The organism is Vibrio sp. QJM3NY_27, from assembly GCF_057785955.1.
The window spans coordinates 1,384,117-1,441,787 of the sequence record NZ_CM173511.1 but is presented as its reverse complement, the minus strand read 5'-3'; the positions used below and the strand labels follow the sequence as shown (position 1 = coordinate 1,441,787).

The 57,671-nt window shown below is 44.0% G+C and carries 46 protein-coding genes (2 of these 46 only partly in view); 18 read left to right on the top strand and 28 right to left on the bottom strand.

Features of this window, described 5'->3' with window-relative positions; all coding sequences use genetic code 11:
* Both hrpA and AC3CIA_RS06485 read right to left on the bottom strand, forming a co-directional pair.
* Positions 1–1,841: the 5' portion of an ATP-dependent RNA helicase HrpA gene (gene hrpA, locus AC3CIA_RS06490; protein WP_488518724.1), read on the bottom strand. The gene continues 2,257 nt to the left of window position 1, outside the view; the window shows 1,841 of its 4,098 coding nt (coding positions 1–1,841); its start codon is at positions 1,839–1,841; its stop codon lies beyond the left edge, outside the window.
* A gap of 198 nt (positions 1,842–2,039) precedes the next feature.
* Positions 2,040–3,353, bottom strand: a complete 1,314-nt coding sequence (locus AC3CIA_RS06485) for a MipA/OmpV family protein (RefSeq protein WP_488518723.1) — start codon at positions 3,351–3,353, stop codon at positions 2,040–2,042.
* A gap of 135 nt (positions 3,354–3,488) precedes the next feature.
* Between AC3CIA_RS06485 and AC3CIA_RS06480 the strand changes: the two genes are divergently transcribed.
* From AC3CIA_RS06480 to AC3CIA_RS06470, 3 genes are all read left to right on the top strand, one after another.
* Positions 3,489–3,992, top strand: coding sequence for a VC1380 family protein (locus AC3CIA_RS06480; RefSeq protein ID WP_488518722.1), 504 nt, complete (start codon positions 3,489–3,491; stop codon positions 3,990–3,992).
* Positions 3,985–6,060 carry a metallophosphoesterase family protein gene (locus AC3CIA_RS06475; RefSeq protein ID WP_488518721.1) on the top strand — a complete coding sequence of 692 codons (2,076 nt, stop codon included), beginning with the start codon at positions 3,985–3,987 and terminating at the stop codon, positions 6,058–6,060. Before AC3CIA_RS06480 ends, AC3CIA_RS06475 begins: the two co-directional genes overlap by 8 nt.
* Positions 6,061–6,207: 147 nt before the next feature.
* Entirely contained in the window at positions 6,208–6,657 is a 450-nt protein-coding gene (locus AC3CIA_RS06470) for a TerB family tellurite resistance protein (protein WP_372243794.1), read from the top strand.
* A 33-nt stretch (positions 6,658–6,690) separates the two neighbouring features.
* Here AC3CIA_RS06470 and AC3CIA_RS06465 read toward each other — a convergent pair whose 3' ends face one another.
* The 6 genes from AC3CIA_RS06465 to AC3CIA_RS06440 all read right to left on the bottom strand — a co-directional run bounded on the left by AC3CIA_RS06465 (position 6,691) and on the right by AC3CIA_RS06440 (position 12,022).
* On the bottom strand, positions 6,691–7,128 hold the full coding sequence (locus AC3CIA_RS06465; protein ID WP_017077881.1) for a hypothetical protein: 438 nt from the start codon (positions 7,126–7,128) through the stop codon (positions 6,691–6,693).
* Positions 7,129–7,130: 2 nt separating this feature from the next.
* Complete coding sequence (locus AC3CIA_RS06460; protein WP_488518876.1) at positions 7,131–7,877, bottom strand: winged helix-turn-helix domain-containing protein; 747 nt, start codon at positions 7,875–7,877, stop codon at positions 7,131–7,133.
* 440 nt (positions 7,878–8,317) lie between these two features.
* Positions 8,318–9,013 (bottom strand): hypothetical protein, encoded by a 696-nt coding sequence (locus AC3CIA_RS06455; RefSeq protein WP_488518720.1) that lies wholly within the window; start codon positions 9,011–9,013, stop codon positions 8,318–8,320.
* A gap of 16 nt (positions 9,014–9,029) precedes the next feature.
* Positions 9,030–9,386, bottom strand: coding sequence for an antibiotic biosynthesis monooxygenase family protein (locus AC3CIA_RS06450; protein WP_171312024.1), 357 nt, complete (start codon positions 9,384–9,386; stop codon positions 9,030–9,032).
* Positions 9,387–9,865: 479 nt separating this feature from the next.
* A complete protein-coding gene (locus AC3CIA_RS06445; protein WP_004734743.1) occupies positions 9,866–10,396 on the bottom strand; it encodes a 3'-5' exonuclease in 531 nt (176 codons plus the stop codon).
* An 87-nt stretch (positions 10,397–10,483) separates the two neighbouring features.
* Positions 10,484–12,022 (bottom strand): sensor domain-containing diguanylate cyclase, encoded by a 1,539-nt coding sequence (locus tag AC3CIA_RS06440; RefSeq protein ID WP_114633305.1) that lies wholly within the window; start codon positions 12,020–12,022, stop codon positions 10,484–10,486.
* A 350-nt stretch (positions 12,023–12,372) separates the two neighbouring features.
* Between AC3CIA_RS06440 and AC3CIA_RS06435 the strand changes: the two genes are divergently transcribed.
* The 3 genes from AC3CIA_RS06435 to AC3CIA_RS06425 all read left to right on the top strand — a co-directional run bounded on the left by AC3CIA_RS06435 (position 12,373) and on the right by AC3CIA_RS06425 (position 17,948).
* Entirely contained in the window at positions 12,373–13,005 is a 633-nt protein-coding gene (locus tag AC3CIA_RS06435) for a DUF2760 domain-containing protein (protein ID WP_488518719.1), read from the top strand.
* Positions 13,005–14,969, top strand: a complete 1,965-nt coding sequence (locus tag AC3CIA_RS06430; protein WP_488518718.1) for an Hsp70 family protein — start codon at positions 13,005–13,007, stop codon at positions 14,967–14,969. Before AC3CIA_RS06435 ends, AC3CIA_RS06430 begins: the two co-directional genes overlap by 1 nt.
* Positions 14,970–15,107: 138 nt before the next feature.
* Complete coding sequence (locus AC3CIA_RS06425; protein WP_488518717.1) at positions 15,108–17,948, top strand: Hsp70 family protein; 2,841 nt, start codon at positions 15,108–15,110, stop codon at positions 17,946–17,948.
* Positions 17,949–18,104: 156 nt separating this feature from the next.
* Here AC3CIA_RS06425 and AC3CIA_RS06420 read toward each other — a convergent pair whose 3' ends face one another.
* From AC3CIA_RS06420 to AC3CIA_RS06385, 8 genes are all read right to left on the bottom strand, one after another.
* Positions 18,105–18,320: a hypothetical protein gene (locus AC3CIA_RS06420; protein ID WP_171307720.1), complete on the bottom strand. Its 216-nt coding sequence runs from the start codon at positions 18,318–18,320 to the stop codon at positions 18,105–18,107.
* Positions 18,321–18,576: 256 nt separating this feature from the next.
* A complete protein-coding gene (locus AC3CIA_RS06415; RefSeq protein WP_004734736.1) occupies positions 18,577–19,050 on the bottom strand; it encodes a DUF2947 domain-containing protein in 474 nt (157 codons plus the stop codon).
* 140 nt (positions 19,051–19,190) lie between these two features.
* Entirely contained in the window at positions 19,191–19,778 is a 588-nt protein-coding gene (rimJ, locus tag AC3CIA_RS06410) for a ribosomal protein S5-alanine N-acetyltransferase (RefSeq protein WP_488518716.1), read from the bottom strand.
* A gap of 18 nt (positions 19,779–19,796) precedes the next feature.
* Positions 19,797–21,341 carry a transcriptional regulator TyrR gene (gene tyrR / locus AC3CIA_RS06405; RefSeq protein WP_017077872.1) on the bottom strand — a complete coding sequence of 515 codons (1,545 nt, stop codon included), beginning with the start codon at positions 21,339–21,341 and terminating at the stop codon, positions 19,797–19,799.
* A 204-nt stretch (positions 21,342–21,545) separates the two neighbouring features.
* Positions 21,546–22,598, bottom strand: coding sequence for a YcjF family protein (locus tag AC3CIA_RS06400; RefSeq protein WP_488518715.1), 1,053 nt, complete (start codon positions 22,596–22,598; stop codon positions 21,546–21,548).
* Between the two features lie 14 nt (positions 22,599–22,612).
* A complete protein-coding gene (locus AC3CIA_RS06395) occupies positions 22,613–23,986 on the bottom strand; it encodes a YcjX family GTP-binding protein (RefSeq protein WP_488518714.1) in 1,374 nt (457 codons plus the stop codon).
* Positions 23,987–24,207: 221 nt separating this feature from the next.
* Positions 24,208–24,393 carry a hypothetical protein gene (locus AC3CIA_RS06390; protein WP_004734731.1) on the bottom strand — a complete coding sequence of 62 codons (186 nt, stop codon included), beginning with the start codon at positions 24,391–24,393 and terminating at the stop codon, positions 24,208–24,210.
* A 164-nt stretch (positions 24,394–24,557) separates the two neighbouring features.
* Positions 24,558–26,075, bottom strand: coding sequence for a fumarate hydratase (locus AC3CIA_RS06385; protein ID WP_004734730.1), 1,518 nt, complete (start codon positions 26,073–26,075; stop codon positions 24,558–24,560).
* A gap of 254 nt (positions 26,076–26,329) precedes the next feature.
* On the opposite strand from AC3CIA_RS06385, the gene pabB reads away from it, so the two are divergent.
* Positions 26,330–27,709 carry an aminodeoxychorismate synthase component I gene (gene pabB, locus AC3CIA_RS06380; RefSeq protein ID WP_488518713.1) on the top strand — a complete coding sequence of 460 codons (1,380 nt, stop codon included), beginning with the start codon at positions 26,330–26,332 and terminating at the stop codon, positions 27,707–27,709.
* A gap of 230 nt (positions 27,710–27,939) precedes the next feature.
* Here the strand turns inward: pabB and AC3CIA_RS06375 are convergent, their stop codons facing one another.
* Together AC3CIA_RS06375 and AC3CIA_RS06370 are read right to left on the bottom strand one after the other, a co-directional pair.
* On the bottom strand, positions 27,940–29,658 hold the full coding sequence (locus AC3CIA_RS06375; protein WP_488518712.1) for an ATP-binding protein: 1,719 nt from the start codon (positions 29,656–29,658) through the stop codon (positions 27,940–27,942).
* 1 nt (position 29,659) lies between these two features.
* Positions 29,660–30,202, bottom strand: a complete 543-nt coding sequence (locus tag AC3CIA_RS06370) for a heme NO-binding domain-containing protein (protein ID WP_017080579.1) — start codon at positions 30,200–30,202, stop codon at positions 29,660–29,662.
* A 306-nt stretch (positions 30,203–30,508) separates the two neighbouring features.
* Between AC3CIA_RS06370 and AC3CIA_RS06365 the strand changes: the two genes are divergently transcribed.
* From AC3CIA_RS06365 to AC3CIA_RS06355, 3 genes are all read left to right on the top strand, one after another.
* On the top strand, positions 30,509–31,108 hold the full coding sequence (locus AC3CIA_RS06365; RefSeq protein WP_488518711.1) for a CoA pyrophosphatase: 600 nt from the start codon (positions 30,509–30,511) through the stop codon (positions 31,106–31,108).
* A 309-nt stretch (positions 31,109–31,417) separates the two neighbouring features.
* Complete coding sequence (locus AC3CIA_RS06360) at positions 31,418–32,671, top strand: aromatic amino acid transport family protein (protein WP_004734718.1); 1,254 nt, start codon at positions 31,418–31,420, stop codon at positions 32,669–32,671.
* 120 nt (positions 32,672–32,791) lie between these two features.
* Positions 32,792–34,153, top strand: a complete 1,362-nt coding sequence (locus tag AC3CIA_RS06355; RefSeq protein WP_054546558.1) for an L-serine ammonia-lyase — start codon at positions 32,792–32,794, stop codon at positions 34,151–34,153.
* A 134-nt stretch (positions 34,154–34,287) separates the two neighbouring features.
* Here AC3CIA_RS06355 and AC3CIA_RS06350 read toward each other — a convergent pair whose 3' ends face one another.
* The 4 genes from AC3CIA_RS06350 to AC3CIA_RS06335 all read right to left on the bottom strand — a co-directional run bounded on the left by AC3CIA_RS06350 (position 34,288) and on the right by AC3CIA_RS06335 (position 37,761).
* Positions 34,288–35,430 carry an amino acid permease gene (locus AC3CIA_RS06350; RefSeq protein ID WP_114633298.1) on the bottom strand — a complete coding sequence of 381 codons (1,143 nt, stop codon included), beginning with the start codon at positions 35,428–35,430 and terminating at the stop codon, positions 34,288–34,290.
* 81 nt (positions 35,431–35,511) lie between these two features.
* On the bottom strand, positions 35,512–35,709 hold the full coding sequence (locus tag AC3CIA_RS06345; RefSeq protein WP_131825228.1) for a hypothetical protein: 198 nt from the start codon (positions 35,707–35,709) through the stop codon (positions 35,512–35,514).
* 265 nt (positions 35,710–35,974) lie between these two features.
* Positions 35,975–36,805, bottom strand: coding sequence for a formate dehydrogenase accessory sulfurtransferase FdhD (gene fdhD / locus AC3CIA_RS06340; protein WP_054546560.1), 831 nt, complete (start codon positions 36,803–36,805; stop codon positions 35,975–35,977).
* 71 nt (positions 36,806–36,876) lie between these two features.
* Positions 36,877–37,761, bottom strand: a complete 885-nt coding sequence (locus AC3CIA_RS06335; RefSeq protein WP_004734714.1) for a LysR family global transcriptional regulator AcsS — start codon at positions 37,759–37,761, stop codon at positions 36,877–36,879.
* 600 nt (positions 37,762–38,361) lie between these two features.
* Between AC3CIA_RS06335 and AC3CIA_RS06330 the strand changes: the two genes are divergently transcribed.
* The 3 genes from AC3CIA_RS06330 to AC3CIA_RS06320 all read left to right on the top strand — a co-directional run bounded on the left by AC3CIA_RS06330 (position 38,362) and on the right by AC3CIA_RS06320 (position 44,125).
* Complete coding sequence (locus tag AC3CIA_RS06330; protein ID WP_488518710.1) at positions 38,362–40,686, top strand: FdhF/YdeP family oxidoreductase; 2,325 nt, start codon at positions 38,362–38,364, stop codon at positions 40,684–40,686.
* A gap of 328 nt (positions 40,687–41,014) precedes the next feature.
* The gene (locus AC3CIA_RS06325) at positions 41,015–42,649 is read left to right on the top strand and encodes a methyl-accepting chemotaxis protein (protein WP_237299396.1); all 1,635 of its coding nucleotides are present in this window, start codon (positions 41,015–41,017) and stop codon (positions 42,647–42,649) included.
* A gap of 144 nt (positions 42,650–42,793) precedes the next feature.
* Positions 42,794–44,125 (top strand): IS4 family transposase, encoded by a 1,332-nt coding sequence (locus tag AC3CIA_RS06320; protein ID WP_488518170.1) that lies wholly within the window; start codon positions 42,794–42,796, stop codon positions 44,123–44,125.
* Positions 44,126–44,230: 105 nt separating this feature from the next.
* Here AC3CIA_RS06320 and AC3CIA_RS06315 read toward each other — a convergent pair whose 3' ends face one another.
* Complete coding sequence (locus tag AC3CIA_RS06315) at positions 44,231–45,721, bottom strand: SulP family inorganic anion transporter (RefSeq protein WP_171314645.1); 1,491 nt, start codon at positions 45,719–45,721, stop codon at positions 44,231–44,233.
* Positions 45,722–46,467: 746 nt separating this feature from the next.
* Between AC3CIA_RS06315 and asnS the strand changes: the two genes are divergently transcribed.
* A complete protein-coding gene (gene asnS, locus AC3CIA_RS06310; protein WP_004734710.1) occupies positions 46,468–47,868 on the top strand; it encodes an asparagine--tRNA ligase in 1,401 nt (466 codons plus the stop codon).
* 146 nt (positions 47,869–48,014) lie between these two features.
* Here asnS and AC3CIA_RS06305 read toward each other — a convergent pair whose 3' ends face one another.
* The 4 genes from AC3CIA_RS06305 to AC3CIA_RS06290 form a co-directional block, all read right to left on the bottom strand.
* Positions 48,015–49,175, bottom strand: coding sequence for a trypsin-like serine peptidase (locus AC3CIA_RS06305; RefSeq protein WP_146458110.1), 1,161 nt, complete (start codon positions 49,173–49,175; stop codon positions 48,015–48,017).
* A 1-nt stretch (position 49,176) separates the two neighbouring features.
* Positions 49,177–49,854 carry a hypothetical protein gene (locus AC3CIA_RS06300; protein WP_488518875.1) on the bottom strand — a complete coding sequence of 226 codons (678 nt, stop codon included), beginning with the start codon at positions 49,852–49,854 and terminating at the stop codon, positions 49,177–49,179.
* A gap of 407 nt (positions 49,855–50,261) precedes the next feature.
* Entirely contained in the window at positions 50,262–50,468 is a 207-nt protein-coding gene (locus AC3CIA_RS06295) for a hypothetical protein (protein ID WP_004734707.1), read from the bottom strand.
* 127 nt (positions 50,469–50,595) lie between these two features.
* The gene (locus tag AC3CIA_RS06290; RefSeq protein ID WP_171307725.1) at positions 50,596–51,999 is read right to left on the bottom strand and encodes an aminotransferase-like domain-containing protein; all 1,404 of its coding nucleotides are present in this window, start codon (positions 51,997–51,999) and stop codon (positions 50,596–50,598) included.
* A gap of 220 nt (positions 52,000–52,219) precedes the next feature.
* Between AC3CIA_RS06290 and AC3CIA_RS06285 the strand changes: the two genes are divergently transcribed.
* The 3 genes from AC3CIA_RS06285 (at position 52,220) to AC3CIA_RS06275 (ending at position 55,753) form a co-directional block, all read left to right on the top strand.
* Positions 52,220–52,519 carry a hypothetical protein gene (locus tag AC3CIA_RS06285; RefSeq protein WP_017074608.1) on the top strand — a complete coding sequence of 100 codons (300 nt, stop codon included), beginning with the start codon at positions 52,220–52,222 and terminating at the stop codon, positions 52,517–52,519.
* 339 nt (positions 52,520–52,858) lie between these two features.
* Positions 52,859–54,361, top strand: a complete 1,503-nt coding sequence (locus tag AC3CIA_RS06280) for an HD-GYP domain-containing protein (RefSeq protein WP_488518709.1) — start codon at positions 52,859–52,861, stop codon at positions 54,359–54,361.
* A gap of 201 nt (positions 54,362–54,562) precedes the next feature.
* Entirely contained in the window at positions 54,563–55,753 is a 1,191-nt protein-coding gene (locus tag AC3CIA_RS06275) for an amino acid aminotransferase (protein WP_102553147.1), read from the top strand.
* Between the two features lie 182 nt (positions 55,754–55,935).
* Here the strand turns inward: AC3CIA_RS06275 and AC3CIA_RS06270 are convergent, their stop codons facing one another.
* Entirely contained in the window at positions 55,936–56,577 is a 642-nt protein-coding gene (locus tag AC3CIA_RS06270; protein WP_171307726.1) for an outer membrane beta-barrel protein, read from the bottom strand.
* A gap of 150 nt (positions 56,578–56,727) precedes the next feature.
* Between AC3CIA_RS06270 and AC3CIA_RS06265 the strand changes: the two genes are divergently transcribed.
* Positions 56,728–57,671: the start of a DUF294 nucleotidyltransferase-like domain-containing protein gene (locus AC3CIA_RS06265; protein WP_004734701.1), read on the top strand. Its footprint extends 946 nt past the window's final position; only the first 944 of its 1,890 coding nucleotides appear in the window; it begins with the start codon at positions 56,728–56,730; its stop codon lies off the right edge, out of view.

Here is a 57,671-nt window from a genome sequence, read left to right as displayed (position 1 = left end):
CGTTTGTGCTTATCGTCAGACGATTGTTGTTTGTCTGATGGGCGCTCACGCGGATCCTGAATAGACAACGCAGAAGCAATCACCATCACTTCGTGCAGACAGCGGTTGCTTGGCGCTTCAATCACCATACGCGCTAAACGTGGATCAATCGGCAGCTTAGCGAGCTTGCGACCAATCGCGGTTAGCTTCTTCTTGTCGTCGCCATGATTCTTGTTTTTGTTCGCAGACGGTTCGACTGTCGCGATCGCACCCAACTCTTCAAGCAGCCTTACACCATCTTGAATGTTACGTTTATCTGGCGCTTCAACAAACGGGAATGCTTGAATGTCGCCTAAGCCTAGCGCAGTCATCTGAAGGATAACCGATGCTAGGTTAGTACGAAGAATCTCTGGGTCAGTAAACTCTGGGCGTGATTCGAAATCTTCCTCAGAGTACAGACGAATACAGATACCTTCAGCAACACGACCACAACGGCCTTTACGCTGGTTAGCACTCGCTTGAGACACTGGCTCGATCGGTAGGCGTTGTACCTTAGTACGGTAACTGTAACGACTAATACGCGCCGTACCCGGGTCGATGACATACTTGATGCCCGGAACGGTTAACGAGGTTTCTGCCACGTTGGTCGCCAGAACGATGCGTCGACCAGTGTGAGACTGGAAGATACGGTTCTGCTCACCCGCCGATAGACGCGCGTACAGCGGAACAATCTCAGTATCACGCAGGTTACGTTTACTTAAAGAATCGGCAGTGTCACGAATTTCACGTTCACCGTTCATGAAGATCAAGATATCGCCTTGCCCTTCATCACACAGCTCATCTACCGCTTCAAATATACCTTCGATTTGGTCACGATCTGAATCACTTTCATCACCACCTAGTGGGCGGTAACGTGTATCAACTGGGTAAGTACGACCTGATACTTCAATAATCGGCGCATTGTTAAAGTGCTTCGAGAAACGCTCAGGATCGATGGTCGCTGATGTAATGATAACTTTAAGATCAGGACGCTTTGGCAGAAGCTCTCTCAAGTAACCCATGATGAAGTCAATGTTCAGGCTACGTTCGTGGGCTTCATCGATAATGATGGTGTCGTATTGGCTTAAGAAGCGGTCATGCTGAATTTCCGCCAGTAGAATACCGTCGGTCATCAATTTGATTTGCGTGTTATCAGATATTTGGTCGTTAAAACGAACCTTATAACCAACAAAATCACCCAACTGTGTTTCCATCTCTTCCGCAATGCGGTTGGCAACTGAACGTGCCGCAAGACGACGAGGCTGAGTGTGGCCAATTAAGCCCATGCGGCCACGGCCAAGCTCAGAACAAATCTTTGGTAACTGAGTGGTTTTACCCGAACCCGTTTCACCCGCTACGATAACCACTTGGTTTTCAGCAATGGCTTTCGCAATATCATCGCGCTTTTGGCTAACAGGAAGAATCTCTGGGTATTCGATAGTTGGTTTGTGCGAGGCACGCTGATTTGCCGTCATCATAGACTTGGCAATGTCTAACGCAATCTCATCGAAGACAACGTTCTTGGATTGTTCGTTTTTAATTCTACTCGCACCAGCAATTCGCTTACTCAGACGGAAGCGATCGCGCATCATACATTCGTTGAGCGCTTTACGAAGAGAAGCTGGGCTATTCTGAGATGTTTTAGTATGGGCTGCTGAATGATCAGCAGGTGTAGCTTTTAGTTGATTAGCTTTTGGCTGTTTAGCTTTTAGTTGCTTAGCAGGTCGGTTCGATGCAGGTTTGTTCGATTTCGCTTCGTTCTTTGGAGAACTCGGCTGTGCTGCATTCTTGTTGTTGTCTGCTTTTTCCGGAGACGAAGTCAAAGCGTGTCCTATTCTTGTACTTATTAAACTCGCGCGATTATATCACAAGTCTCAAACAAAAAAGCCTGACAACAAAGGGAAAACCTTTCGCTATCAGGCTGATTATTCACGCTAACACTAGCAGAAGCTATGAAAGCAAGGTCAAGTGTAAGTCGTTCTTTGTAAACTACGGCTAAAAGCCACCGTTACAAACTGCACTTAGAACTCGTACTGGAAGTAAACCGTGTTGTAGTTACTGCCGCCTTTGATACGCCCAAACTGAGAGGCATTTTCAAAGATTGCAGAACGGTGATGCAATGAGTAACCGAACCATAAATTGTTCAAGTCATTCTTACCAATCAAGTCGCCGACGTTTACATCGAATGAGAAGTCTAAGTAATTCAACAGATGGCTTGCTGTGTAACCTTTACGGTCCATCTCAGAGCCTTCGATATAGGTAATCGAATCGATGTAAGACATACCCTCTGCCACACCAACACGCCACTGAGTTGGCCAATCAAAGGTGTAGTACGCTTTGATTGCGATGATGTATTCAGTGCTGCTTGATTGAACCTCTGAACTCCAATGATGCGCGATACCTGGCGTTAGGTAGATGTCCAATGGAAAGCCGAAGATCTCATCGGTTAACGGGTGGCCATAGAAGAACGAGGTCAACTGGTTGTTGTATTCGTCTTTCTCTCTATTGAACTTCATGATGTCGCCAATATTGGATGGCGTAGCCCAGCCGTGTGCGACACGTAAATACGGCGCATTGCTCAGCTTAGGTTTCGGCGCTTTCTCTTTGTCGTTAAAGAAACCAAAGCCAAGGTACAACTCACCTTGATAGCGGTCTTCGACTATCGACGAATCGTAGGCATTATCGTCTAATCGAGTCACACTGGTTGACCCCAATAAGTATAAATTCGAAACCACATGGTAACGCGCTTCAACACCGACATTCAGATCTACACCTGCACCAATGGTTTCATTAGACGCTGAGTAATATTCACTGTTGAAGTCAGCACTTTTATAACGTAGCGTCGCGCTCGGGTAAAACTCCCAATCTCCGGTTTCATACTTGGCTTTCGCACGTAAGTTACCGTGGAGGTTGAATTCACTGTCGCTCATTAATTCCGTCTCGACAGACCAAGGACCATCAAGTTGGTAGGTCAGTTGAGCACCGAAGTCCGCAGTATCGCCTTCAATTGCGTTCTGCTCAGAAGCTGGGATATCAATAAAACGCATGCGAGAAATAGCATTAAAAGACCATTTTTCGTCATCTGTTTGATAAAGATAAGCACCCATCTCGGTACCATCAATGAACACATAGTCGTTCTTGAAAAACAGCATCGGTACGAATGAGTTAACCGATTGGTCACCACCAGACGTGTCATAAGGGATGCTTGCAGTACGGAACATTGCAGCGATGCCCCACTCTTGTTCTTCAGCAGCCCACGCATTAGCACTTAGGAAAGCGCTACTTAGTAAAGCCACTCCAGTTGAAGTGAGAGTCGGTAAATATTTGAGCTTCATTCTTATGTAATTACTCTTTGTAATAAATATTGTGTTACTGAATAGACATTTATTAACCATGATGGCTAACTATTTTTAGGTTAGATCGGCATTGACCGTTACAATGTAGAATATTCTCGGTTAAATGAAAGTATTGTGAAAGTCTCCGAATTACAAAACATTATAGATCAGTTACCCAAAGATTCCGATCCAGATATTGTTGTGGGTGAGGCATGGCTGCCTGAGCGTTTGGTGGATACCAACCTAGACGGCGACATGCTATTTCTTGAATTCGATAATGCCCCTGAAGACAATCAAGGGGATGAAGAAGGCCGTGGCTTTGTTGAGCACGAGATTGCTATGATTCGAGAAAAGCTCGAACTGTTGTTAGACGAGCCTTCCGATACCAAGACCAAAGCCGATGCCCTATTGGCAATATTTCTAATGGGTCATGAACTTTCTAGCTCGGAAGTTATCGAAGTTCTTGAAACAACTGAAGCTGAGATGGCAGAGCAGGAAACAGCAAAAGCTGAAACGACAGAGCTTGAAGCAGTCGAATTCGAAATAGCCCATCTCGAAAGCACTGAACTCGCAACCAAAGAGCTTGAAAACACCGAGATCGAAACAAAAGAACTCGAAATAACCAAACTCGATGACTAACTCCACCGATTTAGGAACCGCATTGAAACGCTCGACGACATCTCCACTTCCCTTTTTGCTTGCAGGTCCGATTTTAAGAAAAACCACCGCAACTGAAGTGGTACTTTGGTTAGCCACCAGCTCGCCTCTTGTTGGCCGGGCTGATATTTATATTCGTGAAACTGAGCATAGTCGAGAAACAGGCTTTTCGAACGAAAAAGAGCATTCAGAACCAAAACAAGACCAACCGTTTTACACCTCATCGCTTGAAGAGCATGATTCGATTCAAATCGGTACGCATGCGTGGGTAACGCTAATTCGCTTACAAGGTGAATTCCCGACTAATACGCCTCTTGAATATGACATTCACACAGAGTCAGGTTCACTAAAAGAGCTCGCCCCTCACCTTGTTTACAACGGTAAATCTCGCGTTGAGTTTAAAATATCTACATCGGCTGATTACATTCTTCATGGCTCTTGCCGTAACCCTCATCACCCAAGCAAAGACAGCCTAGTCGCGGCTGATAACAAGGTAGCCGAGCAAACCGTCGCTGAAAGACCCGACATGCTGATGATGAGCGGCGATCAGATCTACGCTGATCATGTGGCAGGCCCAACACTTGATGCTATTCAGCAAGTGATTCAACTGCTTGGCCTTGTTGGTGAGAGCTTACCGACTGACTCGCAAATTAAGCAAATCAACAGCAGTGACGCGCTGTATAACAGTGAGTATCACCTCTATCAGCGCCATCACCTACTGCCACACCACAACACTTCGGATTCGCTGCTCGATAAGCTATTCCCTAAACGCGGGATTCCTATCTTTAGCTCGACCGATTGTGAGAACCACTTGGTCACGCTGTCTGAGTTTATCGCGATGTACTTGTTGGTTTGGTCTCCGACACTGTGGCAATGCGTCAATCGAGAGCGTTTGATTGAGAATAACTTCACGCAAGGTGGACGCCAATTAACACCGACAGAGCAGCAACAGTGGCGTGATGAAAACGTCATCATGGATGATTTCATTGCTGGCTTGCCGCAAGTGCAACGTCTGTTCGCGCATATTCCAACGTACATGATCTTCGACGATCACGATGTGACTGATGATTGGAACCTTACCGTAGGCTGGGAACATGCCGTCGACCAAAACCAGTTCGCAACTCAAGTCATTGGTAACGGCCTCGCGGCCTACTGGATGTGTCAGGGTTGGGGTAACAAACCGGAGAGTTTCGACGAAACGTTTATCGAGCAAGCAAAACAGCTTTTTGTCGATCAACCGCGCATTACTAAACAAGCGCATAATGAAGCCGATGATAGCAATACTACTCACTCTGTTAGCAATATCGAGCCAGACAAGCATCAAGCCTTCATTGAGATGTTAAGTCGCTTTGAAGAGTGGCATTACACAATAGATACCTCACCCAAAGTCATTGTGTTGGATACTCGAACACGTCGTTGGCGTTCCGAGTCGCGCATGAATAAACCTTCAGGTTTAATGGACTGGGAAGCCTTGATTGAGTTTCAGCACCAGTTATTACATCAAGATAAAGTAGTGATCGTTTCTGCTGCACCGATGTTTGGCGTGAAGTTTATTGAAACACTGCAAAAGATGGCGACCACAATCGGCAAGCCATTAGTGATTGACGCTGAAAACTGGATGGCACATCCGGGCAGTGCCAATACGCTGATCAGTATCTTCACCCATACCAAAACACCGACCAACTTCGTGGTACTGTCTGGTGACGTTCACTACTCCTTCGCTTATGACATCAAGCTTAGGTATCGTCGCAACAGCCCGAACATCTATCAAATTACCTGCAGTGGCATTAAAAATCAGTTCCCTGCTTCACTGCTTAAATTCTGCGATGTGTGGGACCGCCTATTATACAGCCCTCGCTCAGTTTTGAACTATTTCACCAAGCGTAAGCGCTTGAAGATAGAAAAGCGAAGCCCTGATAATCAGACCTTCTATCGCCTTTCAAACCGCAGTGCGATTGGGGAATTAAGGCTAGATGGGGATGGTAAACCACAGTCGATCACGACACTCAGTGGTGATGGTAAAATTACCCGTTTCCCAGAGCCAGATTGATAAAGTGCTCCTTATCGCTCGCCTATCCGTAATGTCAGTTTTCAGTAAAGACGCTTGCGATCACACTCTGTAGACCCAATAGTTGTAATTATAGTTGATAGCTATCAGCGTTACGGAACCCGATACAAATTTTAACTGGAGCTCGTTATGTTCAATTCTCTCACATCAATGTTTAAACAATTGATTGAAGGCCAGGACCTAAGCAAAAACCAAGGCGCATCACCTAATGTCGCCATTGCGAGTTTATTGTGTGAAGTCGCGGGAGCCGACCATCAGATCAATGAATCAGAAAGAGTCGCTAAGCTACAGCTCCTGCAACGTTTGCTGGGTTTAGATGAAGAGCAAGCAAAAGTACTGCTAGCGCAAGCAGAACCAAAAGTAGAGCAATCAGTCTCGCTGTATGACTTTACATCGCAACTCAGAGACCTGTCTCAGCCAGTGCGAATCGACTTAATCAAAGCGATGTGGGAAGTGGCGCATGCCGACGGAGAAATTGACCCTATCGAAGACTCTGTGATCCGTAAAACAGCAGAGCTGCTCTACGTTGACCACAGTGACTTTATCAAGACTAAGCTGAACGTACTCGGTAAAAGCTAACCAAAGGCTCTCTACTAGCATTAAGCCTCTGTATTAGCGTAAGCGATCGCCATGCATGATGCCTTTGAGCTCTAACGGCGTGCCCTTCTTAGTGACATAAAGGCCACGCTGATTTGATACCAACACACTGCGCTTGCCTTGCGTTTGTTGAATGTATAAGTGCTTGATATTGAATGTCTGCTTATCTTGAGCCTGATCCTGGTCTAATTGATAAAGGTAGTAATGATTCCCCCAGCGCAAGAACACACCAAACATCTGCTTAGTTTGAGCGACATTCCCATCCATGTCATAGCCAATGTACTGCATTTTGACTCGACCATTTTCCAATCGGAGCGAGATTCTCTCCCAACCGACCATCGGGTATTCCGCAGAAAATCGATAGGTACTTTTGGTTGCGAGCCCAGAGATTAAGCCTACATTTAGAATCACAAAAAGCGTCAATAAGATAGGCATCCAAAACTTACGATTCATACTTATTGCCCTCGCTCATTGTTATTGTCGCCTTCGCAAGAGACAGTTTTAAACTGATGGCTTATCTCTTTCCAATGTCCATTTATCAAGGCGACGGCTTGGATATTTTGACACCCAACGCCAATGCGATGCAGATAGAGCGAATCAACACCGAGCTCTGACACGGCATCCAGCTCTTTTATGACGGCTTCATCAAAATTCAAACTGTCGTGATAAACATCCATACCTCGGTAGGCACTCTTATCTATAAAAAAAGCAAACTGATAAAACAGCATGAGAAGAAGCGCGCTGACTACAATTCCGGCAATACGAGATTGGTGACGAGCGATAAAGTGCTTCGCCTTGAACTGACGTGATTGTGGATCCTGTTGCTTTGATTGCCCAGCTTGTTGGTTCATGCCTGAAGGCTTAAACGGTGTCGCTGATGTCAATTCATCGACGATGGTACCTTTCTCTGAAACGATGATGTTTTTCTCTGAAACGATGGCGGCTTTCTCTGAAAACGCAGCTTCAACATGCGCTTCAGCGGTAGATGTTGGCATCGATAAATAACTACCTACCTGTTTCAAACCATTGAAGCTGTACCCTTCCTTTTGAACCGTTAAGATTTTGCAATCACACTCAAACGAATTTAATGCAGTGCGAATGTTCTTAACCGCGACATTAAGTGAACTGCCCGTCACAACCCTGCCCGGCCAGCAATGCTCAAGTAAAAAGTCTCGACCAACGGCTTTTGGGCTGTTCTTCACTAGATGCTCAAGGATCAGAGCTTCTGAGGGGGATAAGGTGACCCGCTTACCAGATTCCGAATCAATGAGTGTGTTATTAATCAACTCGATGCCCGAAGCGTCTAAGGTGATTTTTTCTTGGCTATTGGCGTTCATTTCGGCGAGGTGTTCATAAATAAAAAGGTCATCAAAAAAGTGTTTGTTTGGTCGAACTAATAGCAAACCATACATAGAAAAGAGTAGTGACAAGTTTAGCCAATAATTAAGCCAAATATAAGCTCAGCGAGTAACAATATAAGCTCAGTGAGTAACAATATAAAATAACAACAAGGTGAGTCAGTCACGTAAACTAACTCACCTTTGAACATAGCCAAGGTTTAACTCTAAACTGGTCATGCCCTATATTAAAACCTCGTCGTCACGCAATCTGAAAACGAGGTCACAATTCTGTTCTAGTGAAATTAGAGTTCCAGTTTGAATCCAAGTTCACTGACCATAACTTCAGCGAAGCCTAACTTTACTGCATTCAACTGATTGGCAATTTCGCGCGCTTGCTCTTCGTTTTTAGCCAATATTGCCATTGAATAGACAGGCCTGATCATCGCTTTTTGGTTTGGCTTCTCTTCTGCTATTTCTTGATGTTTTAAATAAGCAGACGTAATCACACCTTGAGCACTCCAATCGACAACCATTTGTAAATCTTTGCTAATAACCTCATCGACAATGAATTGATTCTCAGGCTCTTTCCAAGCGAGTTCTACTGCGTAGTTTGTGAAAGCGACGTCCGTGTTTAACCACTTATTACCGATGTCTCGGATTTCAGTCACCTCTACAAGCTCTTTAAATTGGAATGGTAAGTTACCAATCAAGTCTCTAACGTGCTGCTCACTGTCCGCTTCAATCACAAACTTAATCATCGGAAACTTTTTATCCCCAATAAAGCTTTGTGATACGAACATATCATGGACCAAGCCCGCATCAATCAGGTTGGCAAATGCTTTTTTCTGATGAGGCATTGCTTCAAATACGGCTTGGGCGTCATCGGTTTTCCAAGCGACTGACACGCCGTATGCCGCTGCATGGGCATGGGTTGAAAAAAGAATAGCTGAAAATAGAAAGCTAAAAATAGCTAAAAAGGTTCCTAGAGTTGTTTTCATTGTGGTGGCTTCCTAATTAGTCGCGAATAATTTCATACAAGTTAGGGTCAGCAGAAACCCCTTCAATTGTTAAAGGTGGTAATTCTTTTCTCATCGCCTGTATCGCATCATGGAAATGCTTTTTGCTTTCCCACTCTGCAACATTAATAAAACGGTATGTCGCATCCGAGCTTAAAGAGCGGTGCAATTTGGTAGAGATATATCCTGGTTGCTTCACCAATACGTCTCGCGCATCTTCCCAATACGTTAACGTAGCGGCTTCATGGACTGGCTCGACTGAAAAAGTGTTTATCAATACAACGGGTTGTGCCGAGACCAACGCACTTACGCTTAGCGCCCCCAGTGCCAATCCATACTTAATAATGTTCTTCATCCTATTCTCCTTGTTTTGGGTGAGCTAACGCTACCACCTAGCTCTATCCAATCAAGGTCGAAACCTGCGATTTAATATTAATTAAAAAGCTAAATTTCAAACGAATATTATTCACTCGTAAAATAAGCGATGTAGCCATTCACTATTGATAAACCACTTGTTGAAATTAGATTTCTTGGAATAGTCATTGCCCTCAACGTGAGTAGTCATTACCCTCAACGTGAGTAGTCATTACCCTCAACGTGAGTAGTCATTACCCTCAACGTGAGTAGTCATTGCCCTTAACGTGAATATTCATTGATCTCAACGTGAATAGTCATTGCCCTCAATTTGCATCGTCATTACCCTCAAATAACAGGCACAAAAAAACCACCTAATAAGTAGGTGGCTCTTCATTTTAATAACTCACAAGATTCAGGCTAACTTTAAGTGTTTAACCTTTCAGTATTTAACCAAGCGCCTCTCTGAAATACAAACGATCACAACATCGTCAGCGCAAGCTTTGCCAAGTTATAAGCGTCAACATAACCAGAGTGCTGACGACCTTCCCACTCAATGTTTTTCGCTTCTTGAGCAGCACGGTGACCAATACGTTTCTCTTTCAATCGATTCTGAACTCGATAAAGTGTGGCGATGTTCAAGAACTCGCTAAATGGCGGTTCGATGCCTTTCTCAATACACTCTTTGTGTAAGATAAGGTCGTCACGTCCCCACGCTGCATAGATTTTCTTTGGGCCACCGAAGTTCTTAATCATCGACTTGATAACAGACTCTAATGGGCGACCCTGTTTTTCGATTTTACGAGGTGTAATACCCGTTAACTCGGCGCAGAATAGAGAGACTTCGTCTTTTTCGGGCTTAACGTAATATTGCGCGCGCTTCACGATGGTTCCAGATACAAGATCGATCTCAGCAAGACCAATTTCAATGATCTCCCCTGTTGTTCCTACACCGTCTTCGCTCCAACAGCACATTTCCAAATCGAAACACACCACTCGATTGTGATTCATACGTCGCCTAATTCTCTCGTCAAAAATTTCGTGAAATTGTACATGAGCCTAATAAAGAACTCGACCCCAGTTGCATCAAGTGCTCATTTAGCCTGCAATTGTGACTCGATTTCGGCCATTTGACTTACTTAGGTATAACATGCTGTCAGTTTTTTGAAGGAGCGCTTCAATGTCTTCATTAGTGCGGATGGTAGCCCCGATGCTTAGAGTACAACTCAATAGCTGGCCAGAATGCTCGCAATGAGACTCACTCACCGTCTCCAAAATACATTCTAAATAGCGAGACAATGAGTCATGTTCAGTGATGCTCGAAATGATACCGAACTCATCCCCTCCCATCCGAAATAGGTTATCTCCAGACTTCAAGCTCACTGAGATAACCTTAATCACATGGATAAGTAACGCATCACCGGCTGGGTGCCCAAACTTATCATTGATCTCTTTAAACTTATCAACATCAAACACTATTAAGCTAAACGGCTTATCGCTTTGTATCGATTGACCAAGCATCTTATTAAAAGCTCGGCGATTATAAATTTCCGTTAAACTGTCATGATTGGCAAGAAAGCGAAGTTCTTCTGTTCTTTCATCAATCATTCGATACAAGCGCTCTTTCTCTCGAATTTGCAGGTTCACAATATAAGCAAGCAGTAACGAGATAGTAGTACCAACTATGCCGATTCCCGCCAACACTAAGTAACCATTAAATGAAATACATGCATCTATCTTGAAGTCGATGATCCATTCACGATTAGTTAATGTAATCGTCTTTGTAATGTGCTGCCCAGTTACCGCTTCATAACCATTGGTTTCGAACATTATCGGGGCATCTTCAGCTTCAAAACCGCTATCGGTAACACGCACATAAACGTCCATATCGCCGACAGTAGATGCCAGAAGTTTCTCAAAATAGTATGTGGTACGAACAACACCAATCACAACCCCTAACAAATTGTCAGTTTGACCATCAAACACAGGGTGGTAAACCAACATTCCGCTCTTAGGTGTATTGCTGTCTAAACCATCTTGCAATAGACGAACTTTGTCTGAAATATTCGCTTCACGTGTTTTTTTAATGTTATCAATGATCAGATTAAACCGCTCACGAGAAGAGTAAAAACCCAAAACACCGTTGTTCACTGGATCATTCGGATATATATCTGTCGCGATAAATACGGGCTCGCCATCCAAGATATAACCATAAGTTTTTGGCCCATGTTTAGGGATAGTAAACATTCTATAGGATGGGTATTGAGCTTTCATTTTGGCGGTGTGCTCGGCAAGATCTTCTACCGCTACTTTTTGCATCCACTGCAATCCGATCAGGCTTTTCGAACCGTTAATCGTTTGCTGAGCAAAACGATCAAATCGATCCCGACTATCGACATCATTAGAATAGAAAAAATTTGCACCGGAACCGATATAAGCAACATCGTTATCAATAAACGCTTTTAAACTGAGCGTTTGATGCTGTGCAAAGCTATCTAGATTCTCATTCAAAGACCTATTTTGATTCAACGCAACCAAAACAAAACACAACACCGTCATCAAAAATGTGGCAAAAAAGACAACTAACGGCAAAGTTCGTTTCTTCAACCCTGTTATAGGGTCGGTAGTGTGGGGCATACAGCTTCCCATATGATGTTATTTTGAGTCGAAAGTATACACTGCCGGAATGCTAGGCTCTATTTATCTTTGACTCTCACAATGGGATAAAACTAACACTATTTACAACCCATGGACATTTGCGGCTAATAAACCAACAAATCTCGATTAACTTTCAAGCTAACTCACCAAAAAGCCAGTTTATTGAAAACATTAAATAAAGCCCTTAAGCCTTGAATATGCTAGTATCCACCCATATTTATAGCTTGAAAGTGACCATTTCGGCCTTATGCGACTGAGTTTCTTTCCAACCTGTATATTCCTTTAAACCGACGAATATACCGTTAAATCAATTTTAAAGAGAAATCACTATGATCGTTGATTTGAACCTAATCCCACAAACGTTTGATATGCTTCACGCAGGCCTAACGGCATCAAGCGTTTTACTACTGCTAATTGCCGTTTCTCGTAAAACCAAAGTGGTTGAGAAAGTCGTAGAAAAACCAGTAGAAAAGATCGTTGAAGTTGAAAAGCCAGTTGAGAAAATTGTCGAAGTAGAGAAAGTTGTTGAAGTTGAACGTGTGATCGAAAAAGTAGTAGAAGTTGAATCTAAGCTGGCAACAGCACCAACAGATTCTGCAATGCAGCTACTGTCTATCATGCAGCAAGAAGCTCGTTTAATTGACTTCCTAAAAGAAGACCTAGCGTCATTCTCTGATGAAGAAGTTGGCGCAGCTGCTCGTGTTATTCACACTGGCGGTCAAAAAGTATTAGCTGATTACGTAACGCTTTCTCACATCCGCACTGAAGATGAAGAAACACGTATCACTATTGCTGAAGGTTTCAACCCTCAAGAAATTCGCCTAACAGGCAACGTAACGGGTAACGCACCGTTCAATGGCACATTGGTTCACAAAGGTTGGAAAGCAACTGACATGAACCTGCCTAAGCTTGCTGAGAACTACGATGCGTCTGTGATTGCACCGGCAGAGGTGGAGCTATAATGGAACACCAAAGTCATTCAGCTCAAGAGCTATCTTCTCAAGAGCAACATCAAGCGCCTAAGTTCAGTATTGGTATCGATTTAGGTACCACACACTGCGTTTTGTCTTACATCGACACAACCAATGAAGATGCTCGTGTAGAGGTGATGCAAATCCCTCAGCTAACGGCACCAGGTACAGTAGAAACTCGCAGCCAACTTGGCTCGTTCCTATACCAGCCGCACGAACATGAAATGAATGCGGGCTCTCGCGTTCTTCCTTGGTCTTCTGAGCCAAAAGCGCTAGTCGGTGCGATTGCTCGTAACCTTGGTTCTAAAACCCCAATCCGTTTGGTAGCAAGTGCAAAATCTTGGTTATGCCACGGTGGTGTTAACCGTCGCGATGCGTTCCTTCCTGCAGGCAGCCCTGAAGAAGTTGAAAAGGTATCTCCGCTTAAGACAACTGAGTTGTACCTTGAGCACCTTAAAGATGCTTGGAACCACGCTAACCCAGAACACAAACTGGCAGACCAAGATGTAACGATCACGGTTCCTGCTTCGTTTGATCCTGCGGCTCGTGACCTAACGGCTGAAGCTGCGCGTAATGTTGGTTTTACTCACCTAACGCTTCTAGAAGAGCCACAAGCGGCTCTTTACAGCTGGATTGATAACAGCAACGACACGTGGCGTGATGAAGTGAACGTTGGTGACATCGTTCTTGTTGTCGATATCGGCGGTGGTACGACTGACCTTTCGTTAGTTGAAGTCACACAAGATGAAGGCAACTTAAGCCTGAACCGTATCGCTGTAGGTGAACATATCCTACTGGGCGGCGACAACATGGACTTAGCTCTGGCTTACCGTCTGAAGATGAAACTGGCTCAAGAAGGCAAAGAACTGGCTCCTTGGCAGGTTCAAGCGATGACTCACGCGTGTCGTGATGCGAAAGAAGCATTGCTTAATGATGCTGAGTTGCAATCAGTGCCAATCGTTGTACCTAGCCGCGGTTCTAAACTACTGGGCGCAACACTGAAAACAGATCTGACTCAGCAAGAAGTACAACAAACATTGGTTGATGGCTTCTTCCCGAAAGTAGCGGTGACTGATCACCCAGTACAAAAGACGCGTGGCGCACTGACTCAAATGGGTCTGCCTTACGCTCAAGACGCAGGTATTACTCGTCACATTGCTGCATTCCTTTCTAAGCAAGCGAACGCGCTTTCTGGAAATAGTGAAACCGCTCAACAAGATTTCAACCCGTTTGCAAACATGCCCGGTATGCCCGGTACAGAAGCGCAAGGGTCAGAAGCGCAAGCGGCAGACTTCATCAAACCAACAGCGGTATTGTTCAATGGTGGTGTTCTAAAATCTAATCTACTTGCTGACCGTCTATCAGACACGATCAATGAATGGTTGATTAACGCAGACGCAGAATTCGCTAAACAGCTTTCAGGCCTAGATCTAGATCTAGCAGTTGCAAGTGGCGCTTCTTACTACGGCGCAGTACGTCGTGGTCAAGGCGTTCGTATCCGCGGTGGTATCGCTTCTTCTTACTACGTAGGAATTGAAAGTGCGATGCCAGCTATCCCAGGTATGGCTCCTCCGATGGAAGCTTTGTGTGTTGCACCATTTGGCATGGAAGAAGGTTCAAGCGTTCAAGTTCCTAGCCAAGAGTTTGGCCTCGTGATTGGTCAGCCAGTACACTTCCAATTCTTCGGTTCAACAACACGTCGTGAAGACCAAGCGGGTACGCACCTTGATCACTGGGCTCCAGAAGATCTTGATGAGCTTCCTGAAATCCAAGTGACACTGCCAGTTTCTGAAGGTCGTCGCGAAGGTGAAGTGGTTCCCGTGACTTTGGCTTCTCGCGTTACTGAACTAGGCACGTTATATCTAGAAGCCATTGCGACTGACAATGGTCAGAAGTGGCACGTTGAGTTCGATGTTCGTGAAGACTCGAATAACGACTCAAACGAACAAGCATAATGAATCAACGGCACCTTAACGGGTGCCGTTATTTTATCAATGCGATTCCCTAGCCCTGTATTAAAAGCATTCCAAAGACAATAATAAGACCAAGACTATCCATTAACTGGTCATCACTTTGGCAGAATAAGGTTTTGTATGGCATCTCCTCGTTTTTTAGTCGGCATTGACTTAGGCACAACCAATACCGTTGTTGCTTACTGTGAAATCAACGACGACCTACAACATGCTCCCGTTTCTCTTTTCGATATTGACCAACTCATCGGCCCCGGTGAAGTGGTTCGCAAACCGCTACTTCCATCCTTTCGTTACCATCCTGCACAAGGTCAGATCTCCCCTTCCGATCTCACTATGCCTTGGGAACCGAGCTTGGTTGAAGGCGATATTCAAAACGTCATCGTAGGTGAATGGGCACGCGAACTGGGCGCAAAAGTTGAAGGCCGCCAAGTATCGAGTGCTAAGAGCTGGTTATCTCACCAAGCGGTTGATCGTAACTCCGACATTCTGCCTTGGGCAGGCGCAACTGACGTCGATAAGGTGTCTCCTGTTGTCGCAAGCGCAAGCTACTTAAACCACATCCGCCAAGCATGGAACTACCGTAACCCAAGCAACAAGCTTGAAGACCAAGATGTTGTAGTCACCGTTCCCGCTTCATTCGATGAGACAGCACGCAAGCTGACACTCGAAGCGGCAGAACTGGCGGGCTTAGGTAAGATTCTGTTACTCGAAGAGCCGCAAGCCGTTTGTTATGACTGGTATGCACGTCATCAACAAACCGCTGCCGATGAACTTCAGCAAATCCCGCTGATTCTAGTGTGTGATGTCGGCGGTGGTACCACCGATTTAAGTTTGATCGAAGCAAGCTTCAACTCAAACAATGGCGATGACCAAAAACTCGCACTCGACCGTATCGGCGTTGGTGAACACTTAATGCTCGGTGGTGATAACCTAGATTTAGCCCTTGCCCACCTTGCAGAGCAACGCTTCAATCAAAACAAAAAGCTGAATGCCTCAAGCTTAACCAAACTGATTCAACAGACTCGCGCCGCAAAAGAGAGCCTGCTTTCTGCTAACGCGCCAGACGATGTGAAGATCACCATGCTGGGCAGCGGTTCAAAACTACTTGGCGGTACCAAAAGTATTGGTTTAACGAAACAAGAAGTTCATCAGATTGCACTGGAAGGTTTCTTCCCACTTTCTGAGTTTACGGAAGTACCCGACAAACGACGTAGCGCGGTGGTTGAGTTCGGCCTACCCTACGCTGCAGATCCTGCGGTAAGTAAGCACGTTGCCGAATTCCTAGCGACACATCAGCAAGTATCAAAAGCGGCACTAGAAAAATCTGGCGCAATCGAATTTGATGAGACAAAACCAGCGATACCTGTCGGTGTACTACTCAACGGCGGTGTATTCAACAGTGAGCTTGTTACTGAACGTATTACTCAGTTACTTGGCAATTGGAACGGTGCGCCAATCACCGTCTTAGATAACCCTCATCCTGATTGGTCTGTAGCATTGGGCGCAGTGGCCTTTGGTAAGGCTCGCCGCGGTGCGCAACTTAAAATTGGTGGCGGTGCGGCTCGTTCTTACTTCTTACATCTGCAAGAGAAGAACAAGATGGGTAAAGCACTTTGTCTGCTTGCCAAAGGGACTGAAGAAGGCCAAGAAATACGTTTGAACAGTCGTCGTTTCTCACTAACTTTGGGTGAGCCGGTACGTTTCAATCTACTGACTTCAACGCACGATCAAATTGCTCATGACACTGCCATTCAAAATGGCGTGATGGTCAATGTCGACGCTGACTTGTTCTCCCCTCTTCCACCGTATATTTCTACGCTAGAAGGTTCAGGTACTGCAGAGCTCCAAGCCAACCAAAAAGAACGCGTCGAAGTATTGCTCGCGTGTCAATTAACAGAAGTCGGCACACTGAAAATGGAGTGTGTGAGCACGGAAGATGACACTAAGCGTTGGTTGCTTGAATTTGAAGTAAGAAACAAGCAAGGCGATGAGTCTGATACCGCTAAACTTCATCCAAGACTGGATGAATGTAAGGAATTGATTTCTCGTCTGTACAGCGGCAACAAGAAGAGTGCTGAATCGAAAGAGATCAAAACACTATCGAAAGATCTTGAGAAGCGACTTGGTAAGCGTGATGAATGGGATTTCACGACCCTTCGCCATCTGTTTGATACCTTTTCATTAGGTCGTAAACGCCGCCGTCGCTCTGAAGCACACGAGAAGAACTGGCTGCGTTTGGCGGGTTACTCGCTGCGTCCCGGCTTTGGCGATCCGACTGACTCATGGCGTATCGAACAAATTTGGGGGCTTTACCAACAAAACATTCAGTTCCAGAACCACCAAGGTTGGACAGATTGGTGGGTATTCTGGCGTCGTGTTGCGGGTGGCCTGAATCAAGAGCAGCAAGAGACCATCTTGGCTGATATCGCGAAGTACCTTCACCCAGGTGCAATGAAGAACCCTAAAACGGCTAAAGATGCGCAAGACAATGGCTATGAAGCCATGGTTCGTTTAGCGGCGTCACTTGAGCAACTTGAAGTGGAAGACAAAGTGCTGCTGGCAAGCTGGTTCTTGAGCAAAGCGATTAACCATAACCAATTTGAACAAGCTCACTGGTGGGCGCTAGGTCGATTAGCATCAAGAACGCCTTTGTATGGCAGCCAACACAGCGTAATTCCTAGAGAGCAAGCTGAACAGTGGTTACCAAAACTGCTTGAACAGAACTGGCAGAAAGAGCAGATGATCGCCTTCGCTGCTGTGATGATTTGCCGTAAAACCGGTGACCGTCAATTTGATATCTCTGACGACTATCGTAATCAAGTGATTGAGAAGCTGAAGCAAAGCAAGGTACCTGATTCATGGCTAACGCTAGTGAGTGAAGTCACTGAACTTTCTGAGAGCGAGTCTAAGCGCGTATTTGGTGATGCATTACCAAGCGGGTTAAGCCTGATTAATAACTAGTTTCAGGGGTCATTAGATTGGATCTCTAACTAGTAAAGAAAAAGCCACTTTCGATTCGTTGAAAGTGGCTTTTTTATTGGTGGCTTAAGGCTGGTATGTTTAGTCGACTTATCGCATCTTGGTTAAGAGCCTTAGCCGTATTGCAGTTCATCATTGTTAATGTTTCGTTCCTGTTGGGTTAATAGGAAAATCCGTATTTTCATAAATATCAGATAACTTTTTCGGTTTCTTCTCTTTAGCTCCTTTGTTCGATTGATTATGAGTTTCGCTTAAAAGCCATTGCTCATGCATTTTTGCTGAATCCAAAAACTCTGGATCTTTCATTGCTTCCTTGCGAAGTTTATTTACACGTTCGAGAGTATCCCAAATCATAATACTTCACCTCCACTAAGGCAGTACTATAAAGATAACCCAAACCCACAAAACTTCAACCAAGCCAATGAGATAGCGATCTCAATTTCGAAAATTACTAGCTCTAAGCTAATGAAAACCCTCGTCAGAAATCGGCTTCAAATGGCGTGTATTTATCGATGATCCTCGACGATCTTTAGCCACAAAAAAAGCGAGCTCAGAGCTCGCTTTTTATCAATCTTTTGTTCAACATTCGCTTGATTAAGTAGTGTCTTACTTAAGCTCTGTTGCCAATTTTAACGGTACCATTTGTTGCAAACCAAAGTGCTTCTGAACGGCGGCGGCCTAGTAGAATCGGGCCATCATCGTAGAACAAAAAGTTCTTCCAGTGTTTCTTGAAAACTGACCACTTGGTTTCTAAAACATTGTATTTTTCGTAACAAAAATAAACAGTTACGTCATCTTGCCAATCAATAAAGTTCAGAATCTCTTCTGGCATTTCAGGCTCATCCGCTTCCCAATTCGCCATCCAGCTAATCTCTTCATTCCAGTTCGATGCTTTGCTTGGCCAATCTTGCGAACTTAGTCTTTCCGCATCAGGGCTTTGAGGGCTCACGTTCTCTTTCCAAAACTGAGATGCTCTCGCCTGTGTCATTGGTTTAATCTTTTCCAAATCTTCTGCCGGCAGCGGCATTGACTGGTGAGTGAAAATCCATTTTCTTTGGTATTCGTCCAAAGTTGTGTATGACATCAAAATTCCTCAAATATCTTCTCAGGCTGATGGATCTACCATGCCTATATGTTCTTTTTGATACAGCGGCGACTAGAGGTCGCTTGATATTCGCTGCCTTTAAATTCATTACCTGTTCTTACGCCTAGATACTATTTAGTCTAGACATTGCGTTTGTCTTCCCAGTTAGGGTTAACTAACGCGGTCAGTATATGGTCTTCCCATTTACCGTTAATCTGTAAGTAATCTTTGGCGAAGCCTTCTCGAACAAAGCCAAGATGTTCCAAGACATCCGCACTGCGTTCATTGTGAGGCATGTAGCCCGCCATTAAGCGGTGCATGTTCTGCACATCAAACATGTAGTCTTTTGCCATGCTCAAGCCTCTGCGCATGTAACCGTGGCCTTGTGCACTTTCAGCAAGCGAATAGCCCACGTTACACGCATAGAAAGGGAATCGAGACAGATTGCTGAATGAAATGGTGCCCAACATTTCGTTAGTGTCATCATTAACAAGCAAACAGTAATAACCTAGCCCCATTTTATGAAGCTCATTTAGCTTAATCAGGCGCTGCGCCCAACCCGTTCTATCAAAAAACACATCTTCACGAATTGGTTCCCAAGGCTTAAGGTACTCTCGGTTAGTTTGAAAGTAATCACTGATCATATTCGCATCGTCTATCTCTGCGGTGCGTAGAATCAGGTTTCCATCGCGCTTATAAATGCGTTCTGGTGTGCTCAAATCTTCCATAATCTTGTTCTTATTCGATCAGTTCTTTCTAATACCGTAATCACGAAGCTTATTCGCAATTGAGGTGTGAGATACATTCAAACGTTTTGCAAGCTTACGGCTTGATGGGAAAGACTGGTAGAGCTTCTCTAGAATCTGAGATTCATAGTCTTTCATGATCTCGTCAAGCGAGCCGTCTAAGCTCAAGTTCGCCATTCCAGCAGTCATAGTTTCAAGCTGTGGCAGGTGGAATTGCTCAACCGTTAACGTATCTGAATCCAACTCTGTTAGTGCACGTAAAACCATATTGTCTAACTGACGGATGTTGCCCGGCCATTGGTAGTTACCTAATTGGTCGATTAGTTCTTGAGTCAGCTTTGGTTTCAACATGCCTAATTGCTGTGCGTACTTTGCAACGAATAGCTCCAGTAATGGGGCTACATCGTTTGAACGTTCACGTAAAGCAGGAATCGATAAAGTCAGCACGTTCAAGCGGTAGAACAGATCTTCACGGAACGAACCTGAGTCGGCTAATTCAGAAAGACGATGGCGCGTTGATGCGATAATACGAACATCCGCGTGCATCTCTTCTTCTTCACCAACACGACGGAATGAACCATCTTGTAGGAAACGCAGCAGTTTGATTTGTAGATGTGGGCTCATCTCGCCAATTTCATCTAAAAATACAGTACCGCCATTCGCTTGTTCGAAAATGCCTTTATGACCTTGTTCATGATTGAATGAACCCGGAGCATGACCAAACAATTCCGTTTCCGCTACGTCATCAGGCATCGATGCACAGCTTAGAATCAAGAATGGGAATGACGCTCTGTTCGAACGGTTATGACACGCTTTAGCCAGCATCTCTTTGCCCGTGCCTGTATCCCCTTCAATAAGCAGAGGTTGATCCAGCATAGCCAGTTTCTTAGCTTGGCTGATCAAAGCTTTATGGCGGTTAGAGACACCAACAAAGTGTTCAAAACCTAGGTTATTCTGTTCAGGGATTGCGTCTGGCGTGTTCATCTCTTGGTTGCAAGAACGAATTGTCATTACCGCGCTAGCCAGTACCGCTTCGTTCACATCACCACCGAGGTAAATCGGCAGGATCTCAATAGAGAAATCTAAACCATCTAACACCACAACTTCACGATGACGTGTTACATCGCCTTCAATCCAACGAGCGAAGTTAAAGCTAGGAACGAACGTCGCTAGCGGCTCACCGATCACTTCGTCTTCTTGCTTGTTAAAAAGGTTCAATGCAGCGTGGTTTGCCATATCGATGGAGCCTTTAAGGTCAATCGCTATCACAGGGTCAGGTAGGTTTGCCAGCAGAGCAATCAACTCTGTGTTATGCCTTTCGCTTGGCATAAATTGGATTTTACGTACATCCTTCACACCTGAAATTCGGCGAATTTCAGCCATAAGTTCACTAAAAGCATCAAAATTGATATCAGGACAGTTTAAGTAAATAATGCCTTTAACATCAATTTCGATTCCTCTTAAATCAATGCTTTTTGAGGCCAAGATATCGAGCAACTCACGCGTTAAGCCGAGTCTGTCTTCACACAATACTTCAAGACGCACAAATAGTCCTATTATAGGTGTCAGGATAAGTTGACAGTAGTGTGGATTAAGCTCTGAGTTCAGTCAAGAAGAAGAGTAAACATATGTTTACTCTTCACTCGCAAACGACTCAATGTCATACACTTTATTGCTAAGTAACTCGCTTTATTGGTCAGTAGCTCGCTTTGTTTAAGCGTAATGCGCTTTATTGATAAGCAACTCACTCTATTTAAGCGTAATGCGCTTTATTTCAGAAAGGACGGCTTTACGAAGATCTGATATTTTTACTTTTCGCTCATTATGCCAAGGCATAGGACGCAGCAATGTCATGGCTTTTAAACCCAGTCTCGCGGTGAGAATACCGACACCGAGCCCCTGTCCTGCTCGAGCTGAAACCTTGCCTGCAAGATCCATCGAGACGAGGTCCATACTCGCGTCTATCGCGAGTTCACTGGCACCTGCCGCTGCCATGTTGATCAACACCAACTTGAACAACTTAATACGCGACCAGTAACCAAGCTCAATGCCATACACATCAGCAAGCTTGTCTATCATGGTGAAATTGCGCCACGCCACCAGCAACATATCGGCAGCCGCCAATGGGCTCACAGCAACCAAAGCGGCCGATTCGGTCGAGAACTTAGTGACAATTTGAGTCGCCACTTTATCTTGTTGGGCAACAACGAGTGCATCATACATATCCAAGACTTCAGCATCGCTGTGCGCAGGGTTAATGCTGTTTCGCCATTTATCATAAGCGGGTGATTCAGCGACAATACCGCCCTGCTTCGCGATGTTTTCACAGAACGCTTTACCCTTGCCGACACTTTGGCTCTGAAGTAGCTCTTCACTCTGCTCTTGAACGCTGAAATGATCTTTCAATGAGCGTAACTTCCATAGCTCTTTGCCTATTGCACCCAAGCCTAATGAAGCAATGGCAGCAATAAAGCCAGCCCAACCTAACGCGAGCCAGTCTGCTGTTTGAATCGCGGTAATGACAGAGTCAATTGCTTGCCAACCGACTAAACCGGAGAAAGCGACTAACAAGCCAGTTCCAAACCACTTCTTCTTTTTGCTCGGTCGAATCACTTGTTCCAATTGTTGCTCAGCATCACCATCAAGATCGGTTTCTACTTGTGGTGCAACGGGCACAAACTTTTCTTGTTCGGTAAACAGTTTTTGAGCACCCAAGTCTGGGTTAACTTCATTCTTATCCGGCTCATCGAATGAGGTCTTCAAAGGTTCATCAAAGACCTGTTTTGTTTTTAATTCACTCATTTTGATTGCCTCAATTACTTCAACTTGTCGCCAATGAGATACTCTAAAACCTTGTCGACTCTCAGATGCTGACAAGGCTCGTCAGAGTGCTGTTCAATCGGCCTAAAGCTTGTGAAATCAAACTGGTTGGTTTCCCAATACTGTTTGTTTGGCAGTTTACGCGGTACCTCTCCCGGATACATGGTCTGAGGTACGTTATCTAAAGTCACACCTTGCAATGCGGGGACATTGTCTGAACCTGACGAGATATAACCCGCACTCGTCGCTTGAATAGACGCGATACTCATGCAGCTCATGTCGATGTGTTCAAACGCCGCCTGTTGCCAAGCAGGATGCACCATCTGCTGTAACAGCGATACCAAGTTCGGATGTTGATCCGGTGTCACGTGGTCAGCCTTGGTGGCTGCAAACAATATCTTGTCTATCTTTGGAGCAAACAAGCGTCTTAGCATATTACTTCGCCCGTACTTAAAACTCTTTAATAGCTGCTCTAGTGCACCGCGCATGTCCATGAAAGAGTCATAGCCCGCATTGAGCGGCTGTAAGCAATCCACCAGCACGATTTGTCTGTCGAACGTCGCGAAGTGATTCTTGTAAAACGCTTTTACGACCTTTTGTTGATACTCTTCATAACGCGCTTTTAAAACCGCATAGTTACTTGTTTTTGAGAACTTGCCCTCAGGTGCGATGCACGGAAAAAATTGCAGTACAGGTGCACCTTCAAGCTCACCCGGCAATACGAATCGACCCGGCTGCACCCAGTGCAACCCGTTATCCTTACAAGTATGAAGATACTGAGTATAGCTATCGGCAATAGCGACCAGTTTCTTTTCGTCTGCTTCGGCTAACAAGTCAACGTCACCACGCATTGCGTTCCAGTCTTGTGAATAGGTTTCCCTGTCGCCTTTCAACGCTGCGAATTGAGATTGACTCCACGTATCAAAGTCCATATCCAACAAGGGTAAGTCAAGTAGCCACTCTCCCGGGTAATCGACAATATCGAGGAAGAGCGTACTGTTTTTACTCAGTAGCTTCTTTGCGCCTTTGGCTGGCTTATATTTGATTGCTAGACGAATCTCACTGACATCACGCGTCGGCACTGGCCATTCTGGTGGCTGAGCATTCAACGATTCCATAGCTTCATCATAAGAGAAACGTGGGATCATCATGTTGTGTTGAGGAATGCGCTTAGCGCCAATAATTCTTCCGTCTCTCGCTGATGCAAGTAGAGGCAGGTTTTTGTGGGTAGACGTATGAAGCAGCTGATTGACCAGCGAAGTAATGAATGCTGTCTTACCCGCACGAGAAAGCCCCGTGACCGCTACTCGAATGTGAGAATCCGTTCCTCTGCTTATAAAGTCACTCATTTCTTGAGTTAGGTGTTTCATTTGAACGACTCCGTGATAGTTAGGCTGGATTGCTGACTCACCAAGAGCGCAATCATTTGGAAAAATAGCCTACTTATTTATTCCAATCGGAATATCTTAAATACTGATGTTTTTGCTTATGGTGATAAGTATGCAATACACATTCTTAATGCTAGATGAATAAAAGCCCCTGACTACATTCATAATCAGGGGCTTTAGAATTTTTCTGCGATATCCGACGTTTAATCGTCTTCAATCAACTTGTAGATAACAAACAGTGCAATCTCTGCAATTAGCCAAAGCGCACAAGTAATTGTCACGTATTTATTATCAAAGATACTGATCCCTTTCAAGATCAGGTCATATCCAACAAAAGCACCAATCACCACTGCCAAGATAATCTGTAGGATCTGAATAAAACGAGGCATTCCTCTCTCCTATATTCTTATATCAAACGATGTGTTTATCACTATATCATTGATAATAAGACAAAAGTGCAAATAATGCTGCACTTTTGTCTTCAACTTTCTGTCAAGAATTGCAATTCAAACGCTGAAGCTAGCGTCTGTTACAACTTTTTGACTTCGGTAAATTATGCTTTTTCAGCTTCAGCAATTTTCACTTTCCACGTGTCAGGGCCGATCTGGTGCGCGTTCACGCCATTTGAATCAACCGCGACCGTTACAGGCATGTCTTCAACTTCAAATTCGTAAATCGCTTCCATACCGAGATCTTCAAACGCAACCACGCGTGCTTTTTTAATTGCTTTAGCGACTAAATAAGCTGCACCGCCAACCGCCATCAGATAAACCGATTTATGTTGTTTGATTGACTCAACCGTTGCAGGGCCACGCTCTGCTTTACCAATCATGCCCATAATGCCGGTTTCTTCTAGCATCATGTCGGTGAACTTATCCATACGAGTCGACGTTGTCGGGCCAGCAGGACCTACCGCTTCATCGCGTACCGCATCAACAGGGCCTACGTAGTAAATGAACTTACCTTTCAGGTCAACGCCTTCTGGTAGGCCTTCACCACTTTCAAGCATGCCTTGAATACGCTTATGCGCTGCATCACGACCGGTTAAGATCTTGCCTGATAGAAGAACTGTTTCGCCTGTCTTCCACTCTTGTACGTCTTCTTTGGTTATTTCATCAAGGTTAACACGGCGTGTATTTGCGCCCGCTTCCCAAGTGATGTCTGGCCACTCTTCTAACTTAGGTGGTGTTAGCTCTGCTGGGCCGCTGCCGTCTAATGTGAAGTGTACGTGACGTGTTGCCGCACAGTTAGGGATCAAACATACTGGCTTAGACGCAGCATGCGTTGGTGCTGTTTTGATTTTTACGTCCACGACAGTGGTTAAACCGCCAAGACCTTGTGCACCAATACCAAGCTTGTTTACACGGTTGAAGATATCAAGACGAAGCTCTTCTTCAGCGTTCTCTGGACCTTTGTCGATAAGGTCTTGGATGTCGATGTGTTCCATCAGAGATTCTTTCGCTAGCACCGCTGCTTTTTCAGCTGTACCGCCAATGCCTATACCTAGCATGCCCGGTGGACACCAACCAGCACCCATCGTCGGCAGCGTTTTCTCTACCCACTCTGCAATGTCATCAGAAGGGTTTAGCATGACCATCTTGGTTTTGTTCTCAGAACCGCCGCCTTTAGCCGCGATTTGAATTTCAACTTTATTACCTGGAACCATATTAATGTGAACAACCGCTGGTGTGTTGTCTTTTGTATTAATACGCTTACCTGCAGGGTCCATTAGGACAGATGCACGCAATGGGTTATCTGGATTGTTGTAAGCTTGACGAACGCCTTCATCAACCATCTGTTGTACTGTTTGATCCGTTTCCCACCTAACATCCATACCGATGTTCACGAAACAAGTAACAATACCCGTATCCTGACAAATTGGACGATGACCTTCCGCAGACATACGCGAGTTGATAAGAATTTGAGCGATAGCATCTTTTGCTGCTTGGCTCTCTTCTTTTTCGTACGCTTTTTCTAGGGCTTGGACAAAGTCTAAAGGGTGATAATAAGAAATGTACTGAAGTGCGTCAGCGACACTGCTGATCACATCTTGCTTACGAATAACCGTCATTGCATGCCTCTTTATTGTTCTGGTTCCATGTGGGTTCTTGGTGTGACTGTTGTTGTCTAACCGGATTAGTTGGTTTAGCTTTTTATTATGTTGAGCTGTATTTAGTTGCTTTAGCAATCGCTTGCATAGCTTTAAACTAAACCATTTGGTTTACACCGTTCTAATCAAGAACCCATTTTATTTTCAATTTATGATACTCTTGCTTCCTCTCACACGCCATGCAGTGATCGAACTCTTTGTCACAAATTAAACAAATGAATAACAACGAATTTCGCTCTATCCAAATCAAGCCGCTTCAATATCAATCAACTTTAGCTAAACAGCTGTTTTCTCATATTGAAAGTATGCCGTGGGCAATGCTATTACGCTCTGCTTCAGAAAGCCACGTTGATAGTCGATACGACATTTTAGTTGCTCAACCCATCGCCACCTTCGAAACTATCGGTGCAGAAACGACCGTTAATGTTAATGAAGAGTGCGAGGTTTCAACGTCGGATCCTTTCGAACTACTCGACCAATATCAACAGCAATTATTACCAACGACAACGGAACACAGCGAATTACCATTCGTCGGTGGTGCGTTGGGTTATTTCAGCTACGATTTAGGTCGACGTGTTGAGACATTACCTTCTCTAGCGCAGCGTGATATTGAAGCTCCTGACATGGCGGTTGGCTTATATGAATGGGCCATTGTCGTTGATCACAAACTGAAGGCGGCATGTATTGTCGGCCAAAATATTGATTCACATCTCGATTGGTTAACCTCGCAGTCAAAGCACAATGCAGTAATCCAACCTGCCTTTGGATTAACGACGCCATGGCAATCCAACATGAGTCAAGATAGCTATGCGAACAAGTTCGATAGTGTTCAAGAGTACTTATTATCGGGTGATTGTTATCAGATAAACCTTGCTCAGCGTTTTCGTGCCGATTACCAAGGCAGCGAATGGCTCGCCTATGAAAAGTTAGAGCAATACAATTCGGCACCGTTTTCCTGCTTTATTCGTCTTGAACACTCAGCGATCTTAAGTGTCTCGCCAGAACGATTCTTAGAGCTCAATAGTGGCACCATAGAAACCAAGCCAATCAAAGGCACGCGTCCTCGTTCTGATGATCGTGAAATTGATGATGCCCATGCTCAAGACTTGATGAATGCTGAGAAGGATCAGGCCGAAAACCTAATGATCGTTGACCTACTGCGTAATGATATTGGTCGCGTGGCGAAACCTGGTACGGTTCACGTCCCTAAACTGTTTGATATCGAAAGCTTCCCTGCTGTGCATCACTTAGTAAGTACAATCAGAGCCGATCTAGATTCTCAATATTCAGCAACTGACTTATTGAGAGCTTGTTTCCCTGGAGGGTCGATTACCGGAGCACCAAAAGTGCGAGCGATGCAGATCATTGAAGAGTTAGAACCCCATCGACGCTCCGCTTATTGCGGCAGCATCGGCTACATCAGCCGAAATGGTAGAATGGATACCAGCATTACCATTCGTACGTTAGTTGCTGAAAACAACACGCTATATGCGTGGGCTGGCGGCGGTGTGGTGTTCGATAGTGACTGTGCCTCTGAATACCAAGAGACGCTCGATAAGCTGAGTCGCATTCTGCCTGTGCTTGAAGAATGCTAAGCATAACGTCATTAACTGACAGTTTCGCTGCTTAACGGCCAGTAAAAGCTCTATATAAGAAGAAACCGAAGGATCGTAAGATCACTTCGGTTTTTTTAGTCTCTGAGCCAGAGCGTGTGAATGACCACTTCTGACTAGCGATGCTTAATTAACAATCTTTAGGTTACCTTAGTTAAAAAGCTCTAAGCTACTTTAGTTAACAAACTCTAAGTTACTTTAGCTAACAAGCTCTAAGTTACTTTCGCAGGCGTAACACCCCACTTCTTGAGCATCTCTTTAAGGTCGTTGGCCGTATAAGGCTTACTAAGGATGTCATCCATTCCACATTGAATACAGCGTTCCCGCTCTTCAAGCGTCGTTCCGGCAGTCAGTGCAACTATAGACTTCGAATACCCTTTCTTTCTTAGCTTCTCTGTCGCTTCAAAGCCGTCCATAACTGGCATTCTGCAATCCATGAACACAATGTCGTAGTCATTATTTGAGGCTAGCTCGAGTCCTTCTACACCGTTACTTGCAATAACAGGTTCAATCTCATGTTTACGTAACATTTGTTGGATGATGATCTGGTTCATCTTAATATCATCAACTACGAGCACTTCAAGCAGTGACAATTCGACTTCAGATTCAAAACCTTTGGCGACACTATCGCTCTCTGCTGGTACGTCGACAACCTGAAGAGGAATCGAAATGGTAAACGTAGTACCTGATCCAACAATACTGGTCACCCCAATATCGCCATTCATCAAAGCCACCAGCTTGCGACAAATCGCTAACCCAAGCCCAGTGCCCTCGTAGTTTCGGCTACTTGAGTTATCCGCCTGAGTAAAAGGTTCAAACAGCGTCTTATGTGCAGATTCGGCAATGCCTACCCCAGTATCTTCCACTGAGAAAACAAACTGGTTTTTGTCCCACTCAATATCGACATTGACGTGCCCCTCTTCTGTAAATTTGATCGCATTACCGATTAAGTTTACAAACAGTTGCGTGATACGTTCTAAATCGCCTTGGAAATGAGAAGGTACGTTAGATGCGACACTGATATTAAATTCGATCTGCTTCTCAATCGCGCGATTGACGAAGATACTTTCAATCGTATTTCTCAAATCATGCAACGCAAATTTCTTGGGAATAAGATCCAACATCCCTGCATTGATTTTGCTGAAATCAAGCAAATCATTAATGATGGTTCTGAGAAACTCTCCAGATTGGCTCAGGTTATTCACTATTTCACGCTGAGAACTGCTGAGTTCGGTATCGCTGATCAATTCTGCACTACCTAGCAAACCATTAAGCGGAGTTCTTAATTCATGGTTAATCATGGCCACAAAGTCGCGCGTTGCCCTCTCGGACTCTTCCGCTCGTTTACGTGACTCAACATTTCGATTGATAGCAAGCTGATGAGTTAATGCACTGCAGATAAGGTCAGTCACTAACAATAGTTGGCTTTGAATGAATTCGTAGTCTTGGTCTAACAACCTGACCTTCACGATTAACGCACCGACTATGACCTTTTCGATCTCTAATGGCACCGTTAGCAAGTTGCCTTGCCAATGAGGTTCTTGAATGTATTGCTCTATCACCTCGACGGCTTCGTCACCATAGTCATAGGTATGTAACTGAGGAATCAGCTTGGGAGGCAAAATCAAACGACTGGCTTCGATCAAGTAACTGTTGGTCACATTCATCGTCAATTGTGACAACATGACGTCATCGAGATCATTTCTAAGGAACGCTCGCCCGAAATCAATCAACAAGTTGTCGATTTGTTCTTGGAATTCAATACGACGTATATTCGCATTGGAGCGCTTTTCTAACTGACGCAGAGCAAGTTCAAGCTGTTGGTTAGCCTCAAACAGTTCGAGGCTCTTTTGTTCCAACAACACTTCAGCCGCTTTCCTGGCCGCGATTTGACGCTTAAGTTTCTTCTCTATGGCAGATGCCGGATCCATATCACTTTTCTACTTTGAGATTAAACCTAACCACGCTTTGGTCATCATTTTGCGGCGTCATTTCAACCGCGATAGATTCACCGTGGTATTCAGCACACCCTTCAATAAGCCCTAAGCAAACGTGAGACATGCACCTTGCGCTTTTATAGTCAAAAACAAGCTGAGCTTCAGTCGTGGTAATAAAGCTGAATTCAGGCGGCTCCGCATCCGGATAGAGCTTCTTCACTTCAACGTGAATATAGCGCTCTACGTGTTGGATAAATTGAAAGGTGGTCGTGCTATGGGCAAGGCTCGCTTTATTAGGCAATGAGGCCAATAAGTTCTTAAAGACTGACTGCCCAAAAACACGCTGTAAACTGGCTGCATCAATATCGGTTTTCTTACTCAAGTTGATAATCAACCTGACAAGGTCTTTGTGGTCATAGCTTCCGACCGACGTGTAGATCCCTTCGTCTTCTGACATCTCTAAAACTTCTTCCAAAAGCTCTAGCCCAAACTTGTCTTCAACAAGCTCTAAAAATTCGGTGAATATGATTCCTTTCATTTCATACCTTTTCTTCTATTTCTTTTTAGAATGGTCTACTAAGTTATTGTTATCAAATTCTTAAACAAAAAAACTACGTTTCATCACCTAATTTTATGACATGGGTAACGCTTACTCGGAAATGTACAAATATTGAATATAGCAAAACCCCTCGTTTGAGGAGATGAGTAACTGCCCCCTCCCCTTTATTATGCCTTAGTTAATGACTGAACTAAGGGTAAGTAAATGAAGACAAACTCAAAATTGGTAATCAGCCCACGGTTATGCCTATACTTAAAATCATAATAATCAATATATTGGCTTGATATGAATAAAGAAAAATTCCTTCAACAGTTCCAGCTTAACCCTACGGTTGGCTATCATCCTGAATCTGTAGAGCGTGTTTCGCATATCAGTGGCGATCAATTGCGCAAAGCGGCAGTGGTGGTCGGTTTAGTGGAACGAGAAGATGGTTTACATGTCATTTTTACTAAAAGAGCCGCTCATTTAAAGCATCATCCAGGCCAAGTCAGCTTTCCTGGAGGAAAACACGAACTTTCCGACCCATCTATGCAATTCACTGCACTTAGAGAACTCCACGAAGAGGTGGGAATTCGATCGGATCAAGTTAAAATTGTTGGCCAATTACCTGCATTGAGTACTATTAGTAAATTTTCTGTGACACCGATTGTTGCAATGGTCGATCCTGACTATGAAGCCATCATCGATGAGAACGAAGTGGCCTCGATTTTTGAGGTGCCTGCCACCTATGTTTTAGACCAAGCAAAGTTACACAGCCACACAGTTAACGTTAAACAAATCAAGCATCGTGTTTTTGCGATGCCCTTCGAAGAGCACCTAATTTGGGGCGTTACAGCTCAAATCATCCAATCTCTGCAGCGACATGTAGTGCAACAAATTACATAGCAACTACGTTTTGTTTAATCTCTGTTAACAAAATCCAGCCTTTCTATAGAACAGATTTATTAATGCAATTTTACGCAAACGTTTTCTTGGTATAAATCTGAACAACCCCACCTTTCACATAATAAAAACTAATACCTAGCATGAGCATAAATCACCTGTAGCACGCCAATTTCGTGATCAAAAATCCGTTTTTCGCATATCATGTGACACGCCGTTTCATTACATGATTTAGATCTATTTTTTGCAGAAGAAAATTCTGCAGAATTAGCCCCAACTTATTTCCTGTTCCCAAAAAATGAGTAATTTAACATGAACACAACAACTTCTTCGGCAAATGCCGTTAAAGATTCAAGCAAGTTTAACTATAAAGATTTTACCTGGTGTTTATCACTATTCGGTACAGCAGTTGGTGCTGGCGTACTATTCCTTCCAATCAAAGCTGGTGCGGGTGGTTTTTGGCCATTAGTTATCCTAGCTCTAATCGCGGCACCAATGACTTGGTTCGCACACAAATCTCTAGCTCGTTTCGTACTGTCTGCTAAAAACCCTGAAGCTGATATTACAGACACAGTTGAAGAGCACTTCGGTAAGACTGGCGCAAACATTATTACTTTTGCTTACTTTTTCGCTATCTACCCAATCGTTCTTATCTACGGTGTTGGTATCACAAACACGGTTGATTCTTTCCTAGTAAACCAAATGGGTATGGAATCTATTCCACGTCCTCTTCTTTCTGGTGCACTGATCCTTGCTATGACAGCAGGTGTTGTATTCGGTAAAGAACTGATGCTTAAAGCAACTTCAGCAATGGTTTACCCACTAGTATTCGTCCTACTAGCGCTGTCTTTCTACCTAGTTCCTGAATGGAACACTTCAATGATGGAAACAAGCCCAGAATGGTCTTCAATGCCTTCTATTATCTGGCTTGCGATTCCAATCATCGTGTTCTCTTTCAACCACAGCCCAATCATTTCACAGTTCTCTAAAGAGCAACGTCGTGTATACGGTGAAGACGCAGTTAAGAAAACTGACGCGATCACTGGCGGCGCAGCAATGATGCTGATGGGTTTTGTAATGTTCTTCGTATTCTCTGTAGTGCTTTCTCTATCTCCAGAGCAACTAGCTACAGCACAAGCGCAAAACATCTCTGTACTTTCTTACCTAGCTAACGTTCACGAGTCTCCACTTATCTCTTACATGGGTCCTCTAGTAGCGTTCGCAGCGATTACTTCTAGCTACTTCGGTCACTTCCTAGGTGCTCATGAAGGTCTTGTTGGTCTAATCAAATCTCGCTCTGGTTCTTCAATCAGCACGATTGAGAAAGCGTCTCTAGCGTTCATCGTTGTTACAACTTGGATTGTTGCGGTAGTTAACCCAAGCATCCTAGGTATGATTGAAACAATGGGTGCTCCAATGATTGCAGCTATCCTGTTCCTGATGCCTGTATTCGCGATGCAGAAAGTACCAGCAATGGCTAAGTACAAAACTTCAGCACCTGTGCAAATCTTTACAGCTTTATGTGGTCTAGCGGCTATTAGTTCTGTAATCTACGGCGCTCTTTAATCTCAAGCCTTTTTTATAAGATGGCATCCATCTTATATCGCGAGATTAGACAAAAAATATAATGATAATAAATGAGCCTCCCTACTCCCCTTGGGAGGCTCTCTTTTTGAGGTAATCGCTATGATTAGTGTATTTGATATCTATAAAATCGGTGTTGGTCCATCGAGCTCACACACAGTTGGACCAATGAAAGCGGGTAAAGAGTTTATTGATGACCTACGTTCAATGGGAAAATTGCGCGACATCACTAAAATCACCGTGGACGTATATGGATCACTATCACTGACAGGGAAAGGTCACCACACAGATATCGCAATCATCATGGGTCTTGCTGGCAATACTCCTGAGAAAGTGGATATCGACTCTATCGCAGGTTTCATTGCTCGCGTAGAAGAAACTGAACGTCTACCTGTTGGTATGCACTGTCATACTGTTTCGTTCCCGAAAGATGGCGGAATGAATTTCCATACTTCGAACCTTTCTCTACACGAGAATGGCATGAGCATTCATGCTTGGGTTGATGACGAAGTAGCTTACTCAAAAACGTACTACTCAATTGGTGGCGGTTTCATCGTTGACGAAGAGAGCTTCGGCAAAGAAGAAGAAAACCCAATTAAAGCACCATACGAATTCACAACAGCTGAAGAGCTGGTTAATCAGTGTAAAGAAAGCGGTCTTTCTATCAGTACACTGGTTATGAAAAACCAAGCGGCTTTCCACTCAGATGAAGAGTCTCGCACTTACTTCGCTAACATCTGGAGAACGATGCGTGAGTGTATGGATCGCGGTATGAATACTGAAGGTATCTTGCCTGGTCCACTGCGTGTTCCTCGTCGTGCAGCTTCACTTCGCCAACTTCTGATTACTTCAGAAAAAACAACCAACGATCCAATGACGGTTGTTGATTGGGTGAACATGTTTGCGTTCGCCGTAAATGAAGAAAACGCTGCTGGCGGTCGTGTAGTAACAGCACCGACAAACGGCGCGTGTGGCATTATCCCTGCGGTATTGGCTTACTACGATAAGTTCATTCAAACAGTAACTGAGAAAGACTACATCCGTTACTTCGCAGCTTCTGGTGCGATCGGTGGTCTTTACAAGCGTAACGCTTCTATCTCTGGCGCTGAAGTTGGCTGTCAGGGTGAAGTTGGCGTAGCATGTTCTATGGCTGCAGCTGGTCTTGCTGAGCTTATGGGTGGTAGCCCTGAGCAAGTATGTATGGCTGCAGAAATCGGCATGGAGCACAACCTAGGTCTAACGTGTGACCCAGTTGCAGGCCAAGTACAAGTACCATGTATCGAGCGTAACGGCATTGCTGCAGTGAAAGCAATCAACTCAACTCGTATGGCACTTCGTCGCTCTTCTGCTCCGACTGTTTCTCTCGATAAAGTTATCGAAACAATGCTAGAAACCGGCAAAGACATGAACGCTAAATACCGTGAGACATCTCAAGGTGGTTTGGCAGTTAAGGTGGTTTGTTAATTAGCATTAGTTTGTTAATAGCTTTTGAATCAATCTGCTTTTAATAAGCAGATAATAAAAAGGAACGCTAATGCGTTCCTTTTTTTTGTAGCTGAAACTTGGTGACTGATTTATTCAACCACCAAATTGTTTTGCTAAATCACTTGTGAGATAAGCAAGAAGCAACCAAATAGCAATGAGAACAGCATCATTGGTCGGCCACCTTCAGCGCTGTATCTGTCTTCCGCTACTTTCATAAAGCGTTGCTTATGAACCATAACCAGAGGAACAAAAACAGCCAAGAACACTAAGATGATGCCTGCATAGTTCAACACTTGTAGGAACTTATCCGCAGCAAGCAGTGAACCCGCCAGCGGCAAGATGAAACTAATGCAGTAAGTAACCGCTGTGTTTTGGTTAAACATGTCTTTGTTCTGGTTGAACAACGCCATTGCTACACCAAAGAAAGAGGTCAACAACGCCAAGCCAGTGAAGGTAGACAAAACGTTACCCACCCAAGGAGATTGAGCTTCAAACGCAGCCATCAAGTCAGACACATTTTTAAAGCTTCTGAATTGCTCTTCGCTCAAGTTACCCACTACAGCAAACAACCAGCACAAGTAGCACACTAATGGGATCAGAGAACCGACGATCACCATGTTACGCAGCTGTTTGTCTGTCGCTTCGTGGTTGTAAGAAACCAAGGTTGGAATCACAACCATAAAGCCAAAGCTCGTAAACAGGATGGCACTGGTTTTGATTAGATCAACGTGGTCATGGCTGGTTACCTGCATCAAGTTTTCTTGAGTCATGCTCGGCGCTAAGAACACCATGGTTGCAAACAAGCTAGCAAGCATCACGAAGAACAGTGCACGGTTGAGTTTATCAATCACACCGGTGCCACTTGCGACAACTGCACCCGCAAGTAAAGTAAACGTGATTTGGCTCGTCGTTGCGCTAATGTCGACACCGAAGTTAGACAGTAACTTACTCAGCAAATCACCCGCACCCAGAATGTAGGCCATCAATAGGCAAATCAATAACGCGTAAAGTAAGCCGTTGGTAATCAACTGCCCTTGTTTGCCCAGAGTTTTTCGAGCAATAGAGTTCAACCCTAGACCGCCACCGGCTTTGATGGTCGCTTCTAGAAGTAACAATGCTGCGTAAGTGGTGCCGAAACAGATCAGAACCATCAGCAGTGTGCCGTAAAGCAACCCAAATTGAGCTAATACCATTGGGATCGCAAGCATACCAGCACCGAGAGCGGTACCAGCGATAATTAGGGAGCTACCCATCATTTTAATATTCATTGTTTTTAACTTATTTGTTTAGTTTTTATAGATGTGAGTCTTCGTACATCGAGCGGATGACAAAGGAATTCAGATAGAAATAGAGTTATAAAACGAATAACAATAGGAGCGATAAGCGGTAAAGAAGCGTGCAGAGACGTGGTCGAACAAGGTGTTCAAAGGGGAGCTTGTCTTAAAAGAGGTAAAACGAGAAGCGTGAGTTTGCGTTAACTGATGTGGTGAACCTTCCGTAGGTTCAATAATCGGTGATGTAATCTTGAATTTCATGTATGTGTCCAATAATTAAGTCACATTCCATAGTAATTGAAGCAGCGTATCCATTGCTGCCCTACCTCTGTCATTAGAGGTGTTTTCATCTTATCGAATGAGCTTTGAAACACAACGCTATAACCACATTTTTTGCTATTAAATTGAACAAAACAGCCATTTGGATATAAATCAACCACCAAACCGCGTAAAACAATAATCATTTATCATAAAAACCAAAGAAAGACACAATGGTCTCTCTTTTTATCCAAACAAAAACATGACATTAAGGTGCAGGGCTATATAAACGAGGTGGACTGCTGTTGGGTAAGTGAATCAGATTTAAGCGATTACGTCTTGCCCATTCGACCGTCAATGAGGTCGGAGCCGACAAACAAACCAAGGTTGTGATTTCAGCACGCACGGCTTTATGGATAAGCTCTAAACTGCAACGACTCGTCATAATGGCGAACCCCGACTTAGGGTTGATGTCGTTCACGGCCATCGCCCCTATTAGTTTATCCAGTGCGTTGTGGCGGCCGATGTCTTCACGACAAAGTGAGATTTCACCTTTCGAATTTGCAAACAAAGCGGCATGTAAAGCGCCGGATATTTTGGCTGCTTTTTGATGTTCGGCAATTCGCCCTCTCAACCCCTGAAAAACCAGTGGACTGGGTGGTAATGACGATGGCAATGGAACCAAATCCGGAAGTGCTTGTTCAAGCGCCTCAACACCACACAAACCACAGCCTGTCGTTCCAGCCAAGTTACGCCGCTGAGTTTTCATGTCCCAAAAAGCACGGTTGCTGATTTCTACTTGCGCGAAATGAGATTCACCATTGCCACCAATCTCAATATCACGAATCTCACTGAATTTTTTTACAATACCGGTGCTTAAACTAAAACCGCGCACAAAGTCTTCCATGTGACCGGGTGTCACCATCATAACCGCCTGACTGATCCCGTTATAACTGATCGCCAATGCAGATTCGTTTGCCAGAGGTGCATCCACCACCATGCTATAGCCCGTAAGTTCTCGATAGCTCATGGCATTGGGCTGTGGAGGCGCTTGATTAAAATCAGGCAGTTCAATATAGGATTGAGTTATACATCTCATAAAATCACCCGGAAAGACGGTCAGCTTGACGATATCGATTCAGACTGAAAACGTTACTGATTAAATAGACATCACTGATTAAACAAGTGTTTTGCTTCAGCAAAACACTGATCAGTGAGTGCCGAATAAGGTTCTTGTTTACGCTTAAGTAGACCTAGAGGCGAATGCACCACGGCTTTTTCTATAGGTACGATACGCAGTTGTTCATTGAGTTCTTCCAATCCAGAGTTAAGCGGCATAACAGCACAGCACAGGCCACTGGTAACGGCTTGGATCAGGTGAAACGTAGAGTTACTTTCAATCAAAGTCTGCGGAACTAGGCCTTTACTACCGAAGCTCAAATCAATCGAATGACGATAATGCATACCTTTAGACAAAAGCCCCAAAGGAATGCTATTGAGTGATTCCCATAAGACTTCCGACTCAGCAAAATCAAAGAATCGGCTATCATACAGAATGCCTAAATCCGTCGAGTTCATTTCTATAACGTCAAAATAAGCCGTATTGATCTGGTCGGTGTAACACATGCCTAAATCAAGTTGGTTACGATTGAGCTGGTCTATGATCTGCTCAGATGTCATCGACAAAATTTGAAAGCGAAGTTCAGGGAATTTTTCTGCTAAAGGCTTAATCAACTGCATCGGGTTTTGACTGGCTAAAGGCACCATGCCAACTCTTAGCGAGCCGACCAGTTGGCCACGGCAGTTAGCCGCTTCGGCTTGTAAACCGTCATGAGCCGCTAAGACGGTCTTTGCCCAAGCCAATATACGTTCACCCGCTTCGGTAAACCCTTCAAAACGTTGACTTCTTGAAATCAACTCGAGGTCTAACTCTTCTTCTAAACGCCTTATCCTCATCGACAACGTAGGCTGAGTAATATGACAAAGTGTCGCAGCCTGACCAAAGTGTTTCGTTTGATCTAAAGCGATTAAATACTTAAGTTGTTTTATATCCATGAATGATTAGTAAAACCTTGAAATGAAGCGTCTTCTTCGCGTTCGTCGTACATTAACGGTTCTCTGTGATTGAAAATATCTATCACGGGAAATAGCTCAATCTGTAAAGCAACAGCTAAAATAACAACGGTATTTTTGATTTAAATCAAAGTATGCCTAATTTAAATATAGGTCAAATCTAAATTATCTATAGCGTGATAGACAGCAACTATCATGGGAGACTCAGCTATATCAAGGCTGATTAACAAATCTCTCGTAAAATAGAGCTCACATCGCACTGGCTAATAAATTTTATTTATCACTATGAAGAATCTATTTATCACTGTGACAAAAGCGACACTTTCCATATTTACTCGCCATGATAGATTCTATTTATCACTTAGTCGGCAATATCAATTGGACGCACCGCCCCTTAACGGCATAACCTTTGATTTAGATCATGGCAAACAATTAGCCAGTCTATTTCTAAATATTCAAAGCAGTAAACAGGTATCGATACCAAATAATCAAAACCGTTTTACTCCCGCCTTATTTTTATAACGCGCCTGTTTTTACCGGTTCCCTTGTTTACTGCCGTTCCCGTGTGTGAGGAGTGCAGTTGTGAGCCAAAAAGAACAGATAAAAAAATATAAAGGTCCTGCTGGTGGTTGGGGGGCGTTAAAAGCCGTCACTAAGAGTTGGTGGGGCAGCGAAAACGCCATCAAAAACATTCGAACAATGCTTAAAACGAATCAAAACGGTGGTTTTGATTGTCCGGGATGCGCATGGGGGGAATCTCCACACAGCAATAAAGTGAACTTCTGTGAGAACGGTGCAAAAGCCGTGAACTGGGAAGCCACAAATCGATTTGTGGATCCTGAGTTTTTCGCCGAACACAGCGTAACATCCTTGTCATCACAAACAGACTACAGGCTGGAATACCAAGGCCGAATAACCCATCCGATGAAGTACGACGCAGCATCCGACCACTATATTCCTATCGAGTGGGACGAAGCCTTTTCGCTCGTAGCCAAGCATTTGAAGCAACTCGACTCGCCACATCAAGCCGAATTTTACACTTCGGGTCGAGCCAGTAATGAAGCGGCGTTTTTGTACCAACTCTTCGTCCGAGCGTTTGGAACAAATAACTTCCCTGACTGTTCAAACATGTGCCACGAAGCCAGTGCAATTGGCATGAAAGATACGGTCGGTGTGGGCAAAGGAACCGTGATTTTTGACGACTTTGAACAAGCAGACGCGATCTTTGTGCTCGGGCAAAACCCAGGTACTAATCACCCCCGCATGCTTGAACCATTGCGTGAAGCGGTAAAACGCGGCGCTCAGGTGATCTGTTTCAATCCATTGAAAGAACGTGGACTTGAACGTTTCCAAAATCCTCAAGTTCCAGTTGAAATGTTAAGCAATGGTTCAAAACCAACCAATACCGCTTATTTAAGACCAGCATTAGGTGGCGATATGGCGGTCTTTCGTGGGATGGCTAAATATTTGCTGCAATGGGAACGTGATGCGCTCGCAACCGAAGGAAAAGCCATATTTGATCGTAAATTCATCAGCGAACACACCACAGGTATTGATGAATACTTAGCAGAAGTTGATGCGACAACATGGGAGCATATCGCTGAACAATCAGGGTTAGCTTTAAGCGAAATAGAAATGGTCGCAGACATGTACCGCCGTTCAGAAAAGGTGATCATGTGTTGGGCTATGGGGCTAACACAACATCGTCATTCAGTACAAACCATCAAAGAAGTAGCCAATGTGCAATTGTTGCGCGGCAACGTCGGTAAGCCAGGTGCTGGGCTATCACCAGTTAGGGGGCATAGTAATGTCCAAGGCGATCGTACGATGGGTATCGATGAAAAACCCTCAAACCAATTTCTAGATAGCATAGAACGCCGCTTTAACTTCAATGTCCCACGAGATGTAGGCCACAACACCATACAAGCGATTAAAGCGATGGAGGAAAAACGCTCGAAAGTCTTTATTGGTTTAGGTGGTAATTTTGCGCAAGCTACACCCGATACTCCTCGCACACATCTGGCGATGAAAAATTGTGACCTTACCGTTCATATCTCAACCAAACTCAATCGCTCTCACCTTGTTACCGGTCAAGATGCCTTGATTTTGCCATGTTTGGGGCGCACGGAAATCGATACACAAGCTAATGGGCCACAAGGCATCACCGTTGAAGATACCTTCAGCATGGTTCACATCTCTTACGGACAGCTCGAACCTCGATCAGAGCATTTACGTTCTGAACCAGCCATTGTCGCGGGTATTGCCAATGCCACACTGGGCAGCCATCCAATCGATTGGAATTGGGTCATTCAAGATTATGGGCATATTCGAGACCTCATTGCAGATACGATTCCGGGCTTTACTGACTTCAATCAGAAACTGGAAAATCCGGGTGGATTTCATTTAGTCAATCCTGCCGCAAATCGTCAATGGAACACCCTCAGCGGCAAAGCGCAATTTGGCTCCAATGAACTACCAAAACAACTGATTAATGAAGCGGTGTTGCAAGGTGGTAATAAACCCGATTTGATCTTGCAAACCATGCGTTCCCATGACCAATACAACACCACGCTATATGGCTTGAATGATCGGTACCGCGGTGTCTTTGGTATGCGCGAAGTTTTGTTTATCAATGAAGCTGATATATTGAAGCTCGGTTTTGAACCGGGTGACAAGGTCGATATGGTGTCGCTTTGGGAAGATGGTGTAATGAGAAAAGTGAAAGGGTTTACCCTGGTAGCTTATGACGTTCCACAGGGTCAGGCGGCGGCTTACTATCCTGAAACCAACCCTTTGGTTCCTCTAGACAGCTATGGTGAACGAACCTTTACTCCGACCTCAAAATTTATTGCCATCAGATTAGAGAAATCAACCTCTGACGCCATTCCCCTTTCAACCGTCAGCTAACTGTCAATCGACAACTGAAAGTAAAAGTAAAAGTAAAAATCCACCTGTTTTGGCAGGTGGATTTTAATATTGACGCTTGGCCAGTATAAACACAGCCCGCTGAATATGTTTATTTAAGTCATCTACGTTTATTGGGCTTTTCATACCCTTAAAATTTAACGATAAACTCCCTTTCATTCGCCCAAAGAACATCATCACAAACTCGCTACATCACAGAAACATAACCACAACCGGAGTGTGGTCACACAATCGGTTATACCTCATAGGTGGTAGAGTCTCTTACACGTAAAGTATGCGCGTCATTATAATTAATAAAAACAAACACCTTATGCGCTCAACAATCACCTTTAAAATCCTAGTGGCCCTCGCCATTGTGTTCACTTTGCTATTAGCAATATCTACCTACTTCCAATATTCGCAGCAAAAGCAACTTGTAAACTCAGTGTTAAGTGAGCAGCTTCACGATAAAGCGAGCAACTATTTCGATAGCCTCAATATGATGATGCTCACTGGCACTATGGCACAAAAAGAGACCCTTCGTCAGAAAGCGTTAGCTCAAGAAGGCATTGAAAATGTTCGTGTATTGCGTGCTGATGCGGTGAGTAAGTTATACGGGCCTGGCAATGACAACCAAACGCCTGTTGATGATATTGATAAACGAGCGCTAGCGGGTGAAACCGTTATCGAACCCTTTTCTGCCGATTGGGGAAAAGGCTTGGTTATTGCTCTGCCCATGAAATCGAGCGAGAACTATCGTGGCACCAATTGTGTGGCATGTCATATGGCGCCAGAAGGGGAAGTATTAGGTGCAATTCGACTTGAATATAACCTTAGCCATGTCAACTCGCTGATCAATACTCAAACGATGACAGCGATCGGTATCATGGCGGTGATCTCTTTTGCTGGTTTCGTGCTAACGATGGGATTAATTCGTAAGATAATCGTTCGCCCGCTTCAACAAACCTCTCGCTTTATGACCCAAGTCAGCAGCGATAAGAACCTATCCACTCGGCTTCCAGAGCAAAGCAAAGATGAAATTGGTACGCTTGCTAACTCCATCAACTCGTTCATGGGCACTGTTTCCAACAGCTTAGAGAGGGTACAAGACACCTCGCACAAACTGAATGCTTCAGCCAACCAACTGACCAGTGTTGCACAAATTACCGAGCAAGCCGCCAGCGATCAACAAAACGAAACAGCTGAAGTACAAAACAATATCGAAGGAATACAGGCACAACAGGTCAATGTAGAACAAGCCACTTTAACCGCTTCAGAGCTCATCAATCATACCGCTGATGTGGCATGTAAAAGTGCTAACCAAGCACATGATGCAAGCAGTGAGATAAAGAATCTAGTCAGTAGCATAGAAGAAGTGAAACACAAGATACTGACACTCAATGAGCAAACCGGAGAGGTTTCTTCAATATTGAGCGTTATTCGAGGCATTGCCGATCAAACTAACCTGCTCGCCTTGAATGCAGCGATTGAAGCTGCTCGCGCGGGAGAACAAGGTCGGGGCTTTGCGGTGGTGGCAGATGAAGTTCGTAATCTTGCATCACGAACGGCTGAAGCGACAGGTAATATTGAATCGATTATCCATCAGTTCCAACAAGGTAGCGAAGAGTCGTTAACTTCGGCCGACCGTGTTTGCGAACAAGCGCATCAAAGCTCAACAGATATCGATGCACTGTCCGTTGAAATGAATGGTGTCGTTGAAGAAATGAAACAAGTGCTGGCTCATGCGAAAAATATTCAACAACAGACGCAATCCACTACACACGCGACCGAAGATGTTCAACAAAAGGTTGAAACCATCACTTCTCACGCCGACAACACATCGCAGTCTGCGGCTGAGACTCGTGGAATCAGTAATGATTTAGAAGAGCTGTCTGATCACCTTGAATCTCTTATCAACCAATTCACCTTATCGAACTCAAACACCAACGATAAAGGTCAGTCATAGGTCGTTAGAACTCCCCGACCGACATCAACAAAAAAAGCGCTCAAAGATGAGTAATGCCGATCAGTTAAGAAATTTGTGAGATCATTTGACCGATCCTCAAAAGGCTTCAAAATCCGATATTAGGAAACTAATATCGGATTTTTTATGTCTTTAGAAAGCCAACTTGCGAATACTTTTCGATCATGTAACACCTTTCATCACTTTGATAGATATTCTGACATTCTTAGCCCAGACCTTATTCAGCAAGGCTTCGAACAAGCGGGGGTCGCAACGGTGAGAAGAAGGCGTTTACCTTTAGAGGCTGTACTTTGGTCCGTTGTAGGAATGAGTCTTTTTCGACAACAATCTGTTTGGGATATAGCTAATCAACTCGATATTGTCCTGCCAGACAAACAACGTTTTGTTGCCCCAAGCGCTGTTGTTCAGGCGAGACAGAGATTGGGCGAAGAAGGTGTTAAGCAAGTCTTTAAGAAGATGGCAGCGCATAGCTATCAATCGTCTAACTTCGAAACTTGGTGTGGACTAAACCTTCTATCCGTCGATGGTGTCGTTTGGAGAACGACAGATACACCTGAAAATCATCAAGAGTTTAAAGCACAGCGCAATCAATCAGCTGAAAATATTTACCCTAAGGTACGTATGGTTTGTCTGATGGAGCTTACGAGTCATCAGATAATCGATAGTGCATTCTCTGACTATCGAACCAACGAAATGCGCCTTGCAGAAGAACTCATTGAACAAACCCCCGATCATTCTCTGACTATTTTTGACAAAGGATATTACTCTCTAGGGCTACTTAATCGCTGGAATAAAGTAGGCCAAGAAAGACATTGGATGCTCCCTGTGAGAAAGGACTTTCAGTATGAAGTCGTTCATAAATATAGCCAGAGTGACGCTATCGTTGCTATAAAAACGACACCTCAAGCAAGAAAGAAATTCAGTGACCTCCCTGAGATAATAGAAGCACGGTTAGTGTCGAAAATTATCAAAGGAAAGAAATATCAGGTGCTTACATCAATGCGTGATGGGTTGCACTTTCCTGGTGAAGACATTGTAGAGCTCTATCGCTACCGTTGGGAAATCGAATTAGGTTATAGGGAAATGAAGCAAACCTTGCTTGATAGTGAGTATACATTGCGAAGTAAGCGCCCAGATATGGTCAAACAGGAGCTCTGGGGGATTTTGTTAGCCTATAACCTTATAAGGCAGGTTATGACAAAGGCAGCGAGCAAGTTAGATAGCGTCTGGCCGAATCAATTAAGCTTTACGAGTAGTGCCATGGCTGTGACTCAATACTTTGCAGCTTTACCTTTAACGAGTCCTGGGAAACTACCCAAACACTATGAAGTACTACTACAGCAAATATCGATGTTTATCCTACCACCTCGAAGAGAAGATAGAAGTTATCCTCGTTGGGTGAAACTGAAACCTAAGAAATATGCAACGAATAGAAAAAATGCCAGTCAGCTTAACTGACTGGCATTACTCAAAGATGAGCGCTTTATCTTCATAACAATGTCTAGTTCCGAGTTTCAGGCTTAAAGGCTTAAAGGCTTAAAGGCTTAAAGGCTTAAACCACGATTAGTGCGTAATGGAAACCGCAGTTAAATCTTTATGCTTGTGGTACATCGCGTGTTTGAATATCAGATTCGCACTCACGGTATCCATTCCTGCGACTTCTACATAAGCGCCCTTTTTACGGAACTTAAATACGACCTTATCAAGAGCCTCAACCGACGTGTTATCTAGGAAAGACGCATCCGAAATATCGATGGTCACTAAAGAGGTCGCATTGTCATAATCAAATAGATCGACAAACGCATCTGAAGAAGCAAAGAAGACATGGCCTTTTACTCGGTGGGTAGTGTGCATTTCGTTAGTCACCACTTCATCGGATATAAAGACCATCGACTTGCTAGCATGTGCATAAAACAGAGCCGATAGCACCACGCCAACCGCAACACCTATTGCGAGATTGTGAGTAAACACCACCACCGCCACGGTTGCTAGCATGGTTACGTTAGTTGGGAGTGTGTGGTCTTTAAGCTCAACAACAGAACGCCATGAAAACGTGCCGATTGAAACCATGATCATCACAGACACTAAAGCGGCCATCGGTATCAGCTTCAACCAATCAGAAACAAACACCACCATTAGCAGTAAAACAACCCCGGCGATCAGACTGGATAATCGGGTTAAGCCGCCAGATTTGATGTTAATGATCGACTGGCCAATCATCGCACACCCCGCCATACCACCAAATAAAGAGGCCACGATATTCGCTACACCCTGCCCTTTGCATTCATTGTTTTTATTACTTTCTGTATCAGTCAGATCATCGACGATCGTCGCGGTCATTAAGGACTCTAATAAGCCTACGAGGGACAGAGCAATAGAATAAGGAAGTATGGTCGCCAGCGTATCAAACGTGAATGGAATATTAGGAATCAAAAATACCGGGAGTGAATCGGGAAGCTTACCCATATCGCCAATTGTTCTGACATCCAAACCAAAGAGCAGACTGACGATAGTAAGTACTACGATGGCAATCAATGGAGACGGTATCGCACTGCCTAATTTAGGGAAATAAGGAAGCAGATAAATGATCGCTAAACCAAGAACGACTAACAGGTAAACGCTTGATGGCACATTGATGAGTTCGGGGAGTTGCGCCATGAAGATAAGAATCGCGAGTGCGTTAACAAAACCCGTTATGACTGATTTTGAAACAAAGTTCATTAAGTTACCCAGCTTGAGATAACCCGCGGCAATTTGAATCACGCCAGCAAGGAATGAAGCGGCGAGTAGATATTCTAGCCCGTGGTCTTTAACTAAAGTAACCATTAACAGTGCCATTGCGCCCGTTGCTCCGGAGATCATTCCCGGACGACTTCCAACCAAAGCGGTGACGACACAAATACAAAAAGATGCGTACAACCCTACTTTAGGATCTACGCCTGCGATAATTGAAAATGCGATAGCTTCAGGGATCAATGCAAGTGCAACGACAATCCCAGATAATGAATCTCCTTTAACATTTGATAACCAGTGTTTTTTTAAATAATTAAGCATGTAATTCTCTTTTACTTATACAGTCATCCCTGCCTTGTTGAGACATAATTTGATCGACTGTTTTTCTTGAATGAGCGAGCGCTCGAAAAGTGCGGGTGTAGAGAGAATGCAGGGGCTAAGGCGGCGTAATTAACACGTGAATATTAAACTCCTCTGGTTTGTGATTGATTTGCTATTGAATAAGTAAGCTCAAGCCGATTGATAATAGGTACTAAGGTAAACAATACAAATTAAGCTAGCGAGTAAACATTAGACTAGATCGTAAGTATTAAGTTGGATCGTAAGCATTGAGCTAGCTTGAGCCGCGCCAATATAAAGTGAGTCTTGATGCAATCACACATTCATTATTGCAAACAAAGATTCCAAACCTATACCACCTCGTCAACGGTTACTGCTATTCATTAAAACGGTTACGGCTATTGACCAAAACGGTTACTAACCTAGTTTAACAGCCTAACTCGACATAACGTTTATAAACGTCTATAAACGTCTAACGGCAATTGCACCGCATGAAATCGAACAAAAAAACAACCCTTAGTGGTTTTTCTTGTCTGTAGACACAATATTTCTTTCGTCGAGCAAGAATAAAGGTTGAAGCTGTCTGTATGACAGGTAATATGTTCAATCGATTTAAAAAGTTTATACAACTCAATGTTTCGGCTAATTATTATGCAAATGTCTATTTGTTTGTATTAATGCCAGTACCTTTGAGTTGAATTTGTCCCTCAATGGAGAATGAAATCAACATGACTTACGCGCCTGTAACAGACGTACTTGGCGGCAAGCTAGCGGTAGACAGTGAAGTAACTGTTCGCGGCTGGATCCGTTCACGTCGTGATTCCAAAGCTGGAATCTCTTTCCTTGCCATTTATGACGGCTCTTGTTTCGACCCGATTCAGGCCGTGGTTCCTAATAATCTTAATAATTACGAAGACGAAGTATTAAAGCTAACAACTGGCTGCTCTGTTGAAGTAACTGGTAAGATTGTTGAGTCTCCTGCGAAAGGTCAAGACTTCGAACTAGCAGCAACTGACGTTAAAGTTGTAGGCTGGGTTGAAGACGCTGACACTTATCCAATGGCTAAGACACGTCACTCTATCGAATACCTTCGTGAAGTTGCTCACCTACGCCCACGTACAAACGTGATCGGCGCAGTAGCACGTGTACGTAACTGTTTATCGCAAGCGATTCACCGTTTCTACCACGAGCAAGGTTTCTTCTGGACTTCAGCACCGCTTATCACTGCATCTGATGCAGAAGGCGCTGGTGAAATGTTCCGCGTATCTACGCTAGACATGGAAAACCTACCTCGCACTGACGAAGGCAAAGTTGATTTCAACGAAGATTTCTTCGGTAAAGAGACTTTCCTAACTGTATCTGGCCAACTTAATGCTGAAGCTTACGCTTGTGCACTAAGCAAGGTTTACACTTTCGGTCCTACGTTCCGTGCTGAAAACTCAAACACAAGCCGCCACCTAGCTGAGTTCTGGATGGTTGAGCCTGAAGTTGCGTTTGCAGACCTTGACGATGTAGCAAAACTGGCTGAAGACATGCTTAAGTACGTTTTCGCTGCTGTTCTTGAAGAGCGCCGCGACGACCTTGAGTTCTTCGCTTCTCGCATCGACAAAGAAGCAATCACTCGTCTAGAGCAATTCGTAGACGCTGATTTCGCACAGGTTGACTACACTGACGCAATCCAAATCCTACTAGATTCTGGTAAGAAATTTGAATTCGACGTTGAGTGGGGCATCGACATGTCTTCAGAGCATGAGCGTTACCTAGCTGAAGAGCACTTTAAAGCTCCTGTTATCGTTAAGAACTACCCGAAAGACATCAAAGCTTTCTACATGCGCTTAAACGACGACGGTAAAACAGTTGCAGCAATGGACGTACTTGCACCAGGCATCGGTGAAATCATCGGTGGTGCACAACGTGAAGAACGTCTAGACATTCTAGACGAGCGCATGATTGGCATGGGTATCGACCCAGAACACATGAGCTGGTACCGCGACCTACGTAAATACGGCACCGTGCCACACGCAGGCTTCGGTCTTGGCTTCGAGCGTCTAGTATCTTACGTAACAGGTATGGGCAACGTTCGTGACGTGATTCCATTCCCACGTACGCCACGCTCTGCTAACTTCTAATCTCAGCTTTCTTCTTTCAGAGAAGTCAGTATAGATAGATAAAAACCTCCGTATATACGGAGGTTTTTTTATACGCGCTCATTTATAAGGGCATGTTCATAAGCGCCATTGATAAGCGCCTACTGATAAAAGCTTAACTGCTCAATCTACTCGACAGTACGAACCAAAAAGTGATCTAAAAGTATCTTCTCGCCCGTCTGTTCTAGCGGCTTAAATTCAATCACCATCTGATCACCCTTTTGCTCAAAAGCATTCACTTTAAAGAATAAACTATCCTTATCCGCCCTAATGTTATGAGCAACCTGACGACCATTTACAAACACATCAAAAGCGGGCGCTTTTGGGTTTGCAGGAATGACAGTTTCAAAAGTGTACGTTTCACCTTCTTGCGCATAAGCGGTGTTGTAAATACCGCCATCCTTCGTCCAATAAGTACCATTAAAGTCCATACTTCCAGCTTTCCAGTAGCTGTAAAAGGCATGAAGATCTTCGATACTGTTCTGGGTCGTTGGCGTCCATCTTACGTCACCAAGATTTACTGGCTTCGAGTAACTAAACCCATGCGTTCTCATATCCTTGTTTAAGGAATCTAATCTCCCCAAAACATCATCAAAGGTATCTTGCCAACCAAGCTCGCCATAATATTGAAGGCCAATTTCTCCAATAATGTAAAACTCGTCGTCTCGTTCAATCGTAATGCCTGAACCTGAGTCGCCATGGATGATCAGCCACTGCAAATCACTTTGAGGCATGATCACCGGGTTATATTTATATTCAGCTAACCATTTCTTATCTGTGTCATTGTACTTAACAAATTTCTTTCCGCCATTACGGCCGTTGTAGTTGCCAAAGCCAACGCTATTTACTTCATAAACCTCTGAATGATCGAACATCCCTTTCTCTGGTAACTTCGCAGGTTTAATACCGGTTATTGGCGTGTCTAAGCGCACCAGAGCGAAATCATAAATGCCATCGGTAAATTCATACTCCCCCCACTCACCATCAGGGTCAGTAGTCGCACGTGATGTATGAATAACGTTGTATTTACCGTTCTCATCTTTTTCATAAGAAGAGCAAGTTACTGCATTTTCATACCCTTCACTTTTAGAGCCTGATACGTGATTTGCCGTTATCACCCAGTAAGGGTCAATCAACGTTGCCGAGCCTGCATTCATATGACATGCAAAATCGAACTGAGTTTGTAGAGCGAACGTTTTGTGTTGAGTGACCGAACGATCCATTTTCCCGAGACCTGAGTGAGCAGAAAAAGTCGCTACAATTGCTGATGCTAGAATGATTCTTTTCATGTTACTCAACCTCTCTCAACTGGATAGCCTCAATAGCGTGATAGCCTTGTCTCGATTCAAAATCAAACTGCCTATATTGGCGTGAATATGAGATTTCTACGATGTCATCTGGAGATTGGGTTTCAAAGGTGACGATGTTTTTTACACTGGTCATGTGAAAGGAAATATCATTTTTGATAGTGTTACATTGCTTTTTAATACACGCCGTCACATTGGCAGAAGACAACCAGTTGTGCGTGTACAGTTCAACAGAAAAACGCCCTTGTTTCCCCGGTTTAACATGAAAATCAAAACCACCAGTACCTTGAATTAGACCAGCAAAAGTTAGTTCCTGTTTATAATCGTTAGAGTCACCGCCTTGCCAGTAATAACGATTGCCAAAGGCGTTTTTACTATCTGAATTAATGATCTGCTTTAATTCACCACTCACGGTTACATCGCTTATCAGATCAATATTTTCTTTCTCAACTCTTTGATGATCACCATACAAAAAGGCCCAATCCAAACCATTTAGATCCACCTCTCTTGCGTAACGATACTTTCCCTCATCAAGCTCATAGCCGATAAATTCACTGGAAATAGACAATCTATTCGTACCAACTTCCGAAAAATTGCTTAGTCGATTCAAATCAACATGGAGTTCGCTTGCTGAAGCATTGGTGGCTAACAAAGCCAACATGCACAGGTTTGTTTTTGTATATTTCAATCTCATAATCCCGCACCTCAATTAGTCATAACCAATTGTAATAAATGGGGAATTTAAACCTGTAAGGTACTGTAAGCCCTTAACTGGGTCACTTTTATCGCACAGCGACCAATAATTGACGTGAATATATAGCAATAAAAGGTAGGCTCTAGTTATTTCCCAGCACAACCAATAAGCCAAGTTTTTGACTAAAGGTGATGCATATTCCAAATAATCACCATTTCGCGCTTACACAGACTTACAAAGCCTGTGGCATTAAAGTATGAGATAGCCTTCAGAGCTCAAGTTTGATGCCATTATTCAAAAATTCAGGTTATTTGAAACGAAAAAGCCCTGCCAAATTCTGGCAGGGCTTAAAATAATTCGACTGGATAATCGGCTTAATCTACATCTTGGTCGATAGCGTATTTTATCGCGAGACCGCAGATTGCCATCATAACGAACGGGATAGCCGCTGTTGTATATTCAGCCCAAGCCATATCAGCGAAGGCTTTTGCCAGCAATACGTGGCCGAGAATAAGCAGAAGCGCACACACAATCGCGACGATAATCAGCTTAACTTCATTTCCCATAGTCATTTTCAACATAACGGTATCTCCAATATTTGGTCTAACTGTATTGAATCACAACTCTTTGTTGTACAAGGCGTACAGTTGCACCAGAAACAATCCGTACAGTTGAAATCATTGTCTGTTTTATGAGTGACTTAAGATTTTACGAATGCGTAAGTTGATGTGCCAGTTTGCCAAGCAAGATTAGTGCTTGTTCTTTCTCTTCTGTGAGTTCATAAGAGAAGTTCAATCTGATCGCGTTATCTACTCTGCCCTGCTCACTAAACAGATCGCCTGAAGCGACGCTGATCCCCTGAGCAATCGCTAGTTGGTAAAATTGTTGACTGTCGAATTTGGCGGAAAGACGAATCCATATGAAGTATCCACCAGCCGGTTCTTCAATCTCGACGGAATGCGGGAAGTACTGCTTGATGACCTCAATGAATCGCTCTTTTCTCACTAGAAGATTTTTACGTAATTTACGAAGGTGATTGTCGTAGCTTTCATGTGTTAAGAAGTGTGCGACGCCAAGTTGAACAGGCGCACTACTCGACAGTGTAGAAAGAAGTTGCAGCTTTTGAATGGCATCATTGAAACGCGTGTTCACAACCCAGCCGACCCGATAACCCGGACACAGACTTTTTGAGTACGAACCACAAAGCAGAACAGAATCGGTCTTATCGAAGGCTTTTAGTGGCTTGGGTTTATGCCCTTCGAAGTAGAGGTCACCATATACGTCATCTTCAATAATGTAGGTTTCGTGTTGTTCTGCAATCTCAACCACACGGCGCTTCGCCTCTTCAGACAAACTTGTTCCCGTCGGGTTTTGAAAGGTTGTCATCAACCAACACGCTTTCACGTTTTGAGTTTTCAACGCGTGTTCAAACTGTTGGAGATTCAACCCATTAACAGGGCATACATCCACTTCAATAGGGTTAAGCCCTAACCTCTCAACGGCCTGTAAAGCACCATAGAAAGCAGGAGATTCAATCACAACATTATCACCCGACTTAGTAACCGTTTGCAGGCTTAAGTTAAGCGCTTCCATTGCGCCAGAGGTAATCACGATATCTTGATGGTTAACCGTAATGCCTTGTTGCAGGTAACGCTGCGCGATTTGTCTTCTTAAGGACTCACTGCCCGGTGGCAGATTATTAATGACACTCGCGCCAGTCATTTTTCTGCCAGCACTCGCGAGATTTCGGGTCAAGGTAGGTAAAGGAAACAGATCAGGGTCTGGGAATGCTGAGCCAAAAGGAATCACACCTTCTGCGGAACTCGACTTCAAAAAGTCGAATAAGCGATCATTAATGGCTTTCTTTTGGTGTACTAACGGCAGTTCATAATCAACGCCGTCCACACGTGGTGCAACAAAGTAGCCCGACTGAGGCTTAGCGATGATCCACCCTTCGCTTTCTAACAATTGGTAGGCTTGTAAGACAGTACTATTACTGACGTTGTAATTTCGACAACTCATGCGTACCGAAGGGATCTTCTCTCCGGATCGCCAAGTGTTATTAGCGATCTGAGTTCGAATATCCTTTGCAAGCTCTTCATAACGCGCCATCTAATTGTACTACCTAGATAAATTCTAATAAGCCGAGGATTTTATCACTAACGTTAACAACTATTGCTGCTATCCATATGATTGGACCTAATTTCTATAATAGTGTGAATTGGTTCACAGATAACTTTGTATGCTTTGCTAAGTTTGTAACCAAGGCGGGAGCCAAGTTCGCTCTACGCCTCTATAATTTGATGTAACCCAAAAAACATGCGAGATAACAATGAAAAAAATAGAAGCAGACCAACTAAGTTATAAAGGAGAGTCAAACGGTGTTCATAGTTGGACAACACCAAGTGGGCAGCCATACTACTGGCACCCAGATTGGCTACATATCGCTGAAGATGCGACAGGTTCACATCCAAAGCAGAAAATCGACATCGACCAAGATAAAGCTCCAACTCAGAAACACGCGGTATCTGCAATTCTTAAGCACCTAAACCAGTGGGCAACCGACAAACTGGCGTCTCACCCTGATATTGAAACAAGCTCTATTGAAGCTGAAATCAATCTAAAAAAATAATACGCAATGAGGCGTATCGGCTTTGACTGTTTTCACGAACGAGCAAGCCAAGATCGATAACTGAATAGCCTCGAATCTCTATCGAGGCTATTCACATATACGCATAGTAATGCTGCAATAATCCCCACTTAGTTAACAAATCACTTACACACACCAATTTCTTGTATCATTCAGCGAAAGCTATCGATAGAATTTCTGGTCCTATTTACGCAAGTCATTCAAGTTATGTATATTTCAAAGCAAGCAATGCGTCTTGCAAAGTAAAATATGCGTACTTAAAACTCGTGAATCTAGTAAGAATTATACAGACCAAAAACGAAACTGAACAAAGGCTTATCGATGGATACATCAAACTATAATCAATCGCTAACAACCCAGCTATATGCCATCGCTGGTGTGCTTTTTGGCACCTATGGCAGTCGGGTATGCCCTATGCTCGACACCTTAACGACGTTAGAAATTTTCACTCAAGTGAGTATCGTTTTTGCCTTAGTCTGGTTTGCGCGCCATTACCTATTAGCCCGCCATGCTTTAGTTAAACAAGGTCGGTTTGCGCAGCTCGACACCTTGTTGTTTTTTGCTGCTAGTGTCCCTTTTGCGCTTTATTACAACTTAAATTACGACTTCACCATCGATAGCAATTTAAAAGTGCTCTTTGGAATGACGTTATTTGGCTTCTTTACTGGAAGCATTCTTCAGTTGAAAGCTAAGCTTGCGCAAATGGACAAAATGGAACTGTCTGGGCAGTTTGACTTCCAACTGATTGGTGAACGAAGTTCTTTAGTTAAACAAATAGTCGGTTTAGTCATCGTACTTCTGATCACGCTGACCACAATGCTGACTATGGTTGCCGTTAAAGATATCTTTTGGTTAGAACATAACCCAGCTCGCTTACTGGACGGCACAGGTAAAGTCAGCGTGATTAAAGAGTTCATCTACCTTGCGTTGGTACTTGGTGGATACGCAATAACCATCATGACATTGTGGAGCAAGTTGATTAAACGCATTCTCCTGAGCCAAGAACATGCGTTGAACAAGGTAACTAAAGGCGAGCACGGTGTTCGTTTGCCTATTTTTGGCTATAACGAACTGGGTTCTATGGCGTCAATGACCAACACCATGTTAGATAGCCTTGAAACCGCACAAAACGAAGTGAAAACCACACGTGACGTAGCGATTGTTAGCTTGTCTGCCCTTGCTGAATCTCGAGATAATGAAACGGGTGCCCACATTCTGAGAACTCAAGAATACGTTAAGGTACTCGCACAAGAACTCAGCAAATCTGAAACGCACTCTGCTTTGTTAACACCAAATTATATCGAGTTGCTTTATAAGTCGGCTCCCCTGCATGACGTCGGCAAGGTGGGTATCCCTGACAATGTTTTATTAAAGCCGGGGAAATTAACCGACGAAGAATTTGAAATAATGAAGGGTCACCCGGCAATTGGCGCTGAAGCCTTGTCTATTGCAGAAAAGCAGTTGGGAAGCTGCTCTTTCTTACAAGTCGCGAAAGAAATATCACTGACTCACCATGAAAAATGGAATGGCAGCGGTTACCCCAATCAACTGTCTGGAGAAGCGATCCCTTTGTCTGGTCGATTAATGGCATTAGCGGATGTCTATGACGCGCTAATATCGAAACGAGTTTATAAGCCAGCCTTTACTCATGAGCAAGCCAAGCAGATCATCTTAGAGGGCAATGGGACGCATTTTGACCCGCAAGTTGTGCTCGCGTTTCTTGCCGTTGAATCGCAATTTGTAGAGATTGCCGCGATCTACAAAGATGGCAAAAATGTTCAGAGCGAACTTGAGCGAGAAAGCTTCATTGCTCAACCTGCATAATCCGGTCAAAAGCACTAACTTCTTACGCCCTATAGGTTAATCCGTAGGGTGTTTTGTTATCAAATACCCTCTCTAGTCAATTAATCTGATTGAAATAGATTTTTTTTGGTCTTTCTGTTCACTTCGTATTGTCTTAAAAATTTCATACAGGTATAACTACCCATAGATACTATCCCCTCTCAATTGACATGGATGAAGATTATGTTTGAAAAAGTGCTAGCTGCTCCCGCCGACCCTATCCTCGGCCTTACTGAAGAGTTTAAAAAAGACTCTCGCGCAGAAAAAATCAACCTTGGTGTTGGTATTTACAAAAATGAAGATGGTCAAACGCCTGTTCTTAAAACAGTAAAGAAAGCAGAAGCTTCACTTCTTGAAAACGAAAAAACCAAATCTTACCTAACAATTGAAGGTACAGCTGAATACGGCCTAGCGGTTCAGAAACTTCTTTTCGGTTCAGACGCAGAGATCGTAACGTCTCAACGCGCTAAAACAGCACAAGCTCCAGGTGGTACAGGTGCACTTCGCGTAGCGGGTGAATTCATCAAGCGCCAACTAGGCGACGCAAAAATCTGGATCAGTAACCCAACTTGGGCTAACCACAACGGCGTTTTCGCTGCTGCGGGTATCGAGACAGCTCAGTACAGCTACTACAATGCTGAAACAAAAGACAAAGACTTCGCAGGCATGGTTGCTGACCTAGAGAAAGCTTCTGAAGGCGATATCGTTCTTCTTCACGGCTGCTGTCACAACCCAACAGGTATCGACCCAACAACTGACGAGTGGGAAGTGCTGGCTAAACTAGTTGCTGAGAAGAAACTGCTTCCTTTATTCGATTTTGCTTACCAAGGTTTTGCAAAAGGCGTTGAAGAAGATGCAGCTGGCCTACGTATTTTTGCTCAATACAACAAAGAGATCCTTGTTGCTAGCTCATTCTCTAAGAACTTTGGCTTGTACAACGAACGTGTGGGTGCATTCACTCTAGTTGCAGAATCTGCAGACGTAGCTACTACAGCATTTTCTCAAGTTAAGAGCATCATCCGCTCTATCTACTCTAACCCACCAGCGCACGGTAGTGCTGTAGTAACTCACATCCTTGGTGATGCTGATCTACGTGCTGAATGGGAAGCGGAAGTGGCAGAAATGCGTGACCGTATCCAAGAGATGCGTGAGCTATTCGTAACAACACTGAAATCTGAAGGTGTTGATGCAGACTTTACATTCATCGAGCGCCAAAATGGCATGTTCTCGTTCTCTGGCCTAAGCAAAGAGCAAGTAACTCGCCTGAAAGACGAATTCGCTATCTACATTGTTGGTTCTGGCCGTATCAGTGTTGCTGGTATGACTAAGTCAAACATGGGTCCTCTATGTAAAGGCCTTGCTGCGGTTCTTTAATCGAAAAGCGAAACCTGTATCTGTCGACCTATAGATATGCAAAAGCCAGCGATTAAGCTGGCTTTTTTGTGTCTGTCTCTTTGTATATAAGAGCTATGTATATAAAAGCTATTAAGGCACTTAGCCTTTTCGTTACTAACACTTAGTCTCTGCGTACTAACGCTTAGCCTCTGCGTTACTGGTTAGTACTCTAAGAAGAACTCTACACCTAGCTCGTTAGTACGCTCACTACGAATCTTACCTTCGCCATCTCGGTGTTGATAAGAGCCACCAATCGCAAACTTGTTGGTCACCAGATAGCGTAAACCTAGGTGATAGATCTCTTCATCAAACAGGTCACTGCGATTTACTTGCACACTACCGTTCGCAATCCAGCGTTTGGCGAAGCCATAGTTAAGTTCGGCTTTAATCCCTTGGATAAACTCGGTATCTGAAGACTCAGTTCGGTTGGTATCGTTATCTTCCACCTCCCCCTTAGTGATACCAAACAGGTAGTAAGCCACTATATCTAAATCTTTCTTAATGCTGTAACGGTAACCAACACCTGGCATAAGCGTATCAATTCGAGTTGTCGTGTCATCCGGGTGAATAAAGCGCGCACTGTAGTCGCCCAACAACAACCAATCATCCGTCATCGCGTAACTGACGCCTAATCCATACGATGAGGCATTATTATTGCCACCTGCATCTTCATTTAAACTGCCCGAATGCGCGGTGGCATATATATGGTCATAATCAAGAATATCCACCGCGTTAGTGTCCGCCCACAAACTTGGAGAAAACATAAAAACTACAGGTACCAAACTAAGCTTCCACTTCGACATTCCTATCATCCTTCAACTGTCACTCCATTAACTGAAAGATTAGTCTATCCATAAGACTTTAAAAAGGTTTTAGCTCACAGATTGATTTGTGCCGGAAAATTATTATCAAATGTTGTACCATGAAATCATACAAACCAATGGATGATCATTATGGATGCTGAGTTATTAGAGATTCAAAACTTTCTGGCACAATACCCCCCTTTCTCTGAACTTCCTGAAGAGATATTGGTGAAAGTGACCAGTAGTGTGGAAATTTCTTATTACCGCCAAGATACCCCTATCATTCACTTTGGTGATCAAATTCATGATCTCTACATCGTTCGAAGTGGCGAAGTTGAAGTCTATCGTCGTAAGGGCGAACTCTATAATCGCCTTGATGAAGGGCATGTGTTTGGACAAATGGGGCTGCTGACCAACAACAAAGTTCGCTTCCCAGTTAAAGCGACCGAAGATACCCTTCTCTACTGCATCCCTGAGCCGATTTTCCAAGAGCTCTACGACAACTATGATTCATTCGCCGACTTTGTCGAGGTGGAAGATAACGCGCGACTTCGCCAAGCAAACTCAGACAGCAACGACGCCAACGATTTATCGACATCTAAGGTCAAAACGCTATTGACCAGCGAAGCACCGATGATCGAGAAAACGCGCACCATCCAACAAGCTGCAACCATGATGGCAGAAGACAATGTCTCTTCTCTACTGATCATCGACCCTGATATTGTTGAAGATGATGAAGACGATTCAACACCTGTTATCGGCATCATTACCGACCGAGACTTATGTACTCGCGTTCTAGCCGAAGGCCTTGACCCATCAGATGAAGTATCCAGTGTGATGACACCAGAGGTTATCTCACTCGACCACAATGCCTATGTATATGAAGCAATGATGACTATGCTTCGCTACAACGTGCACCACTTGCCAGTGCTTAAAGATAAGAAACCTATCGGTATTATCGAAGCGACCGATATTGTTCGCTACGAGTCTCAAAACTCGCTGTTATTGGTAAGCAGCATCTTCCAGCAACAAAGCATTGAAGATCTTAAAGTACTTTCTGAACAAGTAAAAGACAGCTTCGTTCGCCTAGTAAA

Excerpts from the sequence above, each read along its gene's own strand:
- AC3CIA_RS06485 (WP_488518723.1), bottom strand. The coding sequence starts at position 3,353 with ATGAAGCTCAAATATTTACCGACTCTCACTTCAACTGGAGTGGCTTTA.
- AC3CIA_RS06475 (WP_488518721.1), top strand. The coding sequence starts at position 3,985 with ATGACTAACTCCACCGATTTAGGAACCGCATTGAAACGCTCGACGACA.
- AC3CIA_RS06470 (WP_372243794.1), top strand. The coding sequence starts at position 6,208 with ATGTTCAATTCTCTCACATCAATGTTTAAACAATTGATTGAAGGCCAG.
- AC3CIA_RS06465 (WP_017077881.1), bottom strand. The coding sequence starts at position 7,128 with ATGAATCGTAAGTTTTGGATGCCTATCTTATTGACGCTTTTTGTGATT.
- AC3CIA_RS06455 (WP_488518720.1), bottom strand. The coding sequence starts at position 9,013 with ATGAAAACAACTCTAGGAACCTTTTTAGCTATTTTTAGCTTTCTATTT.
- AC3CIA_RS06450 (WP_171312024.1), bottom strand. The coding sequence starts at position 9,386 with ATGAAGAACATTATTAAGTATGGATTGGCACTGGGGGCGCTAAGCGTA.
- AC3CIA_RS06445 (WP_004734743.1), bottom strand. The coding sequence starts at position 10,396 with ATGAATCACAATCGAGTGGTGTGTTTCGATTTGGAAATGTGCTGTTGG.
- AC3CIA_RS06440 (WP_114633305.1), bottom strand. The coding sequence starts at position 12,022 with ATGCCCCACACTACCGACCCTATAACAGGGTTGAAGAAACGAACTTTG.
- AC3CIA_RS06435 (WP_488518719.1), top strand. The coding sequence starts at position 12,373 with ATGATCGTTGATTTGAACCTAATCCCACAAACGTTTGATATGCTTCAC.
- AC3CIA_RS06430 (WP_488518718.1), top strand. The coding sequence starts at position 13,005 with ATGGAACACCAAAGTCATTCAGCTCAAGAGCTATCTTCTCAAGAGCAA.
- AC3CIA_RS06425 (WP_488518717.1), top strand. The coding sequence starts at position 15,108 with ATGGCATCTCCTCGTTTTTTAGTCGGCATTGACTTAGGCACAACCAAT.
- AC3CIA_RS06420 (WP_171307720.1), bottom strand. The coding sequence starts at position 18,320 with ATGATTTGGGATACTCTCGAACGTGTAAATAAACTTCGCAAGGAAGCA.
- AC3CIA_RS06415 (WP_004734736.1), bottom strand. The coding sequence starts at position 19,050 with ATGTCATACACAACTTTGGACGAATACCAAAGAAAATGGATTTTCACT.
- rimJ (WP_488518716.1), bottom strand. The coding sequence starts at position 19,778 with ATGGAAGATTTGAGCACACCAGAACGCATTTATAAGCGCGATGGAAAC.
- AC3CIA_RS06400 (WP_488518715.1), bottom strand. The coding sequence starts at position 22,598 with ATGAGTGAATTAAAAACAAAACAGGTCTTTGATGAACCTTTGAAGACC.
- AC3CIA_RS06395 (WP_488518714.1), bottom strand. The coding sequence starts at position 23,986 with ATGAAACACCTAACTCAAGAAATGAGTGACTTTATAAGCAGAGGAACG.
- AC3CIA_RS06390 (WP_004734731.1), bottom strand. The coding sequence starts at position 24,393 with ATGCCTCGTTTTATTCAGATCCTACAGATTATCTTGGCAGTGGTGATT.
- AC3CIA_RS06385 (WP_004734730.1), bottom strand. The coding sequence starts at position 26,075 with ATGACGGTTATTCGTAAGCAAGATGTGATCAGCAGTGTCGCTGACGCA.
- pabB (WP_488518713.1), top strand. The coding sequence starts at position 26,330 with ATGAATAACAACGAATTTCGCTCTATCCAAATCAAGCCGCTTCAATAT.
- AC3CIA_RS06375 (WP_488518712.1), bottom strand. The coding sequence starts at position 29,658 with ATGGATCCGGCATCTGCCATAGAGAAGAAACTTAAGCGTCAAATCGCG.
- AC3CIA_RS06370 (WP_017080579.1), bottom strand. The coding sequence starts at position 30,202 with ATGAAAGGAATCATATTCACCGAATTTTTAGAGCTTGTTGAAGACAAG.
- AC3CIA_RS06365 (WP_488518711.1), top strand. The coding sequence starts at position 30,509 with ATGAATAAAGAAAAATTCCTTCAACAGTTCCAGCTTAACCCTACGGTT.
- AC3CIA_RS06360 (WP_004734718.1), top strand. The coding sequence starts at position 31,418 with ATGAACACAACAACTTCTTCGGCAAATGCCGTTAAAGATTCAAGCAAG.
- AC3CIA_RS06355 (WP_054546558.1), top strand. The coding sequence starts at position 32,792 with ATGATTAGTGTATTTGATATCTATAAAATCGGTGTTGGTCCATCGAGC.
- AC3CIA_RS06350 (WP_114633298.1), bottom strand. The coding sequence starts at position 35,430 with ATGATGGGTAGCTCCCTAATTATCGCTGGTACCGCTCTCGGTGCTGGT.
- AC3CIA_RS06345 (WP_131825228.1), bottom strand. The coding sequence starts at position 35,709 with ATGAAATTCAAGATTACATCACCGATTATTGAACCTACGGAAGGTTCA.
- fdhD (WP_054546560.1), bottom strand. The coding sequence starts at position 36,805 with ATGAGATGTATAACTCAATCCTATATTGAACTGCCTGATTTTAATCAA.
- AC3CIA_RS06335 (WP_004734714.1), bottom strand. The coding sequence starts at position 37,761 with ATGGATATAAAACAACTTAAGTATTTAATCGCTTTAGATCAAACGAAA.
- AC3CIA_RS06325 (WP_237299396.1), top strand. The coding sequence starts at position 41,015 with ATGCGCTCAACAATCACCTTTAAAATCCTAGTGGCCCTCGCCATTGTG.
- AC3CIA_RS06320 (WP_488518170.1), top strand. The coding sequence starts at position 42,794 with ATGTCTTTAGAAAGCCAACTTGCGAATACTTTTCGATCATGTAACACC.
- AC3CIA_RS06315 (WP_171314645.1), bottom strand. The coding sequence starts at position 45,721 with ATGCTTAATTATTTAAAAAAACACTGGTTATCAAATGTTAAAGGAGAT.
- asnS (WP_004734710.1), top strand. The coding sequence starts at position 46,468 with ATGACTTACGCGCCTGTAACAGACGTACTTGGCGGCAAGCTAGCGGTA.
- AC3CIA_RS06305 (WP_146458110.1), bottom strand. The coding sequence starts at position 49,175 with ATGAAAAGAATCATTCTAGCATCAGCAATTGTAGCGACTTTTTCTGCT.
- AC3CIA_RS06300 (WP_488518875.1), bottom strand. The coding sequence starts at position 49,854 with ATGTTGGCTTTGTTAGCCACCAATGCTTCAGCAAGCGAACTCCATGTT.
- AC3CIA_RS06295 (WP_004734707.1), bottom strand. The coding sequence starts at position 50,468 with ATGTTGAAAATGACTATGGGAAATGAAGTTAAGCTGATTATCGTCGCG.
- AC3CIA_RS06290 (WP_171307725.1), bottom strand. The coding sequence starts at position 51,999 with ATGGCGCGTTATGAAGAGCTTGCAAAGGATATTCGAACTCAGATCGCT.
- AC3CIA_RS06285 (WP_017074608.1), top strand. The coding sequence starts at position 52,220 with ATGAAAAAAATAGAAGCAGACCAACTAAGTTATAAAGGAGAGTCAAAC.
- AC3CIA_RS06280 (WP_488518709.1), top strand. The coding sequence starts at position 52,859 with ATGGATACATCAAACTATAATCAATCGCTAACAACCCAGCTATATGCC.
- AC3CIA_RS06275 (WP_102553147.1), top strand. The coding sequence starts at position 54,563 with ATGTTTGAAAAAGTGCTAGCTGCTCCCGCCGACCCTATCCTCGGCCTT.
- AC3CIA_RS06270 (WP_171307726.1), bottom strand. The coding sequence starts at position 56,577 with ATGTCGAAGTGGAAGCTTAGTTTGGTACCTGTAGTTTTTATGTTTTCT.